This window comes from Neptunomonas qingdaonensis, assembly GCF_900113275.1.
Lineage (GTDB): Bacteria > Pseudomonadota > Gammaproteobacteria > Pseudomonadales > Balneatricaceae > Neptunomonas > Neptunomonas qingdaonensis.
Genome location: NZ_FOOU01000001.1, coordinates 230685 through 287325, shown reverse-complemented (window position 1 = coordinate 287325; position 56641 = coordinate 230685). Strand labels below are relative to the sequence as shown.

Annotated in this window: 65 protein-coding genes (2 of these 65 only partly in view); 12 read left to right on the top strand and 53 right to left on the bottom strand. The window is 48.7% G+C overall.

Annotation, left to right across the window (positions count from 1 at the left end; genetic code table 11):
• The 8 genes from BM099_RS01340 to BM099_RS01305 all read right to left on the bottom strand — a co-directional run.
• On the bottom strand, window positions 1-563 hold the 5' portion of the coding sequence (locus BM099_RS01340; protein ID WP_090723385.1) for an energy transducer TonB. Its footprint begins 253 nt before the window's first position; only the first 563 of its 816 coding nucleotides appear in the window; its start codon is at window positions 561-563; its stop codon lies beyond the left edge, outside the window.
• On the bottom strand, window positions 560-1015 hold the full coding sequence (locus tag BM099_RS01335; protein WP_090723382.1) for an ExbD/TolR family protein: 456 nt from the start codon (window positions 1013-1015) through the stop codon (window positions 560-562). Before BM099_RS01335 ends, BM099_RS01340 begins: the two co-directional genes overlap by 4 nt.
• Window positions 1016-1025: 10 nt before the next feature.
• A complete protein-coding gene (locus BM099_RS01330; RefSeq protein ID WP_090723379.1) occupies window positions 1026-1421 on the bottom strand; it encodes an ExbD/TolR family protein in 396 nt (131 codons plus the stop codon).
• On the bottom strand, window positions 1411-2232 hold the full coding sequence (locus tag BM099_RS01325) for a MotA/TolQ/ExbB proton channel family protein (RefSeq protein WP_244889901.1): 822 nt from the start codon (window positions 2230-2232) through the stop codon (window positions 1411-1413). The genes BM099_RS01330 and BM099_RS01325 overlap by 11 nt, the downstream gene beginning before the upstream one ends.
• A gap of 396 nt (window positions 2233-2628) precedes the next feature.
• Window positions 2629-3459, bottom strand: a complete 831-nt coding sequence (locus tag BM099_RS01320; protein WP_177201058.1) for a dienelactone hydrolase family protein — start codon at window positions 3457-3459, stop codon at window positions 2629-2631.
• A gap of 113 nt (window positions 3460-3572) precedes the next feature.
• Window positions 3573-4238 carry a hypothetical protein gene (locus tag BM099_RS01315; RefSeq protein WP_090723374.1) on the bottom strand — a complete coding sequence of 222 codons (666 nt, stop codon included), beginning with the start codon at window positions 4236-4238 and terminating at the stop codon, window positions 3573-3575.
• Between the two features lie 52 nt (window positions 4239-4290).
• Complete coding sequence (locus BM099_RS01310) at window positions 4291-4710, bottom strand: hypothetical protein (protein ID WP_090723371.1); 420 nt, start codon at window positions 4708-4710, stop codon at window positions 4291-4293.
• A 292-nt stretch (window positions 4711-5002) separates the two neighbouring features.
• Window positions 5003-6070 carry a bifunctional transcriptional activator/DNA repair enzyme AdaA gene (locus tag BM099_RS01305; protein WP_090723369.1) on the bottom strand — a complete coding sequence of 356 codons (1068 nt, stop codon included), beginning with the start codon at window positions 6068-6070 and terminating at the stop codon, window positions 5003-5005.
• A gap of 231 nt (window positions 6071-6301) precedes the next feature.
• Here BM099_RS01305 and BM099_RS01295 point away from each other — a divergent pair, with 231 nt between their 5' ends.
• Window positions 6302-7225 (top strand): DMT family transporter, encoded by a 924-nt coding sequence (locus BM099_RS01295; RefSeq protein ID WP_090723363.1) that lies wholly within the window; start codon window positions 6302-6304, stop codon window positions 7223-7225.
• 89 nt (window positions 7226-7314) lie between these two features.
• Here BM099_RS01295 and trmB read toward each other — a convergent pair whose 3' ends face one another.
• The 7 genes from trmB to ftsE form a co-directional block, all read right to left on the bottom strand.
• The gene (gene trmB / locus BM099_RS01290) at window positions 7315-8007 is read right to left on the bottom strand and encodes a tRNA (guanosine(46)-N7)-methyltransferase TrmB (RefSeq protein WP_090723361.1); all 693 of its coding nucleotides are present in this window, start codon (window positions 8005-8007) and stop codon (window positions 7315-7317) included.
• A gap of 25 nt (window positions 8008-8032) precedes the next feature.
• Complete coding sequence (locus BM099_RS01285; protein ID WP_090723358.1) at window positions 8033-8821, bottom strand: thiazole synthase; 789 nt, start codon at window positions 8819-8821, stop codon at window positions 8033-8035.
• 58 nt (window positions 8822-8879) lie between these two features.
• On the bottom strand, window positions 8880-9080 hold the full coding sequence (thiS, locus tag BM099_RS01280) for a sulfur carrier protein ThiS (RefSeq protein ID WP_090723355.1): 201 nt from the start codon (window positions 9078-9080) through the stop codon (window positions 8880-8882).
• A complete protein-coding gene (locus BM099_RS01275) occupies window positions 9080-9484 on the bottom strand; it encodes a DUF423 domain-containing protein (RefSeq protein ID WP_244889900.1) in 405 nt (134 codons plus the stop codon). The genes thiS and BM099_RS01275 overlap by 1 nt, the downstream gene beginning before the upstream one ends.
• Window positions 9485-9643: 159 nt before the next feature.
• On the bottom strand, window positions 9644-10516 hold the full coding sequence (gene rpoH / locus BM099_RS01270; RefSeq protein WP_090723352.1) for an RNA polymerase sigma factor RpoH: 873 nt from the start codon (window positions 10514-10516) through the stop codon (window positions 9644-9646).
• A 164-nt stretch (window positions 10517-10680) separates the two neighbouring features.
• The gene (gene ftsX / locus BM099_RS01265; RefSeq protein WP_090723350.1) at window positions 10681-11703 is read right to left on the bottom strand and encodes a permease-like cell division protein FtsX; all 1023 of its coding nucleotides are present in this window, start codon (window positions 11701-11703) and stop codon (window positions 10681-10683) included.
• Entirely contained in the window at window positions 11696-12355 is a 660-nt protein-coding gene (gene ftsE / locus BM099_RS01260) for a cell division ATP-binding protein FtsE (protein ID WP_090723348.1), read from the bottom strand. Before ftsE ends, ftsX begins: the two co-directional genes overlap by 8 nt.
• Before the next feature lie 96 nt (window positions 12356-12451).
• Here ftsE and BM099_RS01255 point away from each other — a divergent pair, with 96 nt between their 5' ends.
• The gene (locus tag BM099_RS01255) at window positions 12452-13648 is read left to right on the top strand and encodes an insulinase family protein (RefSeq protein ID WP_090723345.1); all 1197 of its coding nucleotides are present in this window, start codon (window positions 12452-12454) and stop codon (window positions 13646-13648) included.
• 9 nt (window positions 13649-13657) lie between these two features.
• Window positions 13658-14299 (top strand): 16S rRNA (guanine(966)-N(2))-methyltransferase RsmD, encoded by a 642-nt coding sequence (rsmD, locus tag BM099_RS01250; RefSeq protein ID WP_090723343.1) that lies wholly within the window; start codon window positions 13658-13660, stop codon window positions 14297-14299.
• A gap of 39 nt (window positions 14300-14338) precedes the next feature.
• Here rsmD and BM099_RS01245 read toward each other — a convergent pair whose 3' ends face one another.
• The gene (locus BM099_RS01245) at window positions 14339-14962 is read right to left on the bottom strand and encodes a TetR family transcriptional regulator (RefSeq protein ID WP_090723341.1); all 624 of its coding nucleotides are present in this window, start codon (window positions 14960-14962) and stop codon (window positions 14339-14341) included.
• A gap of 206 nt (window positions 14963-15168) precedes the next feature.
• Window positions 15169-16437: a M48 family metallopeptidase gene (locus BM099_RS01240; protein ID WP_232348872.1), complete on the bottom strand. Its 1269-nt coding sequence runs from the start codon at window positions 16435-16437 to the stop codon at window positions 15169-15171.
• A gap of 201 nt (window positions 16438-16638) precedes the next feature.
• Between BM099_RS01240 and coaD the strand changes: the two genes are divergently transcribed.
• Both coaD and BM099_RS01230 read left to right on the top strand, forming a co-directional pair.
• A complete protein-coding gene (gene coaD / locus BM099_RS01235; protein ID WP_090723339.1) occupies window positions 16639-17142 on the top strand; it encodes a pantetheine-phosphate adenylyltransferase in 504 nt (167 codons plus the stop codon).
• Window positions 17143-17161: 19 nt separating this feature from the next.
• Window positions 17162-17407: a YfhL family 4Fe-4S dicluster ferredoxin gene (locus BM099_RS01230; protein WP_090723336.1), complete on the top strand. Its 246-nt coding sequence runs from the start codon at window positions 17162-17164 to the stop codon at window positions 17405-17407.
• Window positions 17408-17508: 101 nt separating this feature from the next.
• Here BM099_RS01230 and rluF read toward each other — a convergent pair whose 3' ends face one another.
• Window positions 17509-18363 (bottom strand): 23S rRNA pseudouridine(2604) synthase RluF, encoded by an 855-nt coding sequence (gene rluF / locus BM099_RS01225; RefSeq protein WP_090723333.1) that lies wholly within the window; start codon window positions 18361-18363, stop codon window positions 17509-17511.
• 140 nt (window positions 18364-18503) lie between these two features.
• On the opposite strand from rluF, the gene BM099_RS01220 reads away from it, so the two are divergent.
• Window positions 18504-19361: a PA4780 family RIO1-like protein kinase gene (locus tag BM099_RS01220; protein WP_090723331.1), complete on the top strand. Its 858-nt coding sequence runs from the start codon at window positions 18504-18506 to the stop codon at window positions 19359-19361.
• Between the two features lie 79 nt (window positions 19362-19440).
• On the opposite strand, the gene BM099_RS01215 is transcribed toward BM099_RS01220, so the two are convergent.
• From BM099_RS01215 to BM099_RS01205, 3 genes are all read right to left on the bottom strand, one after another.
• On the bottom strand, window positions 19441-19950 hold the full coding sequence (locus BM099_RS01215; protein ID WP_090723329.1) for a DUF501 domain-containing protein: 510 nt from the start codon (window positions 19948-19950) through the stop codon (window positions 19441-19443).
• Between the two features lie 81 nt (window positions 19951-20031).
• On the bottom strand, window positions 20032-22116 hold the full coding sequence (recG, locus tag BM099_RS01210; protein ID WP_090723326.1) for an ATP-dependent DNA helicase RecG: 2085 nt from the start codon (window positions 22114-22116) through the stop codon (window positions 20032-20034).
• A gap of 4 nt (window positions 22117-22120) precedes the next feature.
• Window positions 22121-23071 (bottom strand): hydrogen peroxide-inducible genes activator, encoded by a 951-nt coding sequence (locus BM099_RS01205; protein WP_090723323.1) that lies wholly within the window; start codon window positions 23069-23071, stop codon window positions 22121-22123.
• Between the two features lie 60 nt (window positions 23072-23131).
• Here BM099_RS01205 and BM099_RS01200 point away from each other — a divergent pair, with 60 nt between their 5' ends.
• Window positions 23132-23986 (top strand): SDR family oxidoreductase, encoded by an 855-nt coding sequence (locus tag BM099_RS01200; protein ID WP_090723321.1) that lies wholly within the window; start codon window positions 23132-23134, stop codon window positions 23984-23986.
• Between the two features lie 43 nt (window positions 23987-24029).
• On the opposite strand, the gene BM099_RS20515 is transcribed toward BM099_RS01200, so the two are convergent.
• From BM099_RS20515 to BM099_RS01180, 3 genes are all read right to left on the bottom strand, one after another.
• The gene (locus BM099_RS20515) at window positions 24030-24566 is read right to left on the bottom strand and encodes a hypothetical protein (RefSeq protein WP_198064073.1); all 537 of its coding nucleotides are present in this window, start codon (window positions 24564-24566) and stop codon (window positions 24030-24032) included.
• 185 nt (window positions 24567-24751) lie between these two features.
• The gene (locus BM099_RS01185; RefSeq protein WP_415860136.1) at window positions 24752-24931 is read right to left on the bottom strand and encodes a GlsB/YeaQ/YmgE family stress response membrane protein; all 180 of its coding nucleotides are present in this window, start codon (window positions 24929-24931) and stop codon (window positions 24752-24754) included.
• Window positions 24932-25107: 176 nt separating this feature from the next.
• Window positions 25108-25449, bottom strand: a complete 342-nt coding sequence (locus tag BM099_RS01180; RefSeq protein WP_244889907.1) for a hypothetical protein — start codon at window positions 25447-25449, stop codon at window positions 25108-25110.
• Window positions 25450-25646: 197 nt separating this feature from the next.
• On the opposite strand from BM099_RS01180, the gene BM099_RS01175 reads away from it, so the two are divergent.
• On the top strand, window positions 25647-26474 hold the full coding sequence (locus BM099_RS01175) for a tetratricopeptide repeat protein (RefSeq protein WP_198064074.1): 828 nt from the start codon (window positions 25647-25649) through the stop codon (window positions 26472-26474).
• 6 nt (window positions 26475-26480) lie between these two features.
• On the opposite strand, the gene BM099_RS01170 is transcribed toward BM099_RS01175, so the two are convergent.
• From BM099_RS01170 to BM099_RS01105, 14 genes are all read right to left on the bottom strand, one after another.
• Window positions 26481-27365 carry a DMT family transporter gene (locus BM099_RS01170; RefSeq protein ID WP_090723316.1) on the bottom strand — a complete coding sequence of 295 codons (885 nt, stop codon included), beginning with the start codon at window positions 27363-27365 and terminating at the stop codon, window positions 26481-26483.
• Between the two features lie 318 nt (window positions 27366-27683).
• Window positions 27684-27938 (bottom strand): ribosomal protein L7/L12, encoded by a 255-nt coding sequence (locus BM099_RS01165; protein ID WP_090723313.1) that lies wholly within the window; start codon window positions 27936-27938, stop codon window positions 27684-27686.
• A complete protein-coding gene (locus BM099_RS01160; protein ID WP_198064075.1) occupies window positions 27939-28397 on the bottom strand; it encodes a putative signal transducing protein in 459 nt (152 codons plus the stop codon). It lies immediately after the preceding gene.
• 154 nt (window positions 28398-28551) lie between these two features.
• On the bottom strand, window positions 28552-28851 hold the full coding sequence (locus tag BM099_RS01155; protein ID WP_090723311.1) for a type II toxin-antitoxin system RelE/ParE family toxin: 300 nt from the start codon (window positions 28849-28851) through the stop codon (window positions 28552-28554).
• Window positions 28852-29121 (bottom strand): type II toxin-antitoxin system Phd/YefM family antitoxin, encoded by a 270-nt coding sequence (locus tag BM099_RS01150; RefSeq protein WP_090723309.1) that lies wholly within the window; start codon window positions 29119-29121, stop codon window positions 28852-28854.
• Between the two features lie 261 nt (window positions 29122-29382).
• Complete coding sequence (locus BM099_RS01145; protein ID WP_090723307.1) at window positions 29383-30102, bottom strand: ABC transporter permease; 720 nt, start codon at window positions 30100-30102, stop codon at window positions 29383-29385.
• On the bottom strand, window positions 30099-30791 hold the full coding sequence (locus BM099_RS01140; protein ID WP_090723305.1) for an ABC transporter permease: 693 nt from the start codon (window positions 30789-30791) through the stop codon (window positions 30099-30101). Before BM099_RS01140 ends, BM099_RS01145 begins: the two co-directional genes overlap by 4 nt.
• An 84-nt stretch (window positions 30792-30875) precedes the next feature.
• On the bottom strand, window positions 30876-31652 hold the full coding sequence (locus tag BM099_RS01135; protein WP_090723302.1) for an ABC transporter substrate-binding protein: 777 nt from the start codon (window positions 31650-31652) through the stop codon (window positions 30876-30878).
• Window positions 31653-31713: 61 nt separating this feature from the next.
• Window positions 31714-32487, bottom strand: a complete 774-nt coding sequence (locus BM099_RS01130; RefSeq protein ID WP_198064076.1) for an ABC transporter ATP-binding protein — start codon at window positions 32485-32487, stop codon at window positions 31714-31716.
• A 227-nt stretch (window positions 32488-32714) separates the two neighbouring features.
• The gene (ppk1, locus tag BM099_RS01125; protein WP_415860137.1) at window positions 32715-34916 is read right to left on the bottom strand and encodes a polyphosphate kinase 1; all 2202 of its coding nucleotides are present in this window, start codon (window positions 34914-34916) and stop codon (window positions 32715-32717) included.
• A 29-nt stretch (window positions 34917-34945) separates the two neighbouring features.
• Window positions 34946-35956, bottom strand: coding sequence for a porphobilinogen synthase (gene hemB / locus BM099_RS01120; protein ID WP_090723297.1), 1011 nt, complete (start codon window positions 35954-35956; stop codon window positions 34946-34948).
• Window positions 35957-36116: 160 nt separating this feature from the next.
• On the bottom strand, window positions 36117-36671 hold the full coding sequence (locus BM099_RS01115; protein ID WP_090723295.1) for a biotin transporter BioY: 555 nt from the start codon (window positions 36669-36671) through the stop codon (window positions 36117-36119).
• Entirely contained in the window at window positions 36658-37308 is a 651-nt protein-coding gene (locus BM099_RS01110; protein WP_090723290.1) for an energy-coupling factor transporter transmembrane component T family protein, read from the bottom strand. Before BM099_RS01110 ends, BM099_RS01115 begins: the two co-directional genes overlap by 14 nt.
• A complete protein-coding gene (locus tag BM099_RS01105; protein ID WP_198064077.1) occupies window positions 37308-38072 on the bottom strand; it encodes an energy-coupling factor ABC transporter ATP-binding protein in 765 nt (254 codons plus the stop codon). The genes BM099_RS01110 and BM099_RS01105 overlap by 1 nt, the downstream gene beginning before the upstream one ends.
• Window positions 38073-38270: 198 nt before the next feature.
• Between BM099_RS01105 and elbB the strand changes: the two genes are divergently transcribed.
• The gene (elbB, locus tag BM099_RS01100; protein WP_090724160.1) at window positions 38271-38924 is read left to right on the top strand and encodes an isoprenoid biosynthesis glyoxalase ElbB; all 654 of its coding nucleotides are present in this window, start codon (window positions 38271-38273) and stop codon (window positions 38922-38924) included.
• Between the two features lie 106 nt (window positions 38925-39030).
• Window positions 39031-39309, top strand: coding sequence for a peptidylprolyl isomerase (locus BM099_RS01095; protein ID WP_090723287.1), 279 nt, complete (start codon window positions 39031-39033; stop codon window positions 39307-39309).
• A 5-nt stretch (window positions 39310-39314) separates the two neighbouring features.
• Here BM099_RS01095 and BM099_RS01090 read toward each other — a convergent pair whose 3' ends face one another.
• Genes BM099_RS01090 through BM099_RS01050 form a run of 9 tightly spaced genes read right to left on the bottom strand, consistent with a single transcriptional unit; the run spans window position 39315 to window position 45995 of the window.
• Window positions 39315-40625, bottom strand: coding sequence for a proton-conducting transporter transmembrane domain-containing protein (locus BM099_RS01090; RefSeq protein WP_090723285.1), 1311 nt, complete (start codon window positions 40623-40625; stop codon window positions 39315-39317).
• A complete protein-coding gene (locus BM099_RS01085; protein WP_090723282.1) occupies window positions 40622-42118 on the bottom strand; it encodes a complex I subunit 5 family protein in 1497 nt (498 codons plus the stop codon). Before BM099_RS01085 ends, BM099_RS01090 begins: the two co-directional genes overlap by 4 nt.
• A complete protein-coding gene (locus BM099_RS01080; RefSeq protein WP_090723280.1) occupies window positions 42115-43563 on the bottom strand; it encodes a complex I subunit 5 family protein in 1449 nt (482 codons plus the stop codon). Before BM099_RS01080 ends, BM099_RS01085 begins: the two co-directional genes overlap by 4 nt.
• Window positions 43564-43568: 5 nt before the next feature.
• On the bottom strand, window positions 43569-43877 hold the full coding sequence (locus tag BM099_RS01075) for an NADH-quinone oxidoreductase subunit K (protein ID WP_090723278.1): 309 nt from the start codon (window positions 43875-43877) through the stop codon (window positions 43569-43571).
• Complete coding sequence (locus tag BM099_RS01070; protein WP_090723276.1) at window positions 43874-44557, bottom strand: MnhB domain-containing protein; 684 nt, start codon at window positions 44555-44557, stop codon at window positions 43874-43876. The genes BM099_RS01075 and BM099_RS01070 overlap by 4 nt, the downstream gene beginning before the upstream one ends.
• On the bottom strand, window positions 44547-44840 hold the full coding sequence (locus BM099_RS01065; RefSeq protein ID WP_090723273.1) for a Na(+)/H(+) antiporter subunit B: 294 nt from the start codon (window positions 44838-44840) through the stop codon (window positions 44547-44549). The genes BM099_RS01070 and BM099_RS01065 overlap by 11 nt, the downstream gene beginning before the upstream one ends.
• Window positions 44841-44842: 2 nt before the next feature.
• Window positions 44843-45142 (bottom strand): monovalent cation/H(+) antiporter subunit G, encoded by a 300-nt coding sequence (gene mnhG, locus BM099_RS01060; protein ID WP_090723271.1) that lies wholly within the window; start codon window positions 45140-45142, stop codon window positions 44843-44845.
• Complete coding sequence (locus BM099_RS01055) at window positions 45129-45407, bottom strand: MrpF/PhaF family protein (RefSeq protein ID WP_090723269.1); 279 nt, start codon at window positions 45405-45407, stop codon at window positions 45129-45131. Before BM099_RS01055 ends, mnhG begins: the two co-directional genes overlap by 14 nt.
• Window positions 45408-45446: 39 nt before the next feature.
• Window positions 45447-45995 carry a Na+/H+ antiporter subunit E gene (locus BM099_RS01050; protein ID WP_090723266.1) on the bottom strand — a complete coding sequence of 183 codons (549 nt, stop codon included), beginning with the start codon at window positions 45993-45995 and terminating at the stop codon, window positions 45447-45449.
• A gap of 348 nt (window positions 45996-46343) precedes the next feature.
• On the opposite strand from BM099_RS01050, the gene BM099_RS01045 reads away from it, so the two are divergent.
• Complete coding sequence (locus BM099_RS01045) at window positions 46344-47327, top strand: universal stress protein (RefSeq protein ID WP_090723265.1); 984 nt, start codon at window positions 46344-46346, stop codon at window positions 47325-47327.
• Between the two features lie 138 nt (window positions 47328-47465).
• Here the strand turns inward: BM099_RS01045 and lhpI are convergent, their stop codons facing one another.
• The 6 genes from lhpI to hisB form a co-directional block, all read right to left on the bottom strand.
• Complete coding sequence (gene lhpI / locus BM099_RS01040) at window positions 47466-48437, bottom strand: bifunctional Delta(1)-pyrroline-2-carboxylate/Delta(1)-piperideine-2-carboxylate reductase (protein WP_090723263.1); 972 nt, start codon at window positions 48435-48437, stop codon at window positions 47466-47468.
• 2 nt (window positions 48438-48439) lie between these two features.
• A complete protein-coding gene (locus BM099_RS01035; RefSeq protein WP_090723261.1) occupies window positions 48440-51556 on the bottom strand; it encodes an efflux RND transporter permease subunit in 3117 nt (1038 codons plus the stop codon).
• On the bottom strand, window positions 51534-52670 hold the full coding sequence (locus tag BM099_RS01030) for an efflux RND transporter periplasmic adaptor subunit (RefSeq protein WP_090723259.1): 1137 nt from the start codon (window positions 52668-52670) through the stop codon (window positions 51534-51536). Before BM099_RS01030 ends, BM099_RS01035 begins: the two co-directional genes overlap by 23 nt.
• A 112-nt stretch (window positions 52671-52782) precedes the next feature.
• Entirely contained in the window at window positions 52783-53556 is a 774-nt protein-coding gene (hisF, locus tag BM099_RS01025) for an imidazole glycerol phosphate synthase subunit HisF (protein WP_090723256.1), read from the bottom strand.
• A 77-nt stretch (window positions 53557-53633) separates the two neighbouring features.
• A complete protein-coding gene (hisH, locus tag BM099_RS01020) occupies window positions 53634-54281 on the bottom strand; it encodes an imidazole glycerol phosphate synthase subunit HisH (RefSeq protein ID WP_090723252.1) in 648 nt (215 codons plus the stop codon).
• Window positions 54282-54875 (bottom strand): imidazoleglycerol-phosphate dehydratase HisB, encoded by a 594-nt coding sequence (gene hisB / locus BM099_RS01015; RefSeq protein ID WP_090723250.1) that lies wholly within the window; start codon window positions 54873-54875, stop codon window positions 54282-54284. It abuts the gene before it with no gap.
• Between the two features lie 193 nt (window positions 54876-55068).
• On the opposite strand from hisB, the gene BM099_RS01010 reads away from it, so the two are divergent.
• Window positions 55069-56641, top strand: partial view of an AsmA family protein gene (locus BM099_RS01010; protein ID WP_090723248.1) — the 5' portion only. The gene runs 605 nt beyond the window's last position; the window shows 1573 of its 2178 coding nt (coding positions 1-1573); its start codon is at window positions 55069-55071; the stop codon falls past the right edge of the window.

The following is a 56641-nucleotide window of genomic DNA, read 5'->3' as shown; positions in this document are numbered from 1 at the left end:
TTGGCTAACGTTGCAGCCAGCAAAGCAAAATAAGATCGTTCAGCCCCAGGATTACCACCCGTTGATTGGGCGTCACCAACACCCGTTGATATTTTCTTTTCTGCTACAGGCACTTTTTGCTTCGTTGCCGGCAGTTGTTTTGCCTCAGTCCTGGCAGTCTTTTGTACCCTAAGTGCCACTTTTTGCTTTGGCGGCTGAGGCACCTCTGCCTGCTTGACCGTTGCGGGTTCAGGCTTTTGCGGCGCTTCTTTTAGTGCCTCTTTTAGTGCCTCTTTTAGTGCCTCTTTTAGTGGCTCTCTTAGTGGCTCTCTTAGTGGCTCTTTTGGCGGCTCTTCCTGCGGCGGCTCTTCTGCTATTATTTCTTTAATAGGATCTGCCGGCACTTCCTCTGTGGTATTAAGCGCTTCTCCCAAGTTTCCAAGCATGCCTAAATCAACTTCTACCCCTTGCTCGCCTTTCTCTTTTGCCCCTTCAGACGGCGCGGCGAAGAACAGTCCTAAGGCTAGTATGTGCATCAGTGCGGCACACATAAAAGCCATCCACCGATGACGCGCTGAGATCATTTGTCATCCACCATAATCTGGCGGGTTGCCAATGACACACGCAGCAATCCGGTAGCCTTAATCTGGCGTAGGACGCTTTGTAAAACATCAACAGGCAAGCCCGCATCCACTTTTACCAGCACAACAAACGCCTCCGGTTTTTCTGTCTGAGAAAAAGCCGCCAGCAAACCCGACGCAAGCCCTGCTTCATCTACTTCCTGATTATCCAGATATAACAAACCATCGGCGGTAACCATCAATGTAATCCCGTCTTCCGTCTGCCGGGTGTCACTGAATGACTCAGGCGGCTGCACACGTTGTGCATCAGAACGCTGAATTTGTCCGGCTACCATAAAAAAAATCAACATCAGAAACACAACATTAATCAACGGAATCAAATTATCGTCGCTGCTGTGTGCTTTCTTCACGCTTGTGATACGCGAGGTCGATCCCCTGAATAACAGCCCGCTCATCGCAAGGCACTCATGGTAAGACGCCGGCCAGCGAAACGTGCTGTGCACCCGCCTGCTTCAAATTATCCAACAAGCTAATCATGGTCTGCGTCATCACTCCCGGTGCCACTTCAATGGCAAAAACAGCGTCAGGCGCCTTTATTACCAGTGCTTGCAGCGCAACGCTATCCTGCATCTGATAATGCTGCCCCGCGTACGCGAAGGCTCCCTGATCTGAGATTAAACGAAGCCGATGCACCTCAGATGAGGTATCGTTACTTACCTGCGCCGCAGACAGATCCACCTGTCGCCACTGCATAAAACTAGACGACAACATAAAGAACAGCAGCAGGATAAACACCACATCAATCAATGGCGTCAGGCTAATCGCCTGACGACGGCGTACAGGCTGTAAATCAAGCTGCACGCTTTAACTCCTCAAGCTCGGGCTCTGCTACCACGGAAATCTGCTGGCCGGTAAAAACCTGAGTAACAGAGTCACTCATTACCGCCGCTACTCGCTCAACTTTTCGCTCTAACCAGCTATGTATTACTACGACCGGTATAGCCACCGCCAACCCTACCGCGGTTGTTAACAGCGCCTGCCAGATACCACCAGACAGGACTGATGGATCGACCTGATTACCTGCCGCTTCCATCCGCTGAAAGGCAGTAATCATACCTAGCACTGTCCCCAACAAACCGAGCAAAGGACTTAATGTTGCGATTACCTCAAGAGGCCGTAGTAACGCACGCAACTGATTCAGGCGTAACGCTGCCACACGCTCGAGTTCATCTTTAAGTAAATCCATATCTTGGCGAACATTCAGTACGCCCCGCATCGCTATATATACCAGTTCAGAAACAGGTCGGTTGCGCTTCAAGACAACCGTTGCCTGACCATGCTCCCCTGCCCGCCACAACGCCAATGCCTGCGTAACATCACGGTTACTTTCAGGCCGCAACAAGGCAAACTGCCACAATTTAACCAGCACAATACTCAACGCTATAATCGAAAAACCCAATAAAATCCAAACCACAGGCCCACCGACTAATAAGAAGTCCTGCATCCTCTCAACTACAGAAGGCGCCTGCTGAGCCAACGAAGTCATTGCATCACCCTGATCCAACAACCCGGAAGCGGCCTCTTTAGCCTGCGGCGCTATTGATTCCCCCTTATCCGACACCACACTTGTACCCAGCTCAGCCGGGGCAATCAATTCTGCTTCAACACTCACGAACGACACCTAAATAGTTACTAAACCCAATACGAGAATGATAATGATTAGCATTTGTACTTTCAAGACTATTCGTTGTCTATTTTTTATAAGCTACTAAATTAAAGGCACTTTTTCATAGAAATGGATGGATGTAATATTTTTAAGCAGAAAACAGATGACAATAAAAAACAAAAAAGCCTATCCCTGGGGTGGCAAGTTTTATTGATAATTAGCTATTTTAATCTATATTTAAGTGATTTTTACCTCAATTAGGCGCATTTTTACGTGTTTTTTATACTTGGATAAACCGGAAGACTGGACTCAGTGTGCTTACCCAAAGCGGCCACTCACGCACAGCATAGTTAATAGGTGTTGAGACCATATTAACCATTAACGCCTGCCCTTTTTGGCCAGCTATTCTAAATAGCGAGTCAAAAACTCTTTTATTTCCTTAATTGAATTTGTGGCTGCGTTTAAATCGTAGGCTATGGTGTAGCCGTCGTAAATGACCGCTGGATCCATGCTTAGATCATCAAAGCCATGATAGGCCTGATCATAAACCTTTAGCGTAATATTCTGTTGATAGCCGCTATCCTGAGCATTGATATAGTTGTAGCACCTTTCTACTGGAGTCCAGTCATCCGCTGCGCCTGCCAGGATAAGCAGAGGCGTGGTGGTCGTTTTGAGGTTTTTATTTTCACACCATGGATAGTATGAGACCACCGCTTGAATGGGTTCTTCCTTTGCCTGCTCAGGTAAGTAATCCTGGGTAACATAGAGTGCTGCCCATCCTCCATGTGAAAACCCGATCATTGCAATTTTATTTGGATTAACGAAAGGTTGTTTTCGAAGGTAAGCGGCTGCTCCATATACATCACAAGCGCGCGTTTGCGGAGAGACTTGCTGTGGGCTTTCACAAACAGTATTTACATCTCTGGGGGTGAAGCTATCTACAATAATAGTTACATATCCCCAGTCATTAAGGCGCTGTGCCCACGAATGTTGGTTCGCTTCAACACCAAAGCAACCATGAGCGATTATGACTGCCGCAAATGGGCCATCTCCAACAGGCTTGGAAATAAGGCCGCGAATAATTGTTGAGTCTTCATCATTAACGGGAGCTGTGTTAAATGTAATCCATTCAGCAGAGACTTGCCTTGAAGTAGTGACGACAAAAAACAGGAAACAGATCAATATTATTACGCGGTATTTGAACGGCCTCTCGTGTAAATTGGTATAAGACATCATTACATCACCTATCTGGCAAGAAGAGCGGATAAAAAACCACTATCATTTGCACGTTTTGTTAGAAATTATCCCTAAGATTTTCTCCTTTCATGCATCATCTTTGCTTCCATTTAGCCTCCAAACAGGTAAAACCACAGTGGAACTGGCGCAATAGCGATGGCCAACAGAAGAATAAAGGCGTGGAAAGGGACGATCTTGCTCATGCCGACAACCAGACTAATTCCACCGCCACCACCTATAAGCGCATTCCCTGGTAGATTCAACGCTGCCGCAATGGCCAGATACCTGTAATTTAATAGTAAGGGAGCGGCCTTAGCGGGCATTTTATCATTCAGAAATTTAAGTCGTTCCTGTTGATTTAAGGGCTCAAGCTGCTGTACCAGAGTGCTTGCCTTATCCAAATGCAGCCATTTAAGAAGCCTGTAAACCAGACGAGGAGGGATGGTTCTTCCAACGATAAAACTGATTGATAGCGCAGCAAGGGTGCACAGGTATACTAATAAAGCCCCTTTGCTCCCAAGCATCAGCATGAGAGCCAGACCTATCTCTATTGCTGGCATAAATGGTATAGCCATCAATAATATATACAGGAAGATAGCCCCTAGAACGATGCTATTAAGCATCGATGCATGCCTGGGAAACAATTGAAAGTTAATCTGATGCGCAAACCAAGTGCCGCCAAAATTCAAAGCTGCAATGAGACAAATTATCAATGCGATCTTCAGATAACGAGCTAGTCTGGAAGCTTGTGTTTGATAGTGATTTGAATCGACCATATTAGGCGGCCCAATAAACGATAATGTATTCCACTCATTAAAGAATGATCATTCACTCCTTCAAAGTTCCTCTAAACCAGTATTCTTTACGTATATCCCAATACCATCTTTCTTTTGTCCAAATGAAGATTACTTCGGCCGTATCGCCATCCACGATCCCCTGCCAGGCAATCTTGCCATGGGTCGGGCTTTCGGTCACCGCTTCAAAGTGGATAGTATTGTCAACAACTGTTGTCGAATATTCGCTGCTACTAAAATTATAGGGGTCGCATGAAACGGATCTGAATAGTCCATTATGAAAGACAATTTCCTCGTATTCTTCGGGGTCCAGTTCGCGCCCCTTTTCGCCGTTATTACCGACAAAAGTCATACCATCCAGAATACCTGAGGTCTCTCCTGCCATTGAAGTGTTGCTTAAGAAAACAAATAAGAGTGCTGTGTATATGAAATATTGCGGTATCCGGGAAATCATATAGACCTCCTATGTTTACGTGCGCTGCCCAATATCGAAGCTCAGTAAAATAAAGCTAACCTCTGCTAGATATTCGGTAAATTGACTCCCTACTAATCATCAATAATAGCAATCCATTCTCTATCTAACCAGCAATACGTAGCGCCCCCAATCAGTATCACAGATCAGGTCGGTTACCCGATCCAAAGGGGCCTTTCTAGCTTGCTCTTCTGATATTAGACAACACCACAAAGCAGTCGTTTGCCTGATAACTCTTCAACTACCTGACTTTGAGCGTGGCACTGGCTGAGCACTATCTCGTGCGTCGCTCTCTTTCCATGTCCAGTAATGCTCGTTTACGCTCCAGTCCCCAGCGGTATCCACCGAGACTTTTATCCCCTCTTAACACACGATGGCAAGGAATCAGTACGCCTATACGGTTTTTTGCACATGCCGTTGCAACGGCCCGAACCGCTTTGGGCTTATCGATATTTGCGGCCAACTCACTGTAACTGAGTACATCACCTTCGCGAATGCTCAACAGAAATTGCCATACTTTCATTTGAAAAGCGGTACCTCGCATATCAAGTGGCAAATCAGGTCTGGGAGCACCTTTGCCAATATGCTGTTCCAATGCTTCCATCCAGGCATCAAGTTCAGGCGTTTTCTGAGCAGGTGAGACTCCTAACTCGGCACTAGGAAACTCCGCTTTTAGCTTAGTGATCAGTGACTCTTCATCATCACCAAACTGTACGAAACAGACACCTTTATCCGTAGCGGCCATCGCCATCAGGCCAAGCGCTGTATTGCGGCAAGCGTAGGTGATGATCTCGCCAGCGCCTCCCGTTCGGTATGCTTTAGGGGTCATGCCTATATTACGGGTCGCCTCGCCGTAAACGCGGCTAACGGAGCCAAATCCAGATGAGAAAATTGCGTCCGTCACACCGCCGCCCTCTTTCAACGATTGCTTGAAGTGTCGCATTCGAACAGCGTCCTGATAGGCTTTGGGTGAAACACCCAATGCTTCTTTAAATATCCGCTGCAGTCTGGAGGGAGACAAGCCTGCCATTGCTGCCAAGCTTAAAAGCGTCATTTGTTCATCAGCATGCTCTTCAATATAGCGGGCGACCTTTACCAGTCGCTCAACTCCTGAGGTTCCTTCCCCAGTAGGCTGGCAACGCTTACAGGGTCTGAAATCAGCCAGCATAGCGGCTTCAATACTTGAGAAAAATCTTAGGTTCTCGGGCTTGGCACGCCGGGCGGAACACGATGGCTTGCAGAATACCCCCGTGGTGATAACGCCATAAAAAAAGTCTCCGTCGCGGGACTTATCCCTTGTGGCTATAGCTTCCCGCATCTCCTGCTCAGATGGCATCGACATGATATGATCCTCAATATGAAGTTGTTATCACCTATGAAAACTTACTTCTATAGGCGTTTCCATCCGTTTGTTGCTGAATAATCTCCATCCTGGTCAATGGGCAGCGATTCAACAGCATTGAATAGGGTAGCAATTGCTGTCAATAAAATTAAAGCGCAAGAATCGGATGGTTTATGCTTCTGACTCTCACTAAGCTGGTTCCACAATAAGTTAACACGAGCAGCATTCACTATGACTTCATCTATCAACACCTCCATGGGTGCTCGTGAGTGGGCAATGCTTATCGTATTATCCATACTATGGGGCGGATCATTCTTCTTTGTCGGAGTTGCTGTTGCTGACTTGCCTCCATTGACAATTGTTACACTCAGAGTAGGACTGGCTGCCATAGCATTATGGAGTATTGCTCTGCTCATGGGGCTGCATCCTCCAAAGAGCGTCGGGATTTGGATTGCTTTTCTGGGAATGGGGTTGTTAAACAATGTCATCCCATTTGTTCTTATAGTGTGGGGGCAAACTCAAATCGCATCTGGACTCGCATCAATTCTTAACGCTGCGACCCCCATATTCACCGTTGTCGTCGCGGGAATACTACTACCGGATGAACGTATGACGCCATTGAAACTTGCGGGTGTGGCAGTCGGCTTTATCGGCGTCGTTGTGATGATCGGATTACCAGCGATAAGTGGCGGCGACAGCTTGCTTGCGCAACTAGCTATCATCGCAGCAACTTTGTCTTATGCATTTGCAGGCGTGTTTGGCCGTCGATTCAAAACCATGGCTATAAATCCCATTATTACGGCCGCAGGTCAGGTCACTGCATCGGCACTCGTATTGGCACCCATCACCCTGATGGTAGACGGGCCTCTCGATATTGCAGAGCCCAGCCTGGAAACATGGACAGCCATTGTTGGACTTGCTGTTCTCTCCACCGCTATTGCCTATGTTCTTTATTTCAAAATATTGGCATCGGCAGGGGCCACTAATCTGATGTTAGTCACATTACTGGTTCCTGTCTCAGCGATATTATTCGGTTCACTGTTCCTCAACGAGTCCTTAGAGGTTATCCATCTTGTGGGGATGGCGCTTATTGCGCTGGGTTTGTCCGCTATCGACGGTCGAATTTGGCGACGCTTAACACACGCGAGAGCTTAAATTCCTTATCGGGCCACTTTTAATAAAAAAAGAGCCGTAGGTTATAAAAACCACAGCTCTTTTTTATATCTAACCGCTTTACTCACATTTCATTCTGTTTTTTCGAACATCAGATCCCACATTCCATGTCCGAGCCTTTCGCCCCGTTTCTGGAATTTAGTCACAGGTCGCCATTCTGGCTGAGGCGAGTATTGGCCTTCTCCCATTTTATTGGTGTAGCCTTCAGCCGCACTCATAACATCCATCATGTGCTCGGCGTAATTCTCCCAGTCTGTCGCCATATGAAAGTAGCCGCCGACTTTTAGCTTTTTCCGCAGGTTCTGCGCAAAGTCTGGCTGTACTATGCGGCGTTTGTGGTGGCGTTTCTTGTGCCACGGATCCGGGAAAAACAACTGCACTACATCCAGGCTATTATCAGGGATGCACTTTGCCAGTACTTCTATCGCATCTTCCGCATAAATACGGATATTGGTCAGGCCTTCATCGTTAGCATTGCTCAGCAGCCGACCGACACCCGGCGTATGCACTTCTATACCGATATAGTTCTTATCCGGCTCCCGACTGGCCATTTCTAGCAGAGAGTCTCCCATACCGAAGCCAATCTCCAGCACAACAGGTGCGTCGCGACCAAATACTTCGCTAAACACGACAGGGCCGTTTTTAACTTCCAGCCCCATAACCGGCCAGACATCTTCCAGTGCTTTTTGCTGACCTTCTGTTGTCCTGCCTGCGCGCTTTACAAAACTGCGCACGGTACGCATATGCTTCTGTTCTTCTATCATTACCAACCACTATTTGCTGTTGTGTTTAACCAATAATGCCTTCGAGTGGAGATGAGGCACTTGCATATCGTTTTCGCGGCATGCGGCCTGCCAAAAAGGCTTCGCGGCCTGCTTCTATCGCTTTACGCATTGCCGACGCCATCAGAATCGGGTTACGCGCGCCTGCAATCGCGGTGTTCATCAATACGCCTTCACAGCCCATTTCCATAGCAATAGCAGCATCTGATGCCGTGCCGACACCCGCATCGACCAAAATAGGCACGTTCGCCGCTTCCATAATCAGCTTGATGTTATGCGGATTGAGTATACCCAGACCAGAGCCGATCAACGACCCCAGAGGCATAACGGCTACACAGCCCATCTCTTCAAGCTGTTTAGCGACTATCGGGTCATCGTTGGTATAGACCATCACCTTAAAACCATCTTTTACCAGTGTTTCGGTCGCTTTAATCGTTTCAACTATGTTCGGGTACAGTGTTTTTTGATCACCTAACACTTCCAGCTTGACCAAATCATGCCCGTCCAGCAATTCACGCGCTAAACGACAGGTGCGTACGGCATCTTCTGCGGTATAACAGCCTGCGGTGTTTGGCAGGATGGTGTATTTATCGGGTGTGATTACATCCAGCAGATTAGGCTCATCTGGGTTCTGACCAATATTGGTACGGCGTACCGCCACGGTGACAATTTCTGCACCACTGGCTTCGATAGCCAGACGTGTTTCTTGCATATCTTTATACTTACCGGTTCCTACCAGCAAGCGTGACAGATAACGTTTGCCCGCAATGACCATCGCATCATTTTGCTCTGACATGTACTCAATCCTTAGTGTTATTCATAAGAGATAAATGCATCGGCAGTACCCTCCAGGCCTAACCGCCACCGATAGCATGGACAACTTCGACCTTATCGCCAGCACTTAGCTGATGCAGTGCATGCTGGCTGCGAGGAACAATTTCCTGATTCACTTCGATCGCAATACGTTGCCCAACGATATCCAGCTTGATCACCAGATCATGCAAGCTTGCGCCTTCTGCTAACTGAGTCACTTCACCGTTGACTTCAAGCTCCATCAAACGTCACCTCTGTCTTTAAACAAGAAAAAACCTGCCAGCGATAACCAGCCGACGATAAAAGCAAGTCCGCCTAGTGGCGTGACTATACCTAACCAGTGTGCCCCTGAAAACGCCAGAAGGTACAAACTGCCGCAAAACAGGAACAGACCGATAAGGAATGCCGCGGCACTCAGGCTCAACAGCCTGGAAGCCTGCTGTCGAAGCAATATTCCGACCAGTAACAACGCAAAGGTGTGATAAAACTGATACTGGACACCCGTTTGCATCACAGCCATCAATTTTGGACTTAAGATATCTTTTAGTCCGTGTGTTGCGAAAGCCCCCATCGAGACCGCCAACGCGCCACTGATAGCGGCCATAGCCATATAAAACTGTGCTTTCATAATAGTGATGTCATACATGTATTTTCATCGTTGTGCCCAGATAAACCGGCCTTAAAATATTAGGCCAGGATTATAGCATCGATTAACTGCGCGGCTGTAAGGCATAGCCGATAGACTAAAACAAAAAAGCCGCCCAAAGGCGGCCTTAGTACTTCAAGAAAGTACTGCGAAAAAACGTTACGCTGGCTGTAAATCGTGTCCAATAGCCTCTTTCAGTTTTTTCATCGCATTTTTTTCCAGCTGACGTATCCGCTCAGCCGACACGCTATATTTAGCCGCTAACTGATGCAAGGTCGCTTTTTCATCCATCAACCAACGCTGAGCCAGAATATCACGGCTACGATCGTCCAAAGACTCCATCGCGCCGCTCAGGCGTGCCTGAGAATCTGCTTCCCAGTTGGATGCTTCCAGCTGCTCTGCAGGATCACCTGAATGATCTTCCAGATATTGAACCGGTGCCAAATACCCTGCGGCATCGTCATCGTCGTTACCGCTCAGATCAAAAGAGGTATCAACAGAAGCCATGCGGCCTTCCATCTGACGAACAACCTTTTCATCAACGCCCAAATCATCTGCGATAGCCGTCACTTCATCGCTATTCATCCAGCCCAAGCCTTTTTTCTTGGAACGCAGATTAAAAAAGAGTTTACGTTGCGCTTTGGTGGTTGCTACTTTAACGATTCTCCAGTTACGCAGGATGTATTCATGCATTTCGGCTTTAATCCAGTGCACGGCAAAAGAGACCAAGCGCACACCCATACCCGGATCAAAACGTTTTACTGCTTTCATAAGACCCACGTTACCTTCCTGAACCAGATCGCCTAACGGCAAACCATATCCAGAATAGCTGCGTGCAATATGAACTACAAAACGTAGATGAGATAAAACCAGCTGGCGTGCTGCTTCCAGGTCATCCTGATAAAAAAGACGTTCAGCCAACGCACGCTCTTCCTCGACGCTGAGCACAGGAATAGTGCTAATTGTCTGTACATAAGCATCCAGGTTTTGTCCCGGTGTAATATGTTCGATGAGTTCTAAGCTTTTACGCATTAAGTCTTAACCTCGATTTTGAATCGTAAAATCAACTTATTCACAAGAATCGTCAAATAAGAGCATGAATCTTACAAATAGTTCCCCTAAAGATAAAGCCCTCTTCGCTTAATCTTCAGCTCATAAGTAATCAAAACATTCGTATTAACCAGATATTAACTGAATTAGCTGGGTTCGATATCACGCAGATGACGCCTAACCGCTATCCACGCACCCAACCAGCCTAGTAGAACACTCGATAATAGCAAAAGTGATGAACCAGAAACACCTAATCCGGTTAATTGAAACTGGCTTCGGTAAAGTTGAGTCAACTCCTGGGCGGGTGTTTCTAACATCAACCAAGCGACCTGAATAACTAACCAGGCACATAACGCCCCCAACAGTCCGTACCAAACGCCTGTGTACAAAAAAGGCCGCCTGACCCAGGCATCGGTTGCGCCCACAAGCTTGCTGACAACAATTTCATCCCGACGACTTTCTATCGACATTTTAATCGTATTGCCGATCACCAGAAGCACAGCAAGTCCTAACAAAAGCCCCAACACAAATACGCCACGCTTTGCCACCGCCAGCATAGCATCTAACCGCTGCAGCCACTCCAGGTCCAGGACCGCTTCGTTCACTTCCGGCATCGCTTCGAAACTGGCACGCATTAGCCCCAGGTCAGCTACGGCACGTGAACGTGGCAACAACACAACAACGGCAGGCAACGGGTTATCTGTTAATGCGTCCAGCACGTCTCCAAACCCCGAGTATTTTTTAAACTCGCGCATCCCTTGATTACGGCTGATGTAGTCCACCGCCGCAATATCATCGCGTAACAATAAGCTGCGACTGAAGCGATCAGCGTCTTCGTCACCCAGCGATGTTTCTAAATAGAGTGACAAACGCGTTTCACCTTCCCAACCCTCTGTCAGGCTTTGCACATTAGACAATACGGTGAAAAGAAAACCAGGCAATGTGAGCGCAATGGCCAGCACGGCAACCGTCATCATGGTCGCCACAGGCGTGCCTAGCAGCTTTGTGAGTGCGGCTTTACATACCGCGATATGATTGCGTAGCCAGCTTTCACTGTGCCCTTTCAGATCAACCTTATGATGCTCGGCTCCTCGCCGCGTCGTTGGCGGAGCGACGGGGGTGACAGGGCGCGAAGGATGAACACGTACGGCGCCTCTTTTTTTATCCATCAGCAATCAACCTCCCTGACTTCAGCGTCAACATCCGGTGGCGCATACTGCTGATCAACGACAGATCGTGACTGGCAATTAATACGGTTGTGCCGACTCGATTAAACTGTTCAAACAAGCGCATGATCTCTGCTGATAACTGAGGATCAAGGTTACCGGTCGGCTCATCGGCCAACAGAACTTTGGGTTTATGCACGATAGCCCTGGCGATCCCCACACGCTGCTGTTCACCGCTTGAAAGCGCCATAGGGTTCATTTTTTCTCGGTCCAGCAAGCCCACCTTATCTAACGCAGCACGCACACGTCGGGCCGCATCTTCCGGCGAATAACCACAGATATTCAAAGGTAAGGCAACATTATCAAATACTGAGCGATCAAATAGCAGCTGGTGATTTTGAAAAACCACACCAATGGAACGGCGCAAATAGGGAATATCATGACGTCCCAGCCGATTAAGTATCTGCTCGCCCACCTGAATGTGTCCTGCTGTCGGCTGCTCCATCAGCATCACCAATTTCAGCAAGGTGCTTTTTCCGGCACCTGAATGGCCTGTTAGAAATGCCATTTCACCGGTATTAATGGTAAAACTGACATCCTTGAGCGCATCAAAGCCCTCATCGTAACGTTTACTAACATGTTCAAATTGAATCATGGTGCTGTGGGTCTATCCTATTTTTGTGCCAAGGTTGTGCCAAGTAACTTATTATAGTGGTTTTTTATACATAACGGCTTCATCTTCGGGAAAATTATGGATCAGCAATATCAGCCCCTGTTTAACCGCACCTATCTGAAAATTTTACCCTGGATTGTCGCCATCGTTATCGTGCTGTTAACAGCCCGCAGCCAGAATAATAGTTCTGATGTTTACGAGACACTGGAAGACAACTGGATATATCTGTCGATCGACAAAGCGCTAAAACAAGATCAGGTGAAGCTGGTCTACCCGCTATCTCCCGCTTATTCTGAACAGCAAGCCCAGCAACGAATCGCTCTGCAATCCTCAATCGGACAGGCACTCCAGACTGAGAACAACATCACCGCCCAGTGGCATGATGATAAGGTCATTTTAACCGTACGACTGCCCGCAGAAAAAGTGAGCGATGACTCATTCCTTCTGGAATCAATGCTAGACAAGGTTACTACTTCAGCCGGCGGATATTATTCACAAGCGCTGCAACACGCAGGTGCAGAACGCTATCTGGCATTAAACACGATCGATGAGCTAGCACTGAGCAATCTAAAGGCACAGCTTCTTACGCCGTCAATGCCAATCACAGCCGATACCGCGCACAGCCTGTTTTCTAACCGACCCACGGCGTTACTGGTATTCAAAGAAGAAAATGACTCGCTCAGCAAAATAATCAGCGAACAATTAAAAAAGCATTACCCTTTCACTGCCCAACCCCGCACATCAGCACCACAGTTAGCAGCCGCTAGCCGCATCAGCTTGCAACACCGCGGCCCGTCTTATCTTTATCTGATAGGACAGGCCATACCCGCCGATAGCAGCAATGTGAGTCGCTCTGTAGCTTTGCATTACATTAATCAGTCACTGAAAGAAATCGCCGACAAAAATTTAAGCCACTATCGCCTGATACTCCAGCCTTCAACACCGGTCGGTTATGCTGCCTTATCGATGACGCAAAACCGCCCGTTTCAGGGAAATGTCATCAGTAATCTTAAAACTTACCTGCTGCAACACCTCAACAACGACAAGCTTGAAGAGATCAGAAGCGCGCTCGCAACCCAATATAGCCGACAGCTCGCCAGTCCGGAGAAACGCGCCGACCTGCTGGCTTCACAATTTTTCTCTGTGGAGAAATTTCAGTCGATCGAGGAGTTTCGTGATACGCTTGCATCCATATCGACTCAGCAGGTTCAGGAGCATATACAACAGCTACTTGATCCTGAGCACGCCATTATTGTAACAATTTCACCTTTGTAGGCTATTCAGATGCCCCGAAGACACCCACCCCGCGTAAACCAGAACAGCCGTAAAGAAAACCAACCGATGTTACGTATTATCGGTGGAGAGTGGCGTAGCCGTAAACTCCCTTTCCCGGAAATAGAAGGCTTACGCCCGACACCTGACAGGGTGAGAGAAACTCTTTTTAACTGGCTGCAAAATATTACTCCCGGCGCGCGCTGCCTTGATCTGTTTGCCGGAAGTGGTGCATTAGGGCTGGAAGCACTTTCTCGCGGTGCAGATTCGGTTACTTTTATCGATAACGCCCACGAAGCAACACGACAGCTAAGAGATAATTTAAATCTGTTGAAAAGCCAGAACGGCGAAGTAATAACATCAGCGGCACTCACTTGGCTGGAAGCACGTCAGACGGATACAGAAGCACGCTATGACTTAGTTTTTCTCGACCCGCCTTTCAGGAAGGATATGGTTCCGCTTATCTGTGAACTGTTAGAAAAACGTAACCTGCTTTCCGATAATGCCGTTATCTATATAGAAGCCGAGTCCGAATTAAGTCTATTGACAGTTCCCAATAATTGGCAAGAGAGCCGCTCCAAAACTGCAGGACAGGTCACTTACCGGCTGTTCTTCAGATCGCCTGAAGACCAAACCGAAACAGGCTCCAGCTAAGCTTTTCTGGATCGGCTAAAGCAGGCTGCTACTCCTTTTCTACGATCTGGTCGTTTCCAGCCCGGCAATAGCATTACTAATGGTGAGGTTTGCCAACTCTCTGAACGAAGTCGATTTTGGCATATATTCACTAACGGCAAGTACACCAAACACCTGTGAAAGTAGCAGCTCCGCCATGGGCTGCTGCTTTGTTTTCTTCGCAATCTGTTTCTGTTTACGTGCTTGTTTTAAAAACCGGTCGATATAACCAACCCACGACTGCCATTCGTCCGACAGCACATCGTGCAACTCAGCTTGCTGTGGCAGATCTTTTCTTCGGCTATAAAAAAGTGCATACACCTGCATGGCCTGGTCACGAGAAGCGATATGGCATGCCGTATCAAGTAAAAAAGATTTCAATGCCTTTAACGCATTCTGGTCAATGGCCTGTAACTGCTCAAGATAGTGCTGCTCAAAGGGAAGCGTCGCTGATGCGCTTAAAGCACAGATCAGATCTTCACGGTTCTTAAAATGCCAATACAAAGCACCATGAGTAACACCTGCCGCAGCGGCAATCGACTTTAAACTAACATTGTGAATGCCATGCAGAGCATACTGCTGCAAGGCCATTTCTAATAACTCATGTCGTGTTTGTTCAGCTTCTTCACGGGTGCGACGCGCCAACACAGGCTCCTTTTACTTTACAGCAAGTTACTTTACAGCAAGCTACTTTATAACAAGTTACTTTAAGAAAAGCGGCTTTATGAAAAGCTGCTTTTTTTTGACAGGTTAAGCTCACTAATAAACCAGTCTAACGCATCCCGCCCGACTTAACATTAAGCTGCGCATGTATAAGCCCGAATAACACTGATGAGCGCTAACGATGTGCGCTAACGAACAGGCGTCGCATCATCCAGATAGTATTTAACCTGCATCTGCTGAAGCTGAGCAACCTTAAGATCCGGTAAGGTAAAGCTTCCTGCAAAACGCGCTGCCGGTTTTATATTACCTGCCACATGTGTCACATAACGACTTACCTTTCCTGTGGAATCTTTAATCAACACACCCATAACCACATCCTTCAGACTAACATTGCTCCTGTTTTCCCACACCACCTGCCAAGAATGCTGATCAATCACCTTCTCACCCACAACAACAACCTGCTTATCCAGCGCCTGCATCATCTGAATCTGCTGCGCCTGGCGGCTGGCCTCTTGCTTAGTTCCCTGATGCTGAGCATAGGCCCCTAAGGCCGTGCCAAGAATCGCAGACAAACCACCACCACTGCCTGCTTCCACCGACTCCGAACCTTTGCGCCAGAGAGCATTATTATCCAGTAATGCGGCCGCTTCCGGGTTCTGTTGCCCATCATGGTAATATTGCTTCACCTGGTTAGCGACATTTCGCGTCAATAGCGCACGTTCAGGATTCACCGGGTGTGAATGGAAGAAAAGTCCCTTGGCGCTACCCTCTTTCTTATATTGTCGCTCCCAGATACGACTCGCTGCATAGGGGTCAAAACCGGCCAGTGCCGCGTACAGAATACCTATCTTATCCGCTTCAATTTCACTTTCATGGGTAAATGCCGCCTGATAGCCGCCTTGACGCGCCGCTTCAGATCCGGCAATTAATGCGGCCGTTTGATGCGTTTGACGTTCAAAGACATGATTAGCCACGGTATGCGCGATCTCATGCCCGAGCACAGCCGCCAATTCAGCATCATCTTTCAGATCCTTCATTAAGCCACTATGGACTACGATGTAGGTTCCACCCGTTGTAAAAGCATTAAAGGAGGGATCATCAATCAACACTGGCAGCCAGCGTTCATTCGCCAAATGACTCACACGGTGTATACGATCAAACACCCGAACAACACGCTGATATGCTTTCTCATCCAATGCCGCATTTGTTTTCTTCCCTGCTTTCTTTTGCTCTGCGAGAATCTGCTCAACCGCCGCATTACCTTGCGCAATCTGTTGGCCCCGGCTTGCCATGCTTAACGTTCGCTGGCCGGTAACCAGATCCCGCTCGCTCACCGCTTCAGCCGCACTATAAAGCCCCCGATCTACACTTTGCAGCGACTCACAGCCGCTAAGGAATGCAACGCTCATAAAGAGCGGGAAAATTTTAACAACAGAATTCATAAATGGAGACCGCATATTTAACACCTGATTTAATACTTGATTTAATACCTGCGCAACGCTCTTATATTCCTGATGGAAATATAAAAAATATTTTTTATAACCAATAAAGATGAACACATTCCATTATTGTATTTGTACCCCTGCAGCAATTCCGATAATATGCCGCACTTGCAACAGTGGCAATACCACAGCAAAACAGGACAGAGTGAATAACGAATGAATATCGCCATTTATCCAGGAACATTTGATCCTATCACAAATGGTCACTCTGACCTCGTACAGCGCGCATCACGTTTGTTCGATAAAGTCATTGTGGCCGTTGCGACAAGTCAAACAAAACAACCGCTATTTCCTTTAGAAATGCGCACGGACCTCGCCAAAGAAATCTTTGCTCATTTAGATAATGTCGAAGTGGTCGGTTTTGATTGTTTGCTGGCTGACTTTGTCGCCGAGAAAAAAGCGAATATAATATTACGTGGTCTTCGCGCTGTATCTGACTTTGAATACGAATTTCAGCTGGCCAACATGAATCGTCAGCTAGCGCCCCAGGCAGAAAGTCTTTTTCTGACGCCTGCGGAGCACCTATCCTTTATCTCATCTACGCTGATAAGGGAAATAGCAATGCTGAACGGCGATGTGAGCAAATTTGTTCACCCCGCCGTCAATGCAGCATTACAGAATCATCTTGCTGTCAGAAAAGACTGCAAAAAATCCGTCTGAGCCTGAGAGGAAAGCCAACATGGCATTAATTATTACTGACGAATGCATCAACTGCGATGTATGCGAACCTGAATGCCCGAATGAAGCCATTGCTCCGGGCGAAGAGATCTATGAAATTGATCCTAACAAATGCACCGAGTGCGTAGGTCACTACGACACACCACAATGTGTTGAAGTGTGCCCGGTTGATTGTATTCCAAAAGATCCGGATCATGTGGAAACTGAAGATCAACTGATGGACAAATATACTAAGCTGACTTCTTAGTCGCTGCGTATTTAATCATCAGAGTAAAAAAGCAGGCGCAATTAGTGCCTGCTTTTTTTTGCTTGCCTGTCCCGAATAAAGCTTACAGATAGACACCCACTTTAGCGACTAACTGATTTTCGCGTTGCGTTTCGATTCTGACGCTTAGACGAAGATCTGCCCGGCTGGCCAGCGCCTGATGTATTCACTTTCACCGCGGCTGTCGTTTTTTGAGAATTCACAGCCGTTTTATTCGATGTGGCTACCGCGCGATTAATTTCAGCAAGTTCGCCACTGCTTAAGTCCCGCCACTGGCCTGGCCTTAGCCCTGCTAACTGAACATTCATGATACGCGTGCGTTTTAGCTTAGTGACGTCGTAACCCAAATACTCACACATACGCCGAATTTGCCGATTGAGGCCTTGCGTTAAGATGATTTTAAAAACAAACCGACTTTGAATCGTTACCTTGCAAGGCTTGGTAACCGTATCCAGAATAGGCACCCCCTGCGACATCCGCTCAACAAAACGCTCATTTAATGGTTTGTTAACGGTAACCACATATTCCTTATCATGAGCATTTTCTGCACGCAGAATTTTATTCACAATATCACCATCACTGGTCAGGAAAATCAGCCCCTCTGATGGCTTATCAAGCCGCCCTATTGGAAAAATGCGCTGCGAATGGCCAATCGCATCGATAATATTGCCTTTAATGTGTCGCTCGGTGGTACACGTAATACCTACCGGCTTATGGTAAGCTATATAAACACGATCAGATTTATTATCTGCAGTGGCATGAATTTGTTTTCCATCAACGAACACTTTATCTGTCGGAGTAACTTTTGTACCCAATTCAGGCTGTTTACCGTTGATGGTAACGCGCTTTTGTTCAATTAATTTATCAGCCTCACGTCGGGAGCAAAAACCTGACTCACTGATATATTTATTGAGGCGTTTTTCAGAAAGGTCGCTCACTATATTTCCCAACTATTTAACTTCTCGACTAAGCTAATTAAAACATAACGCGTAGTACAGAAGCAGTTTTGTCTCTACAAAACTGCGATAATTTTGGCTGACGCAAATCATACCATGAAAGAATAAGGTACAAGGGTGCCATGAAAGCTCCAAAACGATTACAGCCCCTAATTGAAGACGGCTTGATAGACGAGGTTCTACGACCGCTGATGAGCGGCAAAGAAGCCGATGTTTTTGTCGTACGCTGCGGCACCGAAGTACGCTGCGCCAAAATTTACAAAGAAGCCAATAAACGTGGCTTTAAACAAGCCGCACAGTATCAGGAAGGCCGCAAAGTCCGTAACAGCCGCCGCGCTCGTGCGATGGAAAAAGGCTCTAAATTCGGCCGCCATCAACAAGAAGAGACCTGGCAGAATGCAGAGGTAGATGCGCTCTATCGCCTGGCAGATGCCGGCGTTAGAGTTCCGCAGCCATTTGGTTGCTTCGATGGCGTCTTATTAATGGAACTGGTCACTGACAATGATGGCCATGTCGCTCCTCGCCTGAATGATGTGGCACTCACCTTAGAGCAAGCTCTGGAAGATCATGCCGTTGTCATGCATTACGTCATGCTGATGCTATGCGCCGGCTTAGTCCACGGCGACTTGTCAGAATTTAATGTGTTAGTTGATTCATACGGCCCGGTTATTATCGATCTGCCACAAGCCGTCGATGCAGCAGCCAACAACAATGCTCAGAAAATGCTGACGCGAGACGTCAACAATATGACGGCCTACTATGCCCAATACGCACCCGAGCTATTAGATACCCGCTATGCACAGGAAATGTGGGCACTCTTTGAGAACGGCGACCTACAACCTGACGTAGAGCTAACCGGACAGTTTGCAGAAAGCACAGAAGCGGCGGATGTTGATACTGTTTTACAGGAGATCAAAGCCGCCTGGCTGGAAGAACAGGAACGCATCGAACGAATCCAGGATGCAGAAGAATCTGCCTGACAGAAGCTATCTGTAGAGACATATCAGTTCAGTAAGTATCTGCTCAGTAAGTCTATGGATACTTACTGAGCGCCAAGGCTTATTGAGAGTAGCGCCTGAGATTCAACTCAAACTCCTGATCCATTAACGCACCAATCACATTACCCTCGGCCAGATGATGCGCATACTGCATATGCAAGCATCTGACTTTATCCCACTGGGAAATCCCACCAATGCCGTAGCGCGTAAACATCGCGGTAAAGCCTAGTTCTTCTATACGTGCTTTATCTTCCGCCAGCATTAACTCCCAGCGACGCGCCACATAGTCTTTCTGGTTTTGCAGATAGGCGCCTCTTAGCTCCGTATCTGCCTGCAAGCGGCTTTCTACCTCTTTAACCCAGCCTTTACCTTCAATCTGACCAATCGCTTTGCACAAGTCTTTAGAAGAGAGCCAGTAAAGCGTTGGAAAGGGCGCATCATCCAACAATGAGCGCATCTGCAACACCAAAGGCACTCCCTCAGGGTTCGCGACGGCTACTTTAATCAGCCCTTTAGGTTCACGACCAATCTGTTCGGTAATCACAGCCAACTGCTGTTCTGAAACGCTCACATAAACCTCATCAATCACCTTTAATTAACAAAACTAATAAAAAAGCTTAGAAGAACTTCTTAAAACTTCTTAAAAAACAGTTTATACATGACCATATTCATCATGATGGCCTAACCAGCGACGCGTTACCGCTTGCATGATTTCGGGTTGATTCGACAACTGATTAGCCGCCTGTCGAACCCGATCCAGTAAATCAGCATCACGCTGCAGATCAGCAATACGAAACTGCATCATACCGGTCTGTCGCGTACCAAGAATTTCCCCAGGCCCACGCAACTCCAGATCTTTTTCAGCAATACGGAATCCATCGGTTGTTTCCCGCATCACCGCCAGACGCTCTCGCCCCTGTTTTGACAGCGGCGCATGATACATCAGCACACAGTAACTTTCGACTGAACCACGCCCGACCCGTCCACGTAACTGATGCAGCTGTGACAAGCCTAAGCGCTCGGGATTTTCAATAATCATGACACTCGCATTGGGCACATCCACACCCACCTCGATTACCGTCGTAGCCACCAGCAGATCCAGTTCAGCGGCTTTAAAAAGGCGCATGATCTCAGTTTTTTCCTGTGCTTTCATGCGGCCATGCACTAAACCGATACGTAACTCGGGTAGTAGCTCCTTAAGCGTCACTTCGGCCACTTCAGCCGCCTGGCACTGCAATGCTTCTGATTCCTCAATCAGGGTACACACCCAATAGGCCTGACGGCCTTCAGCACAGGCGACGCGTACCCGCTCAATCACCTGATCACGGCGTGAATCTTCAATGACGACCGTGTTCACCGGTGTGCGGCCCGGAGGCAGTTCATCAATCACCGAGCAATCCAGATCCGCATAAGCACTCATGGTTAAGGTACGCGGAATGGGCGTTGCCGTCATAATCAACTGATGCGGGCTGCGTTTCCCATCACGGCCTTTTTCGCGCAGGCTCAAGCGCTGATGCACACCAAAGCGATGCTGCTCATCAATCACCGCCAAGCCAAGGTTATAAAACCTGACCTCTTCCTGAAACAACGCATGTGTACCAATAACAATCTGCGCGGAACCATCTGCAATAGCCGCCAACTGCGCGACCCGCTGCTTACCTTTGACCTTACCGGCCAACCACGCCAGCTTAATCCCTAGTGGCTCCATCCACTGCGAAAAGTTAATAAAGTGCTGTTCAGCTAAAATTTCGGTGGGTACCATCACGGCAGCCTGATAACCATTTTCGACTGTTTGCAGTGCGGCCAAGGCGGCCACAACCGTTTTACCCGAACCCACATCACCCTGCACCAAGCGCAACATAGGCAATGGTTTTTTCAGGTCAGCCGACACCTCCTCACCGACCCGCTGCTGTGCCGTCGTCAAACGAAAGGGCAACTGCGCTAAAAACTCAGCCGTTAACTGATGTGTAGGCGGTAACAAGGGGGCTCCATTCTCCTGAACTTTATGGCGTAACTGTAACAAGGTCAGGTGGTGCGCCAATAACTCTTCAAACGCTAAACGCCGCTGTGCAGGGTGCAAGCCTTCAAGAAGCAGATGCTGATTCGCATCGACTGGCGGTGCATGCAAATAGATCAATGAGGCTTTCAGTTCAGGTAAGCGCCATTGACGTCGCACAGACTCCGGTAACAACTCAGACACACTGCCTGTTTCCAGCCAGGTTAGCGCTTGCTGCACTAATGTCCGCACTCTGGATTGCTGCAGCCCCTCCGTCATCGGATAGATGGGAGTCAGGCTTTCTTCAACAGGCGTCAAGCCTTGTGCATTACTGGCGCGGTATTCGGGATGTACCATCTCCAATCCGCCGGGTCCCGGGCGGACTTCACCAAAACAGCGAATCTCAGAACCCACCGCTAATGTATTTTTTTGTGCTGCAGAAAAATGAAAAAAGCGTAGCGTCAGTGTTCCGGCACTGCCGTCCTGAATCCGGCATAACAAACTGCGACGCCGTCCCATCTGGATATCTGAGGCCACAATGGTCCCCTGAATCACACACTCATCACCAGGACGTAATGTCCCTATTGGTATGATACGGGTGCGATCCTGATAGCGTGTCGGCAAATGAAATAACAAATCCTGAATTGAAACGATCCCCAGACGCTCCAATTTCAAGGCCAGCGCGGCACCTACACCTTTCAATGCCGTTACCGCAGGAGAATGACTAAAAGAGCTCTGCACCTTGCTACGCAGCCCCTTTGTTACTATTTAATCGATTGCTCAACGGGCTGCTCTGCTGGTTGTTCATCTGACAACGACCGATCGCATTAACCAACACATCGATCGCTTTAGAGCGGGGAAAACTTGCCCGCCAGGCAACCGCAACCGTTCGGGTTGGCTGAGGTGATTTAAAAGGCTTGGTGACAACAAGCTCAGATTGATAATAGCCATTAGTAGCCGACATCGGTAATACGCTGGAACCCAGCCCGCTCGCCACCATCATACGGATGGTTTCCAGTGAACTTCCCTCGGTTACGCCGCTTTGATGCTGGATAGCCTGCTGCAGTGTCGGGCAGGATTCAAGCACCTGATCACGAAAACAATGACCTTCACCCAGCAGCAATAACTCAATGCTCGACAAATTCGTTGCATCAATCATTTTCTGTTCACACCACGGGTGCAGCTTAGGCAGTAACATCACAAAGGGCTCTTGGTAGAGCGTGCGTACAACCACATCCGTTTCTTCGAAAGGCAGTGCAATAATAATCGCATCCAGCTCACCATTACGCAGTTTCTCACGCAAGCGTGCCGTAAAATTCTCTTCGATATAAAGCGGCATATTCGGTGCCAGCTCTTGTACTTCAGGCACCAGATGAGGAAACAAATAAGGCCCAATCGTATAGATAGCACCGACACGTAAGGGAGTGCGTAACTGATCTTTGCCTACCTGCGCCAGATCCTTAATCGTTTCGGCCTGCTGTAACACCTTATGAGCCTGTTCAATGACGACCTTGCCAACATCGGTCACCTTAACGGAATTTTTACTGCGCTCAAATAGTGCAACCCCCAGCTCCTCTTCCAGCTTTTTAACAGCAATCGACAATGTCGGCTGGCTGACAAAACATTTTTCGGCGGCGTGCCCAAAATGCTGTTCTTTTGCCAGGGTTACGATATAACGCAATTCGGTGAGCGTCATTGCTCAAATCCTCTGTTATTATGCAGCTTCTGAAACAGACTTCTTAAACAGGAGTGTTCAATGAGCAAGCTGCGAATCCTTATAGCGGGCTGTGGTGATGTTGGCAGCGCACTCGGGGTTTTATTATCAACCCAGGGCCATCACGTGTATGGTTTAAAGCGTACTATAAACCAGCTTCCCGACTGCATCCATGCAATTTCAGCCGACCTCTGCGATAAAGAGACACTATCAGACTTACCAGACACCGATATCTTAGTCTATTGCGCTGCAGCAACGGGGCGCAGTGAAAGTGCTTACCAACAAGCATATATTGATGGTCTAAAAAACATCTACACAGCACTGTCTACCCCACCCAGACACCTGTTTTTCACTTCCAGTACCAGCGTCTATGCCCAAAACCAGCATGAATGGGTCGACGAGCAATCGCCAACGCAGGCCGACCAGCCATCCGGATTGATAATGCGACGGGCAGAACAACAAGTGCTGAACAAAGATAATGCCACCGTAGTGCGTTTTAGTGGTATTTACGGGCCGGGCAGAAATCATCTGATCAACACCGTGCGCGCTGGCACGATCGCGCCGCAAAATCCACTTCACTACAGCAACCGAATCCACCGGGACGACTGTGCCGGAGTGCTTGCGCACCTGATACAGAAGGTCAATACAGGCAACCAAATAGAACCGATATACCTTGCCAGCGACCCAAACCCCACGCCTATTCATGACATCACCGCTTGGTTGGCAGAACAACTACATACAAAAATCACGCAGGAAACGCCGATCAGACGCGGGGGCAGCAAGCGCTGTAACAGCCAGCGCCTGCAGCAGTCCGGATATGAGTTCCTATATCCAGACTATAAAGCAGGGTTTCAGGCAGGACTCAAAGAAGAGTTAGCCCGCCCCGTCGATCAATAGCCCGCAAACAAAGGCTTTGCTGATCACTGAAAAACGTTACTTATCACTTAGAAAGGCGCTGAATAATGCGTTTGTAGGTATCTTTCAGCTCTTCAGTGACAATCTTGGTTTTAGCGACAAACTCTTCAGATGTGTCTTTGGTATCATCGGCGATATCCGAGACTTTCTCTTTTAGCATCTCCCACTTTTTTTCTGTTTCAGCAAACTCTTGTTTGGCTTCCATTGACCCCAGATGCAACTTAACGATGATTCCATCTCGTTCCGTTTTGAGCTTCTCGTACAAGTCACCTAACTCATCTTGAAGAAAAGACGCCTTTTCAGAACAATACGGCCCTAAACGCTTATAAGACTCCTCAAGCTCTTTGCATTCAGATTTGGCTTTATCAATAAATGCTGCTGTCGCATCTTGTGAATCTTCCGCAATATGCGCTGCTTTAGTTTTTAACTGCTCCCATTTCTTTTCAGCTTCCAGGAACTCATCCTGAGCTTCCATTGAAGCCAGACGTGTTTTTACGACGATTTCATCGCGCTCAGCTTTGAGCTTTTCAAATAGATGTTCAAACTCTTTTTTAATAGACATAACTAGCCTCAATATCACCCGAACATAACGAAACAGGCGTAATAAAAAACATATTAACAACCATCTCAATAACCCTTTAATATCTATTGTTATAACAGATTCAAGATCGATGAAAATGCTCAGCAGCACTCAAAAACAATTAAAAACTAATGAGGCATACCGAGTCTAAATCAAGGAATTTACTTTTATTTCTTTATCAGGCCGACAACATAAAGCAACAAAACAGCTCCCGCGGTTGCAGTAACAATTGAGCCGATCATCCCAACTGCAGATATCCCAATCAAAGAAAACACGAATCCGCCAACCACCGAGCCGACTATACCTACGGCGATATTACCTAGCAGCCCAAAGCCGCGGCCTTTCATAAACGTACCCGCCAACCAACCAGCCAGCCAGCGCGCCAATGGCTAAAAAAATAATAATGCCCATACCAACCTCCTTTCTTTATTTAAAAAACATGAAATTAAGTTAAAGCATCAGAATGAGTTAATAATCGCTAGCATGGACCCAAAGCCGATAGAATGCACTCAATGTCGATAGATCAAAGCCGGTAAATAGTTACACCATACAACACTGAACAACATAGCAGCAGGAACAAAACACCTGGGCGAATCTTTTGCAGAAAACGCGGCAAACACTTTGCGTTAACTATGTATGCCGACGTAAGCAACATCAAACATCCCGAGACCAGGGCAGCAACACCCCAGAACTCATCCAGATGTCGCAAGGCATACCAAAACACATTCCAGCTTCCGGCAGCAAACACCACAAAGGCCAGTGTATTTCTGAACCATGCAGGTAATTTCTGCAATCTACGCAATACCGGTAATCGGGTAGCCAACAGCAAACCCGTCAGCATGCTTCCCGCCATAATTGTTCCCATTGGAAGCACGTGCTTCTCCTTATCTAATAATACTGGCTACCAGCCTCTGTGCATAAAGGCCCAAAACTACCGCTCGACTATTGTAGAGTCGTAAAATAGTTCTTCAGTTCAATTTTTACTGCGGATCAGTTGCTGTATATATTATGTACATCCTAAAAATTGCATCACATCCAGCTTATAAACGGCGAGGCCTTAACATGCTGAACAATACAATGGTTAAGCTCATCGCGCCGATCTTATTAACATTACCCTTGATAACCTTATCTACTGTTGCTGCACAGGCAGAAGAGCTCGACCTATACGAGATTGTACGCAACCCGGTGATCGGCAATTACAAAGGCTATGCCGAGTTCAAAATGGGGCACTACGACACCGCACGCGCCATCTGGGAAGCACTTGAAGAAAAGGGCAACGGACAGGCGGGCTTTAATCTTGGCATCTTATATGAGGACGGACTCGGCGTAGAACAAAACAATCAACAAGCCATAGCGCACTACGAAAAAGCAGCGCAAGCTGGCAGCGGTAAAGCGCAATACCGTTTAGGGCTGCTTTATTCTGCGGGCATTAAAACCCCAAAAGATGATGTAAAAGCGGATAAATGGCTGGCCGCGGCTGCTGCACAAGGCGACGAGGATGCCGCCGCATTGCTTGAACAACGCAGCAGTAGCGTAATAAGCCAACGCGATAAAGATTTTTTCAATGCAGAAAACCTGCACGCCGCCGGGCAATACAAAGAAGCCGCTGTCATCTGGCAGCAACTGGCCGAGGCCGCTGACACCCGCTCCCGCACACGCCTGGCCTGGATGTATGAAGCAGGTCAGGGTATGCCCCGCGACCTTGATAAAGCCGCGACTCTTTTCAAACAATCAGCAGAAGAAGGTGATGCCGAAGCACAATATGCACTCGCCGTTATGCTACAAACAGGCAAAGGACAAATTCAAAACTCAGAAGCGGCACAAAGATGGTTACAACGTGCCGCCGCGCAAGGTTATGCGCCCGCGAAAGAAGCACTCACCATGGATTGAAACCACTTACTTGATTAACGTACGTAAAACCTGACGCACACTGCGCCAACGACTAACCAACAAGGCACTAAAAATAACCGCACATCCGCCTAACTGCATGCCGGTCATGGTCTCTCCAAACCACAAAGCCGCCAGCATAGCAGTCCATATCGGCTCCAATGTCATAATAACCGCCGCATTACTCGCGCTGGACATGCTTTGCGCCCATACCTGCATAAAAAACCGCAAGCTGGTCGCAATAAAGATGCTCGCAAGCATCCACATCCAGATGGACGCGGGCCAATCAAACGACCAGGTTTCAGTTACCCCAGACACAGGCAATGCCACCAGCCCAACAACCATCAACTGAACAGCCGCCAGTGCGATAGGTGATGTTTTTGCAGCCGCACGGCTATTCAGCACAAAGGTAAACGCGAACAACACAGCCGAACACAAGAAAGACAGCTCGCCCCAGCCCATCTCAAACTGGCTATCCAGTGCCAAAAGGGCGAGACCGGCAGCCGCAATCGGAAGCGATAACCAGACAGCCCGGTTAGCACGCTCACCAAACAAGGTCGCGACAATAGGTACTAGCACCACGCCTAAAGAGCTCAAAAAAGCCCCGACTCCCAAATGCTGCGCGTGATGAAGACCTAAAATCCAAAACATCATAGCCACAGCAAATGATAATCCCACCAGCGCCGTGCGCAAAATTCCGTGACGATCAAGAGCCCGCAGCGCATGCCAACCGAAAACCGCTAAAACCATCCCGGCAACCAGAAACCTCAAGCCAATAAACATCAAAGGAGGTAAGCCTGCGAGGGTTTCTTTAGAGAAAATCCACCCAGCAGCCGCGAGTAACGTGACTACAACAAGTATCAGATCTGATTTAAGCGCATTCGATTGATTCACAACATATATCTCAATAGGCTATTGAAGCGCCGCTATCATATCAGGATTAACACAATTCAGAGAAAATCTATCTCGCTGGCGAAACACATACCGGCACAGGTTGCTGAGGAACTCAGATAGGTGATTTTAGAAAAAGAAAAGGCTTACTTAGACACGGCTTTTAACGCACTGGCACTATCAAGCAATTTACAACTAAGAGAGGTTCATTATAGTGACATACATTCAGGACGGGTCGATTTAGGACAGCGAGCTTCAAGAGAGATACATTTTTCTTGGTAGTTTGGCTTAACAGCCCCTGCCTTAGCTTTAACCCTAGTATTAACTCTTGAAGAACATATAAACCAAATAAATTATCAGCCCAACAAAAAGCAGCTTAGCCACACTAAAGTTACTATCGACCTTCTGAACAGGCCCACCTTCTGGTGCATTCTCATCGACATAGCGATCCACCAACTCTTTCGCTTCGTTAAGACCGATACCTCTGAGTGATCTCAACGCTTTGATTGCATCTATTTTTCTTCCCGCATTTAACGCGGTTAACACTTCGGGTTCAAACTCAGCACTTTCACTCATTTATAGTCCTTTATTACTATCTTTATAGCAGCACTCTGAACCTCGCCACTTAGTAAAGCAAACCTCATTAAAAGTATATAATACTAAGTGTAGTCTGCGAATACAGGATGAACAAAAAATATAATTTTCTGCGATTAGAGCGTATTTTTTAACCCTTACTGTGTTGGCAATTCCAACATATTTCAAAAGAAGGGTCGTTCGTTTCTGAACAATTCTGACATATCCACTCAACAGCGTTTTCGCGGCTAAATGATGTTTCGATAATGTGGAGAGCGCGCGTTCATAATCTGAATCCCTAAAGATCCAGACCTCAGGCCAGGCATCAAAGGCTGATGTCTCACCAACGGCCCCTTGCGCAAACTCATTCTTAAGAAAGGTCCCAATGCCCTCTGCCTCGATAAGGTTTTTAGCATTACTCACTGAGAATGAGTTCTCGTTGGTATAAACCAGCTTCATCATTGAGCCCTCACGCGCTACAACTGAAAACTACTTAATTTCCACTTCTATTAGCGTGATGTCAATTACTGAAGGGTTAATCACATTATGTTCAACCCTGGCACTGGTTTTTAAGGCGCTCAAATGTGATTTTAAAGAAATAAACAGCCCAGCTCCATTAAGCCGAATTGCTTGGGAAACTAAGCAGCCTTTCGCTGCGCCAGACTCTGACAATTTTTATTGAAATAGTCTCACGCAGGTAAACAATTCGATAAGGTGGATGAATGAGTTCGCGGATATGCTCATCGTTAAATTCTGGAACAGCCCTACCTATTTCAGGATGCTGAGCGAGCGTCTCTATATGCTCTACGATAGCAATAACAAAACCTTCTCTTATATGTGGAACGCCTTGATCCAAATAATAATTTTTGTTGCTTTCAAGATCTTCAACAGCAGATTTAGAGAAGGATATATTCACTTACTGGATACCTAGCCTCTTTTTTACATCCTTGATATCAGAAACATCACCATCCTTTAGGTCCATTAATCCCTGCGCTACAGCACGGACAAAAGCCAGCTCCTCTCTATCACTTTCATAGTCTTCCAAACCCTGCACTACGGCCACTCCGCGGCCACGGCTCGTTAAAAGAACAGGCCGATGCGTGTCTTTAGCATGGTTTACCACTTTACCAGGGTTAACCTTAAGGTCTGTAAGAGGGATTACATCTTCAGAAAATTTAATTGGCATAACAACCCTACCCTTCCTTAAAGACCTGTTTATAGCACCTGTTTATAGCTATTGTAAAAATTGAAAATCGATTCAAAAAAGCAAAAATTCAGATCTTTCATTTTGAAAATTTCGCCCAGTAGTGCATAGAACTTCTGGCGATCAGACAATTGTCATGCAATCAGCAGTTGGTTGTTAATACGAAGGGGGCTTTATTGCTAAACAGCAGGCAATAAAAAGCGGCCAAATGGCCGCTGATGAAAACTATATTGTTTGTATTTCCTAGGGCTTATCAACATTTAGCTGATCGACATTCGGTTTGTAATATTGGTAGCGGTTGAAGCGATTTTCCATTAAGCGGAATAAACCAATCACGACGGCAGCCATGACGAGATATATAACACCTGCAGCGGTGAACAGTTCTACCGGTGTATAGGTGCGGGCCTGAATGGTACGTGCCATGCCGGTGAGATCCAGTAATGTGATAGTAGAGGCCAGCGCGCTACTTTTCAGCATCAATACGACTTCGTTACCGTATGCGGGTAAAGCGATACCGAATGCACGCGGTATAACGATACGCCGCGTTTTCAGCAACCAGCTCATACCAAAAGCGTCTGCCGCCTCCAGCTCGCCTTTTGGAATGGCTTGTATCGCCCCCCGGAAAAGTTCTGCGCTGTAAGCAGCAGTGTTCAGCGTAAAGGCGATGATGGCACACCAATAAGGTTCTTTAAGCACTACCCATAATACTGAGTCACGTACCGCTTCAAACTGGGAAGCGCCGTAGTAGATCAGGAATATCTGTATCAGCAGTGGCGTACCACGGAAGAAGTAGATAAAGCAGAACGGAAAAACACGTACCCACGGTGTTTTTGAGGCGCGCAACAGAGCGATCGGCACGGCCATCAATACACCAATAACACCTGAAATAACCACTAGCTCCAGCGTCAGCAATGCGCCTTCCAGCAGTTTTGGGTAGTACTGAATAATAATTTCCCAATTCATCCTTTATACCTCAACTGCGGTGTGCAGGCTCGTTCCATCCATAGTGTGCCGGCCGTCGCGATTGCCGTCAGTATCAGATATATGCAAGCAGCTGCCAGATAAAATGTGAACGGTTCTTTTGTGGAGCTAATCGCGGTAGTGGCTTGGCGGATAATATCTTGCAAACCAACCACCGACACCAATGCAGTATCTTTCAGCAATACCTGGAATAAATTACCTAATCCGGGCAGTGCCACACGCCACACTTGCGGAAGAATAATACGGAAGAAGGTTTTTCCACGCGTCATCCCTAATGCCTGAGCAGACTCCCATTGCCCCTGCGGAATCGACAGGATCGCCATACGGAAGACTTCGGTTGCATACGCGCCAAAGGCGATAGACAGTGCAGCCACACCCGCCATAAACGGATTAACTTCGATGTATTCATCGTAGCCAAACATGCTGGCAAAGCCCATGACCAAGGCCGATCCACCAAAGTAAATAGCGAATACAATCAACAGCTCAGGGATACCACGAATCAGAGTGGTATAGGTAGTCGCTATTGCACGCAGCACTTTATATTCTGATAACTTGGCGGCTGCACCTAACAAACCGAAAACCAGGCCTAACGATAAACTGACCAGTGCCAGTTTGACGGTGACCCATGTTCCAGCCAATAACAGGTGACCAAACCCATGCAGATCTATCACGTTATTATTCTCTTACAGCGGGACGTTAGTGGACTATCCATTTTTTACAATGCGCGAGCACTTCTCGCTCGCGCATTGAGCTGATCAATAGATAGAGAACGGGAAATATTTAGCATTGATTGCATCGTAAGTACCGTTTTCAACAATCGCTTTCAGGGCCTTGTTGAAATTCGCTTTCAGGTCATCCTGACCGTGGCGAATGGCAATTCCGATTTTATCCACAGATTCTGTTTTAATGGTTTCGCCCTTGAACTCAAAACCTTGCCCTTCGTCTGTACGTAACCAGTCATAGGCAGGAAATTTGTCGGATACCAAGCCATCTAAACGGCCTGTAGCCATATCCAGATAAGCATTATCCTGAGTGTCATACAGTTTTACAGAAACGACATCACCGAGTTCATCTTCCAGATACTGACCTGCGATGGTGGCACGCTGTGCTCCCAGTGTTTTACCTTTAAGCGATGCTTTATCGGTTTTCAGTTCAACTCCTTTAGGACCAACAAATGCCAATGCGTTGGTGTAATAAGGGTCAGTAAAATCGACAGCCTGTAAACGTTCTTTAGTGATCGACATAGAAGCAACAATCGCATCAAATTTACGACCTTTCAGCGCAGGGATCATGCCATCCCAGTCCTGCTCAACGATGGTGCAGTCTGCTTTCATCTCGGCACACAAGGCTTTAGCAATTTCGACATCAAAGCCGACCAGCTCGCCTTGTTCATTTTTCATATTGAAAGGCGCATAAGCCCCTTCAGTAGCGATACGGATCTTATCACCCGCAAAAGCCTGGGTTCCGATTAATGTACCGGCAAATGCGCCAGCGACCAGCGTAACAGCTGCAATAATTTTACGAACACTCATCAGGTTTCTCTCTATATTATGAATAGTTATTATAGTTGATCTCGTTTGTGTGGAGCTGAAATCAGTTGTGGCTGGACATAAAGTCACGTACACGTTGAGATTTCGGGTTGTCAAACACTTGCTCCGGTGTCCCTATCTCTTCTATCTGTCCCTGATGCAAAAACACGACCTGGCTGGATACATCACGCGCGAAACGCATCTCGTGCGTAACGATTAACATGGTTCTGCCCTCTTCTGCCAATTCACGCATAACGCTAAGCACTTCGTTTACCAACTCAGGATCCAATGCAGACGTCGGTTCATCAAACAGCAATACCTGCGGATCCATTGCCAATGCGCGGGCTATGGCAACTCGCTGTTGCTGTCCACCGGACAGATTGCCCGGATAGGCATCCTTCTTTTCGTATAGCCCTACTTTTTTCAGCAAACCTTCGGCACGCTCAACCGCCTGTGCACGCGACTGTTTTAACACATTCATCGGGGCTTCGATAATGTTACCGAGGATGGTCTTATGCGGCCAGAGATTGAAGTTTTGAAAAACGAATCCGATACGCGAGCGCATATCTTCGAGTTGCTTGCGGTTTTCTGCTTCCAGCTCACCCGATTTACCGGTTTTAAGCTTCAGTTCTTCACCGCCGATAATCACCCGGCCTTTCACGGGCTGTTCCAGCAGGTTGATGCAACGCAGTAAGGTACTTTTGCCTGAGCCACTTGAGCCGAGAATAGAGATCACATCCCCATCTTTCGCCTTCAGTGAAACCCCCTTGAGCACTTCAAGACTTCCATAGGACTTATGTATATCGGTCAATTCGAGCGCGATCGGGGTATCAGGCATAGTGTTTTCCATTATTGGGCGCATAGTTGATCAGTAAACAGACCATAATACGCCATCTTATTTCTTATATGAAACATTTGGCTTCTGCTCTTATATTTCCCGATCTGAATTAAAAACGCAACGCCAGGGCTCGCTTGCGTAGGTGGTTTGTCTGAAAATTCTAAAAAAAGGTCGCCATAACGAAAAAGAGCGCCTGATAAAGGCGCTCTTACATGGATGGAATAAGCCTAACTGGCAAAATCACGTAACAATTGCTGTTGTGCGCTAAAGGGCTCGACACCTTCTTCCGGCACTAAAAGCGTATAGCTACCGTCGGCTTTCAACTCCCAGCTCTGGGTGTTATCAGCGAGGTAGTAATCCAACTCTTTTTTAACCCTGTCGCCTTGTTTTCCCGTGACCGGAAAACAGGTTTCCACACGGTGTAACATGTTTCGCTCCATCCAGTCAGCACTGGCACAGAGGACATTAGGCTTTCCATTGTTACCGAAATAATAGACGCGTGTATGCTCCAGAAAACGTCCGATAATCGAGCGCACCGTGATATTTTCTGATATACCGGGCAAGCCAGGACGCAAACGACACATACCACGAATGATCAGTTCGATCTTCACACCGGCCTGCGAAGCTTCATATAAAGCACGAATCAACTTAGGATCCGTCAAACCGTTGACTTTAATAATAATATGACCGGGTTTTCCGTTGGAGGCTAGTTTCGCCTCATGTTGAATCATCTCCAGCATTTTGGCATGCAGGGTAAAGGGCGCATTATAGAGCTTCTTAAGTCGCTGGATTTTACCCATGCCGGTTAGCTGCTGAAATACCTTATGTACATCTTCTCCGATTTCATCATTGGATGTGAGGTAACTATAGTCGGTATATAAACGTGCCGTGCCCGAGTGGTAGTTCCCTGTTCCCAAATGGCAATAACGTACCAGCTTAGTGCCTTCCCGGCGCACGATCAGCATCGCTTTGGCATGAGTTTTATAACCGACAACGCCGTATACCACCAGACAACCGGCTTCTTGTAATCGACTGGCCAGGTGCAGGTTACTCTCTTCATCGAAACGGGCGCGCAACTCAATAATAACGGTAACTTCTTTACCTGCACGCGCCGCTTCTACCAACGCATTGACGATATCGGACTTATCGCCGGTACGATAAAGCGTTTGTTTAATCGCTATGACATCCGGATCTTTAGCCGCCTTCATCAACAGGTCGACGACCGGCGTAAAAGACTGGAATGGATGCATCAATAGCTGATCACTAGCTTTTAGTGCCTGAAAAACATCAACATCTTTCTCTTTTTTCAATTTTCCCGGCACACCAGGCGAGAAAGGAGGCCATCTCAGGTCTTGCCTATCCACCAGATCCCGCACCGCCATCAGACGCGTCAGGTTTACCGGCCCATCCACTTTGTAGACTTGCTCTTCATCCAGGTGGTACTCTTTTTTAATAAACTCTGTCAGCTCTTCGGGTGTACGGTTGTCTATTTCCAAACGGACGGCATCTCCGTATTTACGCGAGTGTAATTCACCACGCAACGTACGCGCCAGATCATCCATCTCTTCAAAATCGAAGGTTAAATCCGCATTTCGGGTAATTCGGAACTGGTAACAACCCAGCACGGTCATGCCAGGAAACAGTTCTGCCGCACACTCATGTATCACAGAGGAGAGGAAAATCAGATTTTCACCCGACTCACACAGCTCATCAGGCAAACGGATCAGACGTGGTAATGATCGCGGCGCAGGAATAATCGCCAGTCCGGTTTCACGACCAAACGCATCTTTACCGTCCAGTTGAACTATAAAGTTAAGACTTTTATTCACCAGACGTGGAAAGGGATGCGCAGGGTCAAGACCGATAGGGCTGATGACCGGTACGACTTTTTCTTCAAAGAATGTCTTGATCCATTCCAACTGCTCGGGTGTCCAGTCACGACGGCGCAAGAAATGGATGCCCTGCTGTTCCATTTCAGGAAACATGATCTCGTTGAGAATACGGTATTGGCGGTCAACGTTAATCAAAGAGATCTCACGGATCTTTTCCAACACCTTTTTCGGATACATCGCATCCGGCCCAACGGTCTCGCGTCCATACTTGAGCTGACGTAACTGGTCCGCTACACGGATTTCGAAAAATTCATCTAAATTGCTGGAGAAGATCAGCAGAAACATCAACCTTTCGAGCAATGGATAACGCACATCCAGCGCTTGCTCCAGCACCCTGACGTTAAACTGAAGATGACTGAGCTCTCGATTGATGTAGAGTTCGGGGGCTTTAAGATCAACCGGTTCTACCTCAACGGGATGATCCACCGTGGGCAAAATCTCGCGGCTATCCACCAGCGCCTGCGCAGCCTGATTTTGCAATATCTCTTCAGTCATCGTCGCTACCTGTTCATCAATCGCCGTTACCTTCCCAGTCATTTTGTCCTCCAGTATAAGTGAGATACCGTCTATTCGTTCATCTGTTGTGCTGCTCGTTTGGCGAAGTATGTCAGGACACCATCAGCACCCGCACGTTTAAATGCCAGTAACGACTCCATCATCACACTACGTTCATCCAACCAGCCATTTTGAAAAGCAGCCATATGCATCGCATATTCGCCACTCACCTGATAAGCGAAAGTCGGTACTTTAAATTCTTCTTTAACCCGGCGCACAATATCCAGATAAGGCATGCCCGGTTTAACCATAACCATATCTGCACCCTCAGCCAGATCCAAGCCCACTTCATGCAGGGCTTCGTCACTATTGGCAGGATCCATCTGATAGCTGTTTTTATTGCTTTTACCCAGATTGCCCGCAGAACCCACTGCATCGCGGAAAGGGCCATAGTAAGCACTCGCATACTTAGCAGAATAGGCCATTATTAGTGTGTTCACATGGCCATCTTCTTCCAACGCTTCACGAATACCACCAATACGGCCATCCATCATATCGCTGGGAGCAACCACATCAGCACCGGCTGCCGCATGCGATAGCGCCTGTTGAATAAGCGCTTCTACCGTACGATCATTGAGTACATAACCCGCATCATCAATGATGCCGTCCTGCCCATGAGTCGTGAATGGATCCAGTGCCACATCGGTAATAATGCCTAAATCAGGACACGCATCTTTAATCGCTTTAACCGCTCGTTGTGCCAGGCCATCCGGGTTATAAGCTTCTTCGGCAAATTCAGATTTTGCCGATGCAGGGGTGACCGGAAACAGCGCCATCGCCGGCACTCCCAACGCAGCAATCTCTTTGGCTTCTTTTACCAGTAGATCGATACTCATGCGTTGCACGCCTGGCATGGAAGCAACGCTTTCTAAGCTATTACTGCCTTCAATAACAAAAACAGGGTAGATAAGATCATTGGGGGTCAGCTGATTTTCCCGCATTAAACGACGCGAAAAATTCTCGGCACGCATACGTCGCATACGCGTTTCGGGAAAAAAGCGCTGACTATCATTAAAAGCCACGGTTATATCCTTTTAATCTAAGTAATTTTAACTAAATCTATATGACAAACTGATGACAAACGCCATGTTGATTTGATTCTAAGTTACTAGCTGACATGGTGTAGAACAGTCCATCTTTTCAATATTAACGTATAACGGATAATATTTAATATGACAGAAATCAGCGTGAAGGGATAATGCCCGGCATCGCGCGGGCAACAGACTGAGCAATTAATGCGGCAATCAGCGCTTTAATCAGATCGCCCGGAATAAAGACTAATATAGCTTTGCTTGCCCCGGCAAAAGTCAAAGAGGTCATCGCCACCATACCGGGAATACCAAACGCATAAAGCACCAGAATTCCGCCAACGACCGATGCAATAAAAACCCCGACAAATAAACTCGTCTTTTTTAGCATCTGCATCATCAATCCGGTTACCAGAGCCGCAAACGGAAAGCCGATGATAAAACCGACCGTTGGACCCGCAAACACACCCAGTCCACCGCGACCACCCGCTAACAACGGTGCTCCCAAGGCGACCACCAAAATAAACAAGGCTACCGCTAAAAATCCACGCACAGGCCCCAACATAACACCCGCTAACATTAAACCTAATGTCTGAGCCGTCAGTGGGACACCCCCGGCTACCGGAATATTAAACTTAGGCAGTAACCCCAACGCGGCAATCAACGCAGCATAGAGTGCAATCTGCACCAGGGTTTTATCTTTGTTCATTGTTGGTTATCTCCTGATTTTTTTGCGGTCGAACAGTGATACCACTGCTACCTCCGCGTGCGGTTAATGCTTCGGCAACATGATCTGATAAGCGAATTGCCTGAATAATAAGAGGGACTATTAAGCGCCATTTGTGCTTTCTGCCACCACGCGCACGCCATGCTTCGTCAAGATTATTCATCACCATGACCAGCACAGGCGCAAAACGCACCATTAATGCCACGGCCAGCGCCAGCGAGCGTGCAGAAAGACCTAACCACTGAAACGGCCGAAAAACAGGTTGCAGTGCTGCCATCATGTCACTCATCCGGGTTGTCAGAGTAATAAGGTTGGCCAACAGAAACATAATCACCAGACGCAGTACTGAGACACTGCCCTCATACAGGGACGCCGCCCAGAGATGAAACAGCATGATAACGGCCAGAAAAGGCAGCAGCGGCCTGAGCATCTCAAGATGCCGCCAGCCACGATCACCCAAAGTGGTATATAACAGTCCCGTAGCCAGCAACAGCGCTATCATCAGATCAAGCCGCACAACGGGCAGGATCATCATACTGCAGCCTGCCAGCAAACCGAGCTTGATACCGGCAGGCCAGCGATGCAGCCAACTGGAATGAGAAAGATACAGGCTGATCATCAGTCGTTAACGCTGCTATTGACGGCGTCGATATAACGGCTAATTACCTCATCGGGTGTGCCATCTGCGCGGATCTGACCTTTTTCCATCCAGATCAGGCGGTCAAATTCATCATAAACGCTCAGATCATGACTAATCAGCAAAACATGCGTGTCGCTGTTGTGAATAAGCTGCAGTAACAAGCGACGTGTCGGCAGATCAAGCGACGAAAACGGCTCATCTAATATCAGTAAACGCGGTTTCATGATCAAAACAGCCAGAATACAGACGCGCTGTTTCTGTCCTTCGGATAACTGCGTCACTGGCCGGTCAGCCCATGACTCGATACCCTGCTCACGTAACAAAGCCAATGCAGAAGCACGCGCCTCTTGTGTCGTCTGGCCCAGTTGTTCGCAACCAAATGCCAGCTCTTCAGCCACCGTAGGGAAGATCATTTGGTGATCCGGGTTCTGAAAAATAAACCCTACCAACGCCGGCATCAATGCCGCTTGTTTAACCGTATCATAGCCAAATACTGAAACGCGCCCCTGCTCCGGCATCATCAGCCCGTTAAGCAAACGCACCAAGGTACTTTTGCCAGAGCCGTTATTGCCTATCAGCCCTACACGTTTTTCATTCCAGCGAAGCGAAATTTGCTGAAAAAAAGGATCACCTGCGCGTTGCAGATCGACCTGCTCGATACAGATGTGTTCCGACTGCTCCGGATGAAGCGGGGCTTCTTCATGTGGAATATAATTTTTTTGCTTTCGTGCGAACCAAGCCACTATCGTGTCACTGTTTCAACAAAGAGGGCCGCGATTATAACCCCCATGCCTGAACATGAAAATCTAAAGCACTAAACTCAGGCCACTTATACCCTGATGCGGGTAGTGATATGCTTTTAACAATCTTGCTGTGCACTTTACAAGATAAAATACACAATAATGTACAGCTCACATATACCTGATATTGAGGGCCTGAAAATGAAAAAGATCGCCGTTATTTTATCCGGCTGCGGTGTATTCGACGGATCAGAGATTTACGAGTCTGTTTTAACCCTACTGCGGATTGCCCAACAGGGAAGCGAATATCAATGCATGGCACCTGACATTGAACAGTTGCATGTGATCAATCATTTATCAGGCGAAGTCGCTGAAGGAGAGAGCAGAAATGTTTTGGTTGAAGCTGCGCGCCTCGCCAGAGGTGAAATTATCGACCTGGCGACGGCTAACCCTGACGATTACGATGCGTTGATTTTCCCCGGCGGATTTGGTGCGGCGAAGAACCTCTGCGACTTTGCGCTTAAGGGTGCCGATGCCCGTATCAATGCAGATGTGAAAAGCTTTGCACAAGCCATCCACACAGCAGGTAAACCGGTTGGTCTTATCTGCATTGCACCTGCAATGACGCCGCTGATTTTCGGCGAAGGCGCTACCTGTACGATTGGCACGGATAACGATACCGCCAGCGCTATCGAAGCCATGGGCGGCAAGCACCAGAACTGCCCGGTTAATGATATTGTGATCGATCAGGAACGCAACATCATCAGCACACCCGCTTATATGCTGGCCGGCTCCATTACCGAAGCAGCCAGCGGCATTAACAAGCTGGTTGATGAAGTGCTACAGCGGGCTTGATTGAAGTGCTACAGCGGGCGTGATTAAAGTGCTACAGCGAGCTTAACTAAACAGTTACAACGGGCTAATTGAAAAACCTTATTTAATCAAAGAGAGTTGCTGACGAATGGCAAAAGCAAATGCGCGACATATCTTGGTGAAAACTAAAGAGCAAGCAGAAAAACTCAAGCAACAGCTGGCAAAGGGTGCAGACTTTGCCACGCTTGCGAAGAAACATTCGCTATGCAACTCCGCTAAACGCGGCGGCGACCTCGGAGAATTCAGCCCCGGCACCATGCTGAAAGCATTTGATAACGTGGTGTTCAAAAAGCCCTTATTAACCGTGCATGGGCCGGTAAAGACCAAATTTGGTTTTCACTTAATTGAAACGATTTATCGTACTTAGCCGCCTCATAGAACCGACGTTGCATCCAGCCACAGAAGCGCTACCGACACCATGCCTAACAGCAAAAACAACGTGATCGCCAACTCCCAACGCTGTAATAAATACTCACCGGCATCGAACAGTTCCTGCCATGTAAATGCTTGCCAGAAACTATCCCACCTGGCTAACCATAAAGCACACAGCTCTGGCAAAGTGTCGCCCCCCGCCCGCCGTCCCCAGCGAATAATGTCTTTCGCCCAACGCTCAAGCCACAACGCTTCTCTATCAGACTCAGATGGAAAAACCTCCCTTTTTTCCAGCCATACAAAAGCTGCGATCATTATCGCCAACGCTAATCCCACTGCAGCAACGAAGACAGGCACCAAATGGCCGTACTGATTCCACACGGCGGGGTCGAGCAAGCCAGTCCCCAAGCCCATCGCAAACATGCCTACCGCTATGATGGCAGTATGGGCAGGCAGCTGTTTCCATTGAGCCCGCATCACCTTAAACAGCAAGGCATAAAGAATGCCGGCCACGCCCAAAGCCTGGAGCAGCGTCCCCGCGATGGGCGCGCTGAGCTCACCAAGTGGTAACCAACGCACGGCGCCAAACAATCCTGTACCGACCGGCACTACCCACAGCAAAAGAGCCACTGCCGGACGGGCCGATCCATAGGCCAGCGGGAGCCATACGTGCAGTGGCCAGAAACCCGCTTTGAGTGCAAAGCCCGCGATCACCATCGACAAGTAGAGGGCAGAGGACGGTGATGGTGGTATTGCAAGCGCTACAGCCTCGTATCCCAGGTCATCTGTTGATCTGGCAGCGATCAGAAGCGCCTCAAACAGGGCAATGTCCGCAAGGATCAGCAACACCAGATAAATCCTTCCAGCCCGGCGTGTCTTCTCATCACCACCATCAATCAACAGACCGATAAACGCGTATCCCATCAGGGTCATAAATGTGAAGAAGCTGACCATATCCGTCGCCAGAATCCCACCTATCTGACCCACCAGGGTTAACAGAAACAATGTTGTCAGGCGGTTACCAGCCCCACGCCGATCCGGGGTCTGTAAACAGCTTGCGCTCGCGGCCCAAATCACCACTGATATCGCCAGCCACCAGCGAGCACCCGTGTCGATACCCATCCCGGCGTTGCCCCATAATATCCAGGGTAGCTCGACAGAGAAGCTACCCGGAAGAAACAGCAGAACAATCGTCGGCAGCAAGGCGAGATGAGCCGGCCAAGGGACACGACGACGTAGTGCCGGAATCGCCAGCAGAAGTGGCAACCCGGGTGCCAATAGCAGCAAAAAAATATTCACTATGTTACTCACGGTGCATATTCCTGCTCGGTGATAAAACGCACCCACTCCAATGGGCTGTATGGCATCGAAGCCAGCAGCCCCAGGCCCAGAGTGAGTGCGGCGGTAATGACGGCGGGGGCCAGCAGAGCCCAGGCCGTCTCACGCTTGCCAAACGAGCGTTCGTCTGGCCAGCTAGCGGGAGGCGCCTTGAACCAAGCGCGATACAATATCGGCAAAAAGTAGGCCGCGTTGAGCAGACTGCTTGCGGCCAGGATAAAAATCACCCAGTTCTGTCCGGCATCCAGCGCTCCCAATCCGAGATACCATTTACTGATAAAACCCGCCAGCGGCGGCGCCCCTATCATACCGAAGGCGCCAATCGTGAATGCGGCCATGGTCCAGGGCATACGTCGCCCGACCCCGTTCATCTCGCTGATTTTGTGGATTCCCAGCGTCTCCGCGAGAATACCGGCACAGAAGAACAAGGTTATTTTCTGCACCCCCTGGTGCACCAGATGAACCAGCCCACCAATGGTCGCAATCGGCCCGGCAACCGCCACACCGAGCACGATATACGACACCTGGCTGACCGTGGAAAACGCAAGCCTGCGTTTCAGATCATCCTGAAATAACGCCCGCAATGAGCCGTAAATAATCGTTGCTGACGCCAGTATCGCCAACGGCAGGGTCACACCGAGGCTAGCGGCGAATTCAATACCAAACACATCATACACCACGCGCACGATGCCAAAAGCGCCTGCTTTCACCACCGCCACTGCATGCAATAATGCACTGACCGGTGCCGGCGCAACCATGGCCTGCGGCAGCCAGCCGTGAAAAGGAATCAGTGCGGCCTTGACACCCAGACCGGCTATCAGCAACACAAAGATGATGATCAGTGCTGGATAGTGAACAGCATCCAGACCTGACAGGAATCCACGCGCCGTGAATTCCAGGGTACCCGCCAGCGTGTAAAGCCACACCGTTGCCAGCAACAGCAAGGCACCTCCTCCTACCGTATAGATCAGATACTTGCGCCCCGCCAGACGCGCTACCTCGGTGCCGCGATGCACCACCAGCGGATAAGTCGTCAGCGTCAGCAGTTCGTAGAACAGCACGAAGGTCAATAAATTACCCGCCAGCGCCAGACCGACGGTGGCCGTCACACACAGACTGAAAAAACCGAAAAATCGACTGCGGTTGGGAGAATCCTCGAGATAGCCGATGGCATAGACCGTGGTGGCCAGCCACAGGCTGGCGGAAAGTGTCACGAACAGCATCGACAGAGGGTCTGCACGCAGGACCAAGTCAAGCCCGGGCAGAAATGGCAGGCGGATCTCGTAGTGATGGCCGTGAAAAACGCCCCAGAGCATGACGCCTACCAACGCCAGCTTGATAAGGGCAGCAGCCATATTCAACGTAATTCGGGCGACAACCTGCTTCTCCGCCAGAAAGAAGATGATCAGCCCGGGTATCAGTGAGCTGAGGACGATCAGCAACGGCAGTGCTGTCTCCCAGTTCACCCGGCACGCTCCCCGCCGAACGGCGTACCGATGCCCATCAGCTCAAGCGCGGCAGGCGAGATAAACCCCAGGAGTATCGCTGCCAGCGCCAGAACCAGAGCGGCCCATTCCATTCTGGCAGGCACCACACCGACCTCATGGGTTAGCCCAGCCCGGGTAAACGCATAGCCGATGACTCTGAAAAAATAGGCGGCGGCCAGCAGACCACCCAGGATCAGAATAACCGCCCACCACCACTGCCCAGCACTCATCGATGCTTCCAACAGTAACCACTTTCCGATGAACCCGCCGCTAGGTGGCAGCCCCATAATGCTGACACCCGCCAGCGCGAACGCCGTGAGCGTCAATGGCAGACGCTGGGCGATTCGGTCAAGATCCGCGATACGGTCATGCCCACAGAAACGCAGGATGTTGCCCGCCGCCATGAACATGGCTGCCTTGGCAATAGCGTGAGACAGCAACATATAACAGGCTCCCTTCCAGGCAATATTCGTCCCCAGCGGAAAAGCCAAAAACAGATAACCCAGTTGCGCCACCGTGGAATAGGCAATAAGCAATTTAAGCCGTGTCTGGCGCAGCGCCTGAATCCCACCCCAAAGGACAGCGGTCGCGCCAAGCAGACCCAGCAATTGACCGAGTGAAGTATCGGTCAGCGCAAAGACTTCCAGCCACAGACGCAGCAGAATATAGAAGGAGGCCTTCACCACCAGTGCGGATAACAGCGCACTCACAGGTGCCGGAGCACAGGCATGAGCTGCCGGTAGCCAGAAATGCATCGGGAACAGCGCTGTCTTAAGCAGCAGACCGGCGCTCATCAGCCCCACAGCCGACCACACGGCGGGGGTTGGCTCCATCCGCTGAGCCAGAATCGCGATATCCAGACTGCCAAAACTGTGGTAGAGCAGTGCGACACCTAGCAGGTAGAACAACGAGCCCAACAGACTGACCAATAGGTACCGCATGGCGGAGTTCAGGGCATCCGCACCATCGGCCAACGCTATCAGCGCCACGGCCGCCAATCCCAGCAATTCAAGTGTGACATAGAGATTGAAAATATCTGCGGACAGGAACAGTGCATTCAGCGCTGCCCACAGTAATAACCACAGAGGCCAAAAATGCTTCGCTTTTTCACGACTGAAATAAGCGCCGGAATAGACGCTGACGCCCAGTCCCACCAGAGCCGCCGTCACGAGCATCAGCAGACTCAGTCCATCGGCATAAAGATCGATACCCAACGACGCGCCCCAGCCACCGATTGCATAGCGTTGCGCACCCTGTTCTACCAGTTGCCAACCCAGGCCAACGACAGCAGTAAAGATAGCCAGTGCGAAAATCAGACCCAGCGATTTCGATATTGTCGGAAATAAAAAGCACGCCATCCCCCCCGTCAGAGGCAACACGATCAACACCACAATCCAGGGAATGCCAACGATATCGCCTGTCATGCGCGTCAGTCCCGTGTACTGTCAGATAGGTGATTTTTTCCCGTTGCCACGCTCACCTTCAGCATCAGGATAAGAGCCAGCGCCGTGGCAGACACGGCAACCACGATGCCGGTGATCACCATGGCATGCGGCACCGGATCCGGCGGGGCATCCGGGTTACCAGCGGCCAGCGCCACCAGCACCAAAAACACCCCCGTGCCCATCACATTGATGGCTAGGATCTTGCGTAGCAAATGCGCGTGAATAATCAAGGCGTACAGGCCCAGGACGAACAACCCCACACCGAGTAGCGCATAGAGGAAGACGCCGCTCATTTATCCGGCCCCACCGCTGGCCGACTCCCCAGGAACAAGGCCGCCAGCGTTGCGCCAATGCTCATAGTTGCTACCGCTTCGATCAGCAATATCAGCTCACCGGCCATTGGCGGTGAAAATTCCAAAAATCCGTTTCCGATCAGGAGCATAGCTGTGCTTACCATGACGAACACGCCCAAGCCCGAGACCATTACCACCCGCAGTAACAAACCAGCGAATCTGCTGTCCAGACGCCAGCCGGCAAGCATCATCAGCACACCGGCAGCCCCTAGTACCGACCCGGCCTGAAAGGCACCACCCGGTGCGTGCGCGCCCACCCATAACAGATAACCAGCCACCAGCATCAGCATGGGAATCAGCAGACGTGACAAGATGTCCAGGACCGGTCCCGGGCTTGATTCGTCATAATCAGGCATGCCGCCGAGAGACCACACGCCAAGCAGAGCCACTAACAACACCCCCATTTCAAGCAAAGTATCGTAACCACGAAAGTTGAGTAGCACCGCAGTAACCGGATGACTGACCCCGCTGGCTTCAAGATTCGCCCCTACCAGTTGGCCTAACCCGACGTGAGACAAGCTAAGTCCCAGCACCGCATAACCCAGCCACGCAGCAATGGCACACAGCAGCGATACGAGCAGCAGGCGAAGCGCCTTACCTGTTTTTCTGTTATCTGTCATGAGCCCCGGTTTCCCCAATACTGCCTTTTTGCCTGCCTGCCTCTCCTATTGATTCAAGCCTTGCCAGCGCCGCCAATAACAAGGCACCGGTCAGGCCTGCGCCAATGGCAGCTTCAGCCAAGGCGACATCCGGCGCACCGAGCCGTACCCAAGCCAATGACATCAGCAACCCAAAGCTGATGAACAGCACAATCGCCTTGAACAGATCCGGGCTTGTGAGTGCTCGCCAGGCCAGCCAAAGTAAGCTCAGCCCCAATAGGCTATCGAACGCCCAGTGCAACATGCTCAACGTCTCCACGGACGGATACCCCGCTGTAGCGCACGACTGGCAATCAAATGGGAAATGCTGGCTCCGGCCAGTAATACCAAACCCCAGATCAGCAGCAACTTGCCCATCGTGGCCCAGCTTTGCGCCTGAACAGCCAACCCCGCGATCACCAGACCTAAACCCACGTTGTCGGCTTTTGTCAAGGCATGGAGGCGTGTGTAGACATCCGGAAACCGCAACAGTCCCAGAGTGCCCGCCAGAAAGAAAACGCCCCCGGCGATTAGCAGGACGGCGGAGAAGACATCAATTAGCGTCATGTTTTGTCTCCGGATCCGTCCAGGCACGCCGAACGAAGGCTACCGCCGTCACTGCAGCGAGCAGGGCAAACACCAGCGCCACATCACGCAAAGCTGCTACATTTTCAGCTTGTGCCAGCAATAAAAGAATTGCCACTGAGGTCGTGCCGAACAGCTGAGCCGCCAACATACGATCTGCAACGGTGGGGCCGCGCAGCACCCGCCACATCCCGGCAACAAGGTTCAGCAAGAGAAATAGCGCCAGTGCGAAATAAAGGGTTTGCATACGCCTTACTCCTCCAGTCCCACCACGCAAAGTATGTCTTTAAATCTGTTCATTACAGTCACCTCGTTCAGCATTTTTCAGAGATGTAGCGAACATGCGAGCCACGGCCTGCTCCACCACCATCAGTTCCGATAAGACGTTTTTCCTTGTGTCGAGGACATGAACTTTCAGGCAGTCCGCACGTAACTCAGCACTCAAAGTGCCAGGCAACAGGCTGACCGTATTGACCATGAATACCCGGGGCAGCCCCGGCGAGAGACGTAAAGGGTATTCAATGAGACCGGGGGCGATGGGTAGACTGGGGTGAAAAGCGCGCCACGCCACATCCACACCTCCGTACAGCGAACGCCAAACGAAAAACGGCACAAAAAGTGCGACCCCGCTCGGGGACCAGAGAATAGTGGGCACCAGTACCAGGCTAACCAGCGTAGCAATCAGCACCATTGGCACACCGACCAGCCATGAGCCCACTGCTCCGGTGGTAAGCATCCACCATATCAGGGCAAATGCAACAGCACGCAAGCAGCCACTCCGGAAATAGGGAATCACCGAGTCGAGAGACCACCCTTTATCAGCTATACGATTCATCACACCTCCAACATGGAAGCCCGTCCCCTCCTCCAACGCTGCACTCTACTCACCCTGACGACAGGGCGGCGGCGCCCGAAGATCTCAGCCAGAGTGCCAGTATGGCATAGATTTGATGGGAATAGATGATCATAACAATGAGGGGTTGACAGAGGTGAGTTTATCTAACTGGCTACCCTAGGGGCATTCATGGCTGTTCTGATAGCCATCGGAATATTTGTCAATTTTTGAGCAGCAGATGAACTATTCCCAGAATTAACATTCATATCAAGAAGACAGATCTGTATCAGTTGGATTGTTATAGTGTAGTGACGGATCCACAGTTTTTATTCTTGGAGAAACAAAATCATGAAGCGATTTAACAATATTCTGTGTTTGGTCGAACCGGATATCAGCTCGGAAGCAGCGTTGGATCAAGCGATAAGAATTGCCAATGACCACCAAGCCACTATTACAATAGCATCCACTTTGAACCCGACGGGTATTTTTCATAGAATTTTTAAAAACCAAAAAGAGCGAAATGAAACCATATCCGAGTCTGCCAAAATAAAACGCAATGCTACTGAAAAATGGGTAAAGCTATATAAGCCTGAATTAAAGGCAGATGTAGAGATTTACACCGGAATAGGGTTTATCGAAATTGTAAAAAGTGTATTAGAGAATCAGTACGATCTGGTAGTCAAGTGTGCAAATGACATGGATTGGCTGGATCGGTTATTTGGGAATGAGGACATGCATTTAATGCGAAGGTGTCCTTGCCCGCTATTAATACTTAAACCCGGACATAACGAAGTTTTTAAAAATGTACTAGCAACGGTTGATGTCAACGATGACTTTACTGAGCTGGATGAAAATCGCGTTCAGGACGGACTGAATGAAAAGGTACTGGAATATAGTGCCGTCTTTTCACTTGCTGAATTGACCGAACTCCATATTGGTAGCGTTTGGGAAGCTTATGGTGAAGATTTTTTAAGATACGGCGCATTTTCCCACGTATCAGAGGAAAAAGCGGACCTTTACGAGGAGCAAGCGCAACGTGCATGTTCTGATAGGCTAAAATTCCTTGTCACAGAAATGTCGAAGCAGCTAGGAAAAGACACAATAAATTTTTTACACCCAAAAGTGCATTTAGTTAAAGGACTTCCCGCGAAAGAAATCCCGTTAATGGCAAAGCAATATGGTGTAGATCTTATCGTTATGGGCACTGTTGCGCGAACCGGCATTCCTGGCTTTATTATCGGCAATACCGCTGAATATATTTTGGAGCAGGTTCAATGTTCAGTGTTGGCGATTAAACCCGATGGATTTAAAACCCCTGCTTTAAAAATGTGATCGATTAGCCATTCGCACAGAACTATTTACAGGGGCTATTTACAAGGGCTATTGCAGAGCCTATTTACAAGAGCCTCGTCGAAGAGTCGTTGTTTCTCATACAGTGGGACACAGCGACTCCCCTAATACAGCCTATCTCTATCGCATCTGGCACTCTTGATACACCAGATAAGCCGCCGCTAAATCCGATAGCGCCGTACCCACCGACTTAAACAGCGTTATCTGCGCACGCCCGGCGTCGCCTTGCGATCGGCCCGCCATGCGACCATGACATAAATCTGCCAGCTCACCTTGCACTTGCTCTGCAGAGAAAACACCCTCAGCCATGGGAATCAATAGTTCACCGGCCTCATTCAATACATTCAGACGGCTATCTACAAATACCTGGGCATGCTGCACGGTTGCAGAGTCACATTCACGGCGATTACGGCTGTGATTACCCACCAGATCGATATGGGTCCCTGCACTCACCTGCTCATAGTTAAACAAGGGCTCCGCTGCACCGGTCGCACAACTAATAATGTCAACCTGACCAATGACGGCCTCCGGATTGCTTACACCCTGAACCTGAAGATCAGGCCGCTGTGCTTGTATTTCAGCAACAGTTGCAGCGATCTTTTCAGCATTACGACCTGTGACATAGATGGTTTTCAGTGGTCGCACACTCGCATGGGCCAATGCCATATAGGGAGCTAATTTACCTGTACCAAATAACAGCAAACTTTTCGCATCGGCTTTTGCCAGGTAATCTGCCGCCAGCGCAGAAACGGCCGCCGTGCGCCAGAAAGTCAGCTGCGTACCATCTACAACAGCGAGCGGTGCACCGCTGGTTCGGCTGAATAACAGCATCTTAGACGCCAGCGTTTCCAGGCCTTTAGCTGGATTTCCCGGCAGGTGAGTAAAGGCTTTAACGCCCATCACCTGATCATTCCAGGCAGGCAGTACAGCAAAAGAATCTTCATGCCCGGTTCTCTCACCTCCGATAGCAGGAAGATGATAAACATGACGTTGTGGCATACCAAAATCATTAGAAAAAGCGCTTCTGAGCGCCTCCACTAAACGATCAAAAGATAATACTCTCTCAACTTCGACTGCATAAATAACGAGCATACTTATACCTTAACAATTGGCTTTTCAATTAATACTGGACTTCGCTTCTGATTTCCAGGAGAGCGTCCCATAAACAAACGATACAGCAGCGGTATCACAAACAGAGTAAGAATAGTGGAGAAGGCTAACCCACAGACAATAGCGGTGGCAACCGGCCCCCAAATCAGCGAGTGCCCACCTAAACCCGTTGCCAGAGAAAACAGCCCGGCAATGGTCGTCAACGATGTAATCAATATAGGAATAACACGACGGCGCGACGCATAAAGTGTCGCGTGTAACACACTCATCCCACCTTCCAAGCGCTGGTTTGCTGCAGATATCAGCACGATAGCTGCATTTACAGCAATGCCTGCTAATGCCACGACGCCGTACAAGGTAAATAAGCTCAATGGGTTCTGAGTTACCCACAAGCCGAGTACAACGCCGGTGAACGCCATCGGCACCGTCGCCATAATCATAAAGGGCTGCCAGTAACTTGAGAACTGTGTTCCCAATATCAGATACATGAGGCCAACACCAAACAGGAAGAGCAATGCAATAGAGTCCATACTTTCTTGTATGTCATCCAACTCACCGGAGAAATCCAGACTGATGTTTGGGTAACGCGGTTGATATTCTTCGTCCCAGTGACTGAGCAACCACGCATTCGCTTGTACCGTATCCATTCCACCCTCTTCTATATCTGCTTCCACAGTGATCGCGCGGCGAAAATTATAGTGTCGAATATTGCCAATACTCATTTGATAGTCAGCAAATACCAGCGAAGACAGAGGAATCATAGCGCCCTGCGCATCAGGCAGGCGGAACGCCAACAAATCATTAATATTCTGATAAGGCTTAGGTAAAGCCCTCACCCGGACTTCCAGCTTCTTACCACGTGATTGCATATCAGCAACCACTTCTCCATCGACCAATAATTGCAGTGTCCTCAGTACTTCAGAGGGGTTGATACCTGCCGCGGTAATAGCTCGATAATCCGGCTTCAGCGTCATGGCCATACGGCCACTCGCCGCATCATCAGCAATATCTTTTACGCCGGGTAACCCCTGCAACATCTGCTGCATATCTCTGGCTGCTGCGCCGATTTCAGCATAATCATCGCCGCGTATTTTAACGCTAATAGGTTTAGAGACTGGCGGGCCGCCGGCCATACGCAAGAAAGACACACGCACCGGGCCTGCCACACGCATCACATCAGCGCGCATAGCATCCATGATCTCATCAACGCTGCGGTTCTGCTGTGTTTTAGGCTGCAAGCCGACCAGTATCTGGCCATACTGATCACCAAAAAACGGCTCCATTTCAGTAAACATCTGCCCAGCATAGCTCGCTACCGCCCGCACATCTTCAGTATTGAGGTGCGCTTTTACTTTTTGCTCAACTTCCAGGACTTTTTCCAGGGTCCGCTGCAGCGGCATCTCAGGAGGCATCTGGATATTCACATAAAAAAGTCGTAACGGATCAGCTGCAAAAAAATCCATTTTAATCTGACCTGTCACAATCAAACCGATGGAACCGATAAACAGCATCACCATGGCTACCAGTGTGATCACCGGTCGCCTGAGTGTTTTTAATAATGAGCGGATATAAAAGCGTTGTATTTTCCGCGTCATTGACTGGCGTATTCGTTGGGTACGCGAGGGTTTATCCAGTGTTATTTTGGCGACCAGCACATGTGCGGGCAACATCCAAAAGGCCTCTAAAAGAGAAATTGCCAGCGCAATAGTCACCACCATCGGGATAACTCGCATAAAGTCGCCAAGAATACCGGGCAATAGCATTAAGGGTAAAAATGCTGCCATCGTAGTGAGTACCGCTGTTGATACCGGTTGGGCAACTTCGCGCAACGAGGTGAGCGTAGCCTCCATCGGGCTGTCGCCATGCTGCAATCGATAATAGATCGCTTCAACCACCACTACGGCGTCATCTACCAGCATCCCGAGCACAATCACCACACCTAATAAGGCAACCACATTGAGCGTCTCGCCCATTCCCCAGAGCACCCAGAAAGTACCCGCAAGAATAAAAGGAATACCGATAGCGGTCAGCAGAGCGATACGCAGGCCCAAGAATAACCAGGCCACCAGCAAAACAAACAACAAGCCAATACTGGCGTTGTTCTGCATTAACGTGATCGCTTCACTCGTCGGCACCGTTTGATCATCGATCAGCTCAAGTCGTACACCGGCCTGTACTTCAAGTTCGTTACGCTCTGCCATGTAGGCTTTAACACGTTCAATTAACGCCAGCGTGTTAGCACTTTCTTTCTTGATAATAGCCATCATCACGGCAGGCCGGCCGTTTAAACGCGCCAGTTGCGTCGGTTTCTCGTGACCGCTCACCACTTCGGCAATACGATCCAGACGGATATCCCCGCTACTACCGACCAACGGGATCTGCTTCACCTGATCGGGTGCTGCATTACGTCCCTCTAAACGCACCAACCAGCTTTGATCGCCTACGTTGACGCTGCCGGCTGAGACATCTTTGAACCATAACGCCACCGAATTCGAGACCTGTACCGGCGACAGCCCGAGCGACTGCAAGGCGTCCAAGTCCAGATTGACTTGTAGCTCCGGGTCATCCAGCGCAACAGGATCAATCCGGTCAACACCTTTAATACGTTCCAGGTCTTTTCGGATATTTTCAGCCTGTTGACGCAAATTATCATCATCAGATAGCGCTGTAACCGCCAGCATCGCACTCGGAAACGCGTTAGAAGAAGTGATCTCTAAAATAAAAGGCTCAGCAGCTTCTGCGGGCAGATCCCGCTCGGCATTCTGAATTTCACGCCGAATAGAACTGACATGCTTATCAAAGGTTCGCTCATCGATGTCCTCAAAGCGGATCAGCATGCTTGATATGCCTTCACGGCTGTTTGATGAGACAAAGCGGATATCCGCAATATTACGAACCGCGTCTTCCAAAGGATTGGTTACCCGCAGCTCAACATCCTGAGCCGAGGCGCCGGGCAGCGCCGTAGTCACCGCAATCCAATTAAAATTGATAGTCGGGTCTTGCTGGCGAGGTAACAGCATGTAGGCGATGGTGCCGATCATCAGCACCAACACAAAGGTCAGGTTAGCCAGTACATGATTATTCAGCAGGCGCGCCAGCATCAGCTTTCACCTCCATCCTTGCGCCATTATTACTTTCACCACTAACAATAGCTTCTGCTTCAATCTCTACTTTATCCCCCTCTTTCAGCACATGCTGCCCCTGTACAATGAGCAATACATTATTGTCAGAAGAAGACGATAGCATGGGTTCAGCCGAGGCTTGCAACATAACAGCCTGGCCTTCTTTAGCACTCGGTAAAGCAATAAATTTTGCTACGCTATTTTCTGCCAACATCACGCCCAGCGAGCCGTTGCGCTTCACCAGATACTCCGGCGGTATCGAGGCCACTGACGACTCCCAGATGACCTCACCCGAGGCGCCGCTCAATGCGGCACTCAATCCAGGAGTTTGAATAAAATTAAGACGAACTTCCTGCGTTCTGGCTACTTGCTGAACCAACGGAACGGCCGCCCTTATGGACAGCGGATATTTCTGCCTGTTGAAGCTGAAGTCGAGACGGACTGCCTGCTGCATTGACTCAAGCTGCTGCGGTAAAAGGCGCGCACTCACCTCGGCCTGGGTGATATTTAACAACTTCACCAAAGGTGCACCGACAGACAAATAAGCGCCTTGAGCTGTCATGACCTGTGTAATGACGCCATCAAAAGGCGCTTTAACAATACAGCGGCTCGTATTACGCTGAGCTTGCTGAACTTGAATATTTTGCCCTTTAAGTTGTGCAGTTAACGCACTTAGCTCTGTTTGGCGCTGATTTAGCAGCTCTATCGAGGCGCTACCCGACTTTTGCAGCGTACGGGTACGTTTAAACTGCTGCTGAGCAAGCGTTACCTGGCTCGCCAACGCGTTAACACCTTGTATTGCCTGCGCCTCAGACAAACGATAATCCTGACACTCCAGTGCAGCGATATCTTGCCCTTTAAGCACAGCATCACCCACCTGTACGTGCAAGGCTGCCAGTACACCGGCAAGCTCTGCACTGAGTGAGATATGTTGCTCATTCACAACATCAGCCGGCGCTGAATAAAATGTGGGCTCTAGTACATCGGCTAATGGCTTCACTCTGACCAGTGTATCGGCGAATGTACTTTGAATACCTGCCTGAATACTCAGTAAAGTGACTAAGCCGATAATAGCCCGATGTCCCTTATTCATTTCATCTCACCCCTGTGATTCTCTTTAGCCTTGTGCTTCCCTTTACCCTTGCAGTTAGCCACCCCACATGTACAAAAAACCCAGCCAAAGCTGGGTTTATTATACTGACAGGTTATAGGCGTACTTCTATACCCCGCTCCCGCATATAGGCTTTTGCTTCTGGTATTGAATACTCATTAAAATGGAAAATAGATGCGGCTAATACGGCATCCGCTTTCCCTTTTAAAACACCATCCACCAGATGCTCAAGGTTACCGACACCGCCAGAAGCAATAATCGGCACATTCACGGCTTCTGAAATAGCGCGGGTAACGCCTAAGTCATAACCGTTTTTAACTCCGTCCTGATCCATCGATGTCAGCAAGATTTCACCCGCGCCCAGCGCGACCATTTTTTTCGCCCACTCAATTGCATCCAGGCCGGTTGGCTTACGGCCGCCGTGAGTAAAGATTTCCCATTTATCAGGTTCACCTTCAGCGGAGACTTTTTTCGCATCAATCGCAACAACAATGCATTGTGAACCAAAACGCTCTGCCGCTTGGCGGACAAAGTCCGGATTAGTCACTGCTGCACTGTTGATAGACACTTTATCAGCACCGGCATTGAGCATAGTACGGATATCTTCACAGGTACGAATGCCGCCACCGACGGTTAATGGAATAAACACCTGAGAGGCCATACGTTCAACGGTATGCACCATGGTCTCGCGGCCTTCATGCGTTGCCGTGATATCCAGAAAGGTGATTTCGTCAGCACCTTGTTCGTCATAGCGTTTGGCGACTTCAACCGGATCACCGGCATCGCGGATATCCAGAAACTGGACACCTTTAACCACACGTCCATTCTCAACATCAAGACAAGGGATAATTCGTTTTGCTAATGCCACGCGAGTACTCCTTAGCAGTACCTATGTTAAAAGCACTTATTGTTTAGAAGCGCTTTAGCTTAATCCAATCGCTCAGCTTAAGGCTTTCCACCCCAGTTCAGGAAGTTTTTCAGCAGTTGCAAACCAGCCGTATGGCTCTTTTCCGGATGAAACTGCACAGCAAATACATTGTCATGCGCCAGCGCCACATCGAAGTCGACACCGTAATTACAGGTGGCGGCTACTTGCTGGCGCTGCGCGGCTTTCACATAGTAACTGTGCACAAAATAAAAACGGCTAGCGTTTTCTATTCCCTGCCAAAGCGGATGATCGCCGCTCTGCATCACTTCATTCCAGCCCATATGCGGTACTTTCAGGCGCTCTCCGGCATCATCTTTGAGTTGATCGCCAAAGTAATTGACCGTTCCGTCAAACTCACTCAGACAAGCAACGCCGCCATTCTCTTCAGAAGACTGCATAAGTGCTTGAAAGCCAACGCAGATACCTAAAAACGGGCGGCCTGAACGAATCGCTTCGGCCACTTCTTTATCCACGCCCTGCTTGTAAATCTCAGCCATACAGTCACGGATAGCACCGACACCTGGCAGCAATACCCGGTCTGCATTGGCCACTTGTTTAGGATCAGATGTCACTAACACTTCAACACCGGGCTGCACATGCTCCAGTGCCTTAGCCACCGAATGCAGGTTGCCCATGCCATAGTCGATAACGGCAATGCTACTCATCTATAGAACACCCTTGGTTGATGGCATCATCTCAGCGGCACGCTGGTCAACCGTCAGGGCCATACGCAACGCCCGACCAAACGCTTTGAAGATCGTTTCTGCCTGATGGTGCGCATTAAAGCCTTTGATGTTATCGATATGCAGCGTAACACCGGCATGATTCACAAACCCCTGGAAAAACTCCCAGAACAATTGAGTATCCAGGCGGCCGATAGAACCACGCGTAAATTCGCAGTTAAAGCTCAGTCCCGGACGGCCGGAAAAATCGATAACCACGCGTGACAATGCTTCATCCAGTGGCACATAAGCGTGTCCATAGCGCGTCAGGCCTTTTTTATCACCTACCGCTTCTTTAAACGCCTGCCCTAACGTAATACCTATATCTTCCACCGTATGGTGATCATCGATATAGATATCTCCATTGGCTTCGATATTGATATCAATCAGCCCATGACGAGCAATCTGGTCCATCATGTGCTCAAGAAAAGGCACGCCAGTATCAGCACTAAACTTACCCGTGCCATCGAGATTAATAGATACGGTGATCTGAGTTTCCAGAGTTTCCCGATTTACTGTAGCCTTACGCTCAGCCATGCTGACTCTCCGCTATTCAAAACTGTTTCAAAACATAATGGATCATTATATAACTACCAGAGTCAGGATGCACCGCAGTAGATGATTAACGTCATATTCACATAGGACGTGCATGCTATAGGTACTAGTGTTGATAGTTTTCGCCAGCGGTTATCTGCTGGACTTGGATAAAAATAAAAGGATAGAGGACATTATGGGTAAGTTAATTAAAATCGTTCTGGGACTACTGTTGGCATGCATCATACTGATTGCAGCGGGCGGTGCGCTATTGAGCGCTTTTATTGACCCTAATGACTATAAACCCGAAATTGAACAAGCGGCCCTTGATCAAGGTGGCATAGAGCTTAAAATTGGCGGCGACATCAGCTGGTCTTTTTTTCCACGCTTAAGTCTGGCCGTCAACAATATTGATGTCCGTTACCCTCAACAAGCCTCTCTTGCTCGTTTGGAACAAGCACAAATTTCTGTTCGCATCCCGGAATTACTTTCCGGCAATGTTCAGATGAACAGTATTATTATTGAGGGGCTGAACCTCAACCTTACAAAAACCAGCACAGGCAAGGTCAATTGGCAAAGTAATGCCGGTAGCGATGTCGCCACAAGCGAGCCATCTACAGCCACAGATAACGCCGCTGCGACAACTACAGCAGCAGAGCCTGCAGGCAGTAACCTTAAAATAGATATTGAGAGTGTGCAGATTATTAGCGGCACCGTGAACTATAGCGATGAACAAACGGCCCAATCAATTCTACTCAACAACATCAACCTGAAAACAGGCCGCATCACCAATAACGCGCCATTTCCGTTAAGCTTAAGCCTTAATGCCAAACAAGATCAGAATGGTAAGCAGGTTTTGGAAGCAGCCGCTCAATTTGACGGCAAAATCCAGCTCGATCTGAGCCAGCAACAGTATCAGCTAAAAGACTTTATCGGTGATCTGCATATTCAAAACGGCACGAACCTGCAAGTTCAATTAAAAACCGATGCGAGTATCGATCTGATCTCCCGCCAGCTTATTGTGGATAACTGGAGTGCTGAAGTTGCCAATTTACAACTTAACGGCAAACTCAACATTGCTAATCTGGACACTCTGGAGATGAACGGTACCGTGACTGTTGCTCCTTTTGCACTCAACCCCCTGTTAACAACACTGGGACAGGCTCCCGTGCAAACAGCAGATCAAAAGGCATTGAAGAACATTGGCCTTATCAGCACATTCAGTGGTAACGCCGACGCTATAAATACCTCATCTCTTTCTATCAAACTCGACGACACCAGCTTTGATGGCAGTGCAGGCGTTAATCTAAAGACGGGTAGAATTAAATTAAAATTAGCGGGTAACAGCATTAATCTGGATGGCTACCTACCGGCAGAGACACAGCAAGCGTCTACTACCGATAAAGCATCTGAAAAAAGTACTAGCGATAACGGCGCTCGTTACTCAAAAGAAGAGGTCATTCCGATGGAGCCTCTGCAAAGCCTCAATTTGGATGCTGCTGTCAGCTTAAAGTCAGCGAGCTATCAGAAGTTTTCCATGAGTAACATCGACTTTGCCGTCAATGCCAATAACGGCATTGTCAAAGCTGAGCGTATTAATCTGGACATGTATGGCGGAAAAATCCGTAACAGCATCACATTGGATGCACGCAAAAAACCGCTGCAAATCACTACAAAAGCTTCAATTTCAGGCCTTCAGATTGGCGACCTGCTCACTGACATGAGCGGTGAAGCAACATTAACCGGAACGCTTGGCACGAATACCAATA

Excerpts from the sequence above, each read along its gene's own strand:
- BM099_RS01335 (WP_090723382.1), bottom strand. The coding sequence starts at position 1,015 with ATGAGCGGGCTGTTATTCAGGGGATCGACCTCGCGTATCACAAGCGTG.
- BM099_RS01320 (WP_177201058.1), bottom strand. The coding sequence starts at position 3,459 with ATGTCTTATACCAATTTACACGAGAGGCCGTTCAAATACCGCGTAATA.
- BM099_RS01315 (WP_090723374.1), bottom strand. The coding sequence starts at position 4,238 with ATGGTCGATTCAAATCACTATCAAACACAAGCTTCCAGACTAGCTCGT.
- BM099_RS01310 (WP_090723371.1), bottom strand. The coding sequence starts at position 4,710 with ATGATTTCCCGGATACCGCAATATTTCATATACACAGCACTCTTATTT.
- BM099_RS01305 (WP_090723369.1), bottom strand. The coding sequence starts at position 6,070 with ATGTCGATGCCATCTGAGCAGGAGATGCGGGAAGCTATAGCCACAAGG.
- BM099_RS01295 (WP_090723363.1), top strand. The coding sequence starts at position 6,302 with ATGACTTCATCTATCAACACCTCCATGGGTGCTCGTGAGTGGGCAATG.
- trmB (WP_090723361.1), bottom strand. The coding sequence starts at position 8,007 with ATGATAGAAGAACAGAAGCATATGCGTACCGTGCGCAGTTTTGTAAAG.
- BM099_RS01285 (WP_090723358.1), bottom strand. The coding sequence starts at position 8,821 with ATGTCAGAGCAAAATGATGCGATGGTCATTGCGGGCAAACGTTATCTG.
- thiS (WP_090723355.1), bottom strand. The coding sequence starts at position 9,080 with ATGGAGCTTGAAGTCAACGGTGAAGTGACTCAGTTAGCAGAAGGCGCA.
- BM099_RS01275 (WP_244889900.1), bottom strand. The coding sequence starts at position 9,484 with ATGTATGACATCACTATTATGAAAGCACAGTTTTATATGGCTATGGCC.
- rpoH (WP_090723352.1), bottom strand. The coding sequence starts at position 10,516 with ATGCGTAAAAGCTTAGAACTCATCGAACATATTACACCGGGACAAAAC.
- ftsX (WP_090723350.1), bottom strand. The coding sequence starts at position 11,703 with ATGGATAAAAAAAGAGGCGCCGTACGTGTTCATCCTTCGCGCCCTGTC.
- ftsE (WP_090723348.1), bottom strand. The coding sequence starts at position 12,355 with ATGATTCAATTTGAACATGTTAGTAAACGTTACGATGAGGGCTTTGAT.
- BM099_RS01255 (WP_090723345.1), top strand. The coding sequence starts at position 12,452 with ATGGATCAGCAATATCAGCCCCTGTTTAACCGCACCTATCTGAAAATT.
- rsmD (WP_090723343.1), top strand. The coding sequence starts at position 13,658 with ATGCCCCGAAGACACCCACCCCGCGTAAACCAGAACAGCCGTAAAGAA.
- BM099_RS01240 (WP_232348872.1), bottom strand. The coding sequence starts at position 16,437 with ATGCGGTCTCCATTTATGAATTCTGTTGTTAAAATTTTCCCGCTCTTT.
- coaD (WP_090723339.1), top strand. The coding sequence starts at position 16,639 with ATGAATATCGCCATTTATCCAGGAACATTTGATCCTATCACAAATGGT.
- BM099_RS01230 (WP_090723336.1), top strand. The coding sequence starts at position 17,162 with ATGGCATTAATTATTACTGACGAATGCATCAACTGCGATGTATGCGAA.
- BM099_RS01220 (WP_090723331.1), top strand. The coding sequence starts at position 18,504 with ATGAAAGCTCCAAAACGATTACAGCCCCTAATTGAAGACGGCTTGATA.
- BM099_RS01205 (WP_090723323.1), bottom strand. The coding sequence starts at position 23,071 with ATGACGCTCACCGAATTGCGTTATATCGTAACCCTGGCAAAAGAACAG.
- BM099_RS01200 (WP_090723321.1), top strand. The coding sequence starts at position 23,132 with ATGAGCAAGCTGCGAATCCTTATAGCGGGCTGTGGTGATGTTGGCAGC.
- BM099_RS20515 (WP_198064073.1), bottom strand. The coding sequence starts at position 24,566 with ATGTCTATTAAAAAAGAGTTTGAACATCTATTTGAAAAGCTCAAAGCT.
- BM099_RS01185 (WP_415860136.1), bottom strand. The coding sequence starts at position 24,931 with ATGAAAGGCCGCGGCTTTGGGCTGCTAGGTAATATCGCCGTAGGTATA.
- BM099_RS01180 (WP_244889907.1), bottom strand. The coding sequence starts at position 25,449 with ATGGGAACAATTATGGCGGGAAGCATGCTGACGGGTTTGCTGTTGGCT.
- BM099_RS01175 (WP_198064074.1), top strand. The coding sequence starts at position 25,647 with ATGCTGAACAATACAATGGTTAAGCTCATCGCGCCGATCTTATTAACA.
- BM099_RS01165 (WP_090723313.1), bottom strand. The coding sequence starts at position 27,938 with ATGAGTGAAAGTGCTGAGTTTGAACCCGAAGTGTTAACCGCGTTAAAT.
- BM099_RS01160 (WP_198064075.1), bottom strand. The coding sequence starts at position 28,397 with ATGATGAAGCTGGTTTATACCAACGAGAACTCATTCTCAGTGAGTAAT.
- BM099_RS01150 (WP_090723309.1), bottom strand. The coding sequence starts at position 29,121 with ATGCCAATTAAATTTTCTGAAGATGTAATCCCTCTTACAGACCTTAAG.
- BM099_RS01145 (WP_090723307.1), bottom strand. The coding sequence starts at position 30,102 with ATGAATTGGGAAATTATTATTCAGTACTACCCAAAACTGCTGGAAGGC.
- BM099_RS01135 (WP_090723302.1), bottom strand. The coding sequence starts at position 31,652 with ATGAGTGTTCGTAAAATTATTGCAGCTGTTACGCTGGTCGCTGGCGCA.
- BM099_RS01130 (WP_198064076.1), bottom strand. The coding sequence starts at position 32,487 with ATGCCTGATACCCCGATCGCGCTCGAATTGACCGATATACATAAGTCC.
- ppk1 (WP_415860137.1), bottom strand. The coding sequence starts at position 34,916 with ATGACTGGGAAGGTAACGGCGATTGATGAACAGGTAGCGACGATGACT.
- BM099_RS01115 (WP_090723295.1), bottom strand. The coding sequence starts at position 36,671 with ATGAACAAAGATAAAACCCTGGTGCAGATTGCACTCTATGCTGCGTTG.
- BM099_RS01110 (WP_090723290.1), bottom strand. The coding sequence starts at position 37,308 with ATGATCAGCCTGTATCTTTCTCATTCCAGTTGGCTGCATCGCTGGCCT.
- elbB (WP_090724160.1), top strand. The coding sequence starts at position 38,271 with ATGAAAAAGATCGCCGTTATTTTATCCGGCTGCGGTGTATTCGACGGA.
- BM099_RS01095 (WP_090723287.1), top strand. The coding sequence starts at position 39,031 with ATGGCAAAAGCAAATGCGCGACATATCTTGGTGAAAACTAAAGAGCAA.
- BM099_RS01080 (WP_090723280.1), bottom strand. The coding sequence starts at position 43,563 with ATGACAGGCGATATCGTTGGCATTCCCTGGATTGTGGTGTTGATCGTG.
- BM099_RS01075 (WP_090723278.1), bottom strand. The coding sequence starts at position 43,877 with ATGAGCGGCGTCTTCCTCTATGCGCTACTCGGTGTGGGGTTGTTCGTC.
- BM099_RS01070 (WP_090723276.1), bottom strand. The coding sequence starts at position 44,557 with ATGACAGATAACAGAAAAACAGGTAAGGCGCTTCGCCTGCTGCTCGTA.
- BM099_RS01065 (WP_090723273.1), bottom strand. The coding sequence starts at position 44,840 with ATGTTGCACTGGGCGTTCGATAGCCTATTGGGGCTGAGCTTACTTTGG.
- mnhG (WP_090723271.1), bottom strand. The coding sequence starts at position 45,142 with ATGACGCTAATTGATGTCTTCTCCGCCGTCCTGCTAATCGCCGGGGGC.
- BM099_RS01055 (WP_090723269.1), bottom strand. The coding sequence starts at position 45,407 with ATGCAAACCCTTTATTTCGCACTGGCGCTATTTCTCTTGCTGAACCTT.
- BM099_RS01050 (WP_090723266.1), bottom strand. The coding sequence starts at position 45,995 with ATGAATCGTATAGCTGATAAAGGGTGGTCTCTCGACTCGGTGATTCCC.
- BM099_RS01045 (WP_090723265.1), top strand. The coding sequence starts at position 46,344 with ATGAAGCGATTTAACAATATTCTGTGTTTGGTCGAACCGGATATCAGC.
- lhpI (WP_090723263.1), bottom strand. The coding sequence starts at position 48,437 with ATGCTCGTTATTTATGCAGTCGAAGTTGAGAGAGTATTATCTTTTGAT.
- BM099_RS01035 (WP_090723261.1), bottom strand. The coding sequence starts at position 51,556 with ATGCTGGCGCGCCTGCTGAATAATCATGTACTGGCTAACCTGACCTTT.
- BM099_RS01030 (WP_090723259.1), bottom strand. The coding sequence starts at position 52,670 with ATGAATAAGGGACATCGGGCTATTATCGGCTTAGTCACTTTACTGAGT.
- hisH (WP_090723252.1), bottom strand. The coding sequence starts at position 54,281 with ATGAGTAGCATTGCCGTTATCGACTATGGCATGGGCAACCTGCATTCG.
- hisB (WP_090723250.1), bottom strand. The coding sequence starts at position 54,875 with ATGGCTGAGCGTAAGGCTACAGTAAATCGGGAAACTCTGGAAACTCAG.